The organism is Snodgrassella sp. ESL0323 (genome assembly GCF_013346865.1).
GTDB lineage: Bacteria > Pseudomonadota > Gammaproteobacteria > Burkholderiales > Neisseriaceae > Snodgrassella > Snodgrassella alvi.
Genome location: NZ_JAAEDT010000009.1, coordinates 1 through 57,671 on the forward strand (window position 1 = coordinate 1; position 57,671 = coordinate 57,671).

General features: G+C 40.4%; 52 protein-coding genes and 1 riboswitch (1 of these 53 running past the window's edge). Of the genes, 25 read left to right on the forward strand and 27 right to left on the reverse strand.

Annotated features, from left to right (window positions below; all coding sequences use genetic code 11):
- Nucleotides 1-160 precede the first annotated feature (160 nt).
- Nucleotides 161-406, forward strand: coding sequence for a hypothetical protein (locus tag GY065_RS01495; protein ID WP_174832839.1), 246 nt, complete (start codon nucleotides 161-163; stop codon nucleotides 404-406).
- Between the two features lie 50 nt (nucleotides 407-456).
- On the opposite strand, the gene GY065_RS01500 is transcribed toward GY065_RS01495, so the two are convergent.
- The 5 genes from GY065_RS01500 to GY065_RS01520 form a co-directional block, all read right to left on the reverse strand.
- Nucleotides 457-1,488, reverse strand: coding sequence for an AI-2E family transporter (locus GY065_RS01500; protein ID WP_100115639.1), 1,032 nt, complete (start codon nucleotides 1,486-1,488; stop codon nucleotides 457-459).
- A gap of 35 nt (nucleotides 1,489-1,523) precedes the next feature.
- On the reverse strand, nucleotides 1,524-2,114 hold the full coding sequence (locus tag GY065_RS01505) for a DJ-1/PfpI family protein (protein ID WP_174832841.1): 591 nt from the start codon (nucleotides 2,112-2,114) through the stop codon (nucleotides 1,524-1,526).
- A gap of 529 nt (nucleotides 2,115-2,643) precedes the next feature.
- Complete coding sequence (locus GY065_RS01510; protein WP_037393121.1) at nucleotides 2,644-3,384, reverse strand: carbonic anhydrase; 741 nt, start codon at nucleotides 3,382-3,384, stop codon at nucleotides 2,644-2,646.
- A gap of 296 nt (nucleotides 3,385-3,680) precedes the next feature.
- Nucleotides 3,681-4,223, reverse strand: coding sequence for a hypothetical protein (locus GY065_RS01515; protein ID WP_084547615.1), 543 nt, complete (start codon nucleotides 4,221-4,223; stop codon nucleotides 3,681-3,683).
- Nucleotides 4,224-4,413: 190 nt separating this feature from the next.
- On the reverse strand, nucleotides 4,414-5,097 hold the full coding sequence (locus tag GY065_RS01520) for a winged helix-turn-helix domain-containing protein (RefSeq protein WP_174832843.1): 684 nt from the start codon (nucleotides 5,095-5,097) through the stop codon (nucleotides 4,414-4,416).
- A 304-nt stretch (nucleotides 5,098-5,401) separates the two neighbouring features.
- On the opposite strand from GY065_RS01520, the gene GY065_RS01525 reads away from it, so the two are divergent.
- Together GY065_RS01525 and GY065_RS01530 are read left to right on the forward strand one after the other, a co-directional pair.
- Nucleotides 5,402-6,763, forward strand: a complete 1,362-nt coding sequence (locus GY065_RS01525; RefSeq protein WP_174832845.1) for an MFS transporter — start codon at nucleotides 5,402-5,404, stop codon at nucleotides 6,761-6,763.
- A gap of 443 nt (nucleotides 6,764-7,206) precedes the next feature.
- Nucleotides 7,207-7,392, forward strand: a complete 186-nt coding sequence (locus tag GY065_RS01530; protein WP_084562055.1) for a hypothetical protein — start codon at nucleotides 7,207-7,209, stop codon at nucleotides 7,390-7,392.
- A gap of 80 nt (nucleotides 7,393-7,472) precedes the next feature.
- Here GY065_RS01530 and GY065_RS01535 read toward each other — a convergent pair whose 3' ends face one another.
- Genes GY065_RS01535 through GY065_RS01545 form a run of 3 tightly spaced genes read right to left on the reverse strand, consistent with a single transcriptional unit; the run spans nucleotide 7,473 to nucleotide 9,469 of the window.
- Nucleotides 7,473-8,111, reverse strand: a complete 639-nt coding sequence (locus GY065_RS01535) for a LysE family transporter (protein WP_100126650.1) — start codon at nucleotides 8,109-8,111, stop codon at nucleotides 7,473-7,475.
- A gap of 23 nt (nucleotides 8,112-8,134) precedes the next feature.
- On the reverse strand, nucleotides 8,135-9,037 hold the full coding sequence (locus GY065_RS01540; RefSeq protein WP_174832848.1) for a tyrosine-type recombinase/integrase: 903 nt from the start codon (nucleotides 9,035-9,037) through the stop codon (nucleotides 8,135-8,137).
- The gene (locus tag GY065_RS01545; protein ID WP_037476084.1) at nucleotides 9,038-9,469 is read right to left on the reverse strand and encodes a thioesterase family protein; all 432 of its coding nucleotides are present in this window, start codon (nucleotides 9,467-9,469) and stop codon (nucleotides 9,038-9,040) included. It lies immediately after the preceding gene.
- Between the two features lie 177 nt (nucleotides 9,470-9,646).
- Between GY065_RS01545 and GY065_RS01550 the strand changes: the two genes are divergently transcribed.
- The gene (locus tag GY065_RS01550; protein ID WP_174832850.1) at nucleotides 9,647-10,099 is read left to right on the forward strand and encodes a universal stress protein; all 453 of its coding nucleotides are present in this window, start codon (nucleotides 9,647-9,649) and stop codon (nucleotides 10,097-10,099) included.
- Nucleotides 10,100-10,200: 101 nt separating this feature from the next.
- Here the strand turns inward: GY065_RS01550 and GY065_RS01555 are convergent, their stop codons facing one another.
- Complete coding sequence (locus GY065_RS01555; RefSeq protein ID WP_174832852.1) at nucleotides 10,201-10,830, reverse strand: TetR family transcriptional regulator; 630 nt, start codon at nucleotides 10,828-10,830, stop codon at nucleotides 10,201-10,203.
- Between the two features lie 313 nt (nucleotides 10,831-11,143).
- Here GY065_RS01555 and GY065_RS01560 point away from each other — a divergent pair, with 313 nt between their 5' ends.
- From GY065_RS01560 to GY065_RS01585, 6 genes are all read left to right on the forward strand, one after another.
- Nucleotides 11,144-12,379: an efflux RND transporter periplasmic adaptor subunit gene (locus GY065_RS01560; protein ID WP_174832854.1), complete on the forward strand. Its 1,236-nt coding sequence runs from the start codon at nucleotides 11,144-11,146 to the stop codon at nucleotides 12,377-12,379.
- A gap of 12 nt (nucleotides 12,380-12,391) precedes the next feature.
- The gene (locus GY065_RS01565; RefSeq protein ID WP_174832856.1) at nucleotides 12,392-15,604 is read left to right on the forward strand and encodes an efflux RND transporter permease subunit; all 3,213 of its coding nucleotides are present in this window, start codon (nucleotides 12,392-12,394) and stop codon (nucleotides 15,602-15,604) included.
- The gene (locus GY065_RS01570; protein ID WP_174832858.1) at nucleotides 15,601-17,100 is read left to right on the forward strand and encodes an efflux transporter outer membrane subunit; all 1,500 of its coding nucleotides are present in this window, start codon (nucleotides 15,601-15,603) and stop codon (nucleotides 17,098-17,100) included. The genes GY065_RS01565 and GY065_RS01570 overlap by 4 nt, the downstream gene beginning before the upstream one ends.
- A 255-nt stretch (nucleotides 17,101-17,355) precedes the next feature.
- On the forward strand, nucleotides 17,356-17,589 hold the full coding sequence (gene rpmB, locus GY065_RS01575) for a 50S ribosomal protein L28 (RefSeq protein ID WP_002216391.1): 234 nt from the start codon (nucleotides 17,356-17,358) through the stop codon (nucleotides 17,587-17,589).
- 26 nt (nucleotides 17,590-17,615) lie between these two features.
- Nucleotides 17,616-17,780 (forward strand): 50S ribosomal protein L33, encoded by a 165-nt coding sequence (gene rpmG / locus GY065_RS01580; RefSeq protein WP_174832859.1) that lies wholly within the window; start codon nucleotides 17,616-17,618, stop codon nucleotides 17,778-17,780.
- Between the two features lie 120 nt (nucleotides 17,781-17,900).
- Nucleotides 17,901-18,128, forward strand: a complete 228-nt coding sequence (locus GY065_RS01585) for a SlyX family protein (RefSeq protein WP_037393173.1) — start codon at nucleotides 17,901-17,903, stop codon at nucleotides 18,126-18,128.
- Between the two features lie 258 nt (nucleotides 18,129-18,386).
- Here GY065_RS01585 and tenA read toward each other — a convergent pair whose 3' ends face one another.
- Entirely contained in the window at nucleotides 18,387-19,049 is a 663-nt protein-coding gene (gene tenA / locus GY065_RS01590) for a thiaminase II (protein WP_174832860.1), read from the reverse strand.
- A gap of 54 nt (nucleotides 19,050-19,103) precedes the next feature.
- Nucleotides 19,104-19,193, reverse strand: a riboswitch (TPP riboswitch).
- 341 nt (nucleotides 19,194-19,534) lie between these two features.
- On the opposite strand from tenA, the gene GY065_RS01595 reads away from it, so the two are divergent.
- Entirely contained in the window at nucleotides 19,535-20,593 is a 1,059-nt protein-coding gene (locus GY065_RS01595) for an ATP-binding protein (protein ID WP_174832861.1), read from the forward strand.
- Nucleotides 20,593-22,818: a S8 family peptidase gene (locus tag GY065_RS01600; protein ID WP_174832862.1), complete on the forward strand. Its 2,226-nt coding sequence runs from the start codon at nucleotides 20,593-20,595 to the stop codon at nucleotides 22,816-22,818. The genes GY065_RS01595 and GY065_RS01600 overlap by 1 nt, the downstream gene beginning before the upstream one ends.
- A 1,155-nt stretch (nucleotides 22,819-23,973) precedes the next feature.
- On the opposite strand, the gene GY065_RS01605 is transcribed toward GY065_RS01600, so the two are convergent.
- On the reverse strand, nucleotides 23,974-25,935 hold the full coding sequence (locus GY065_RS01605) for a M48 family metalloprotease (protein ID WP_174832863.1): 1,962 nt from the start codon (nucleotides 25,933-25,935) through the stop codon (nucleotides 23,974-23,976).
- A 249-nt stretch (nucleotides 25,936-26,184) separates the two neighbouring features.
- Complete coding sequence (locus GY065_RS01610; RefSeq protein ID WP_037476099.1) at nucleotides 26,185-26,499, reverse strand: hypothetical protein; 315 nt, start codon at nucleotides 26,497-26,499, stop codon at nucleotides 26,185-26,187.
- A gap of 598 nt (nucleotides 26,500-27,097) precedes the next feature.
- On the opposite strand from GY065_RS01610, the gene GY065_RS01615 reads away from it, so the two are divergent.
- From GY065_RS01615 to GY065_RS01660, 10 genes are all read left to right on the forward strand, one after another.
- A complete protein-coding gene (locus tag GY065_RS01615; RefSeq protein ID WP_174832864.1) occupies nucleotides 27,098-29,311 on the forward strand; it encodes a TonB-dependent hemoglobin/transferrin/lactoferrin family receptor in 2,214 nt (737 codons plus the stop codon).
- 77 nt (nucleotides 29,312-29,388) lie between these two features.
- Nucleotides 29,389-30,429, forward strand: a complete 1,041-nt coding sequence (locus GY065_RS01620) for a ChuX/HutX family heme-like substrate-binding protein (protein ID WP_174832865.1) — start codon at nucleotides 29,389-29,391, stop codon at nucleotides 30,427-30,429.
- 100 nt (nucleotides 30,430-30,529) lie between these two features.
- On the forward strand, nucleotides 30,530-31,318 hold the full coding sequence (locus tag GY065_RS01625; protein WP_037476105.1) for a hemin ABC transporter substrate-binding protein: 789 nt from the start codon (nucleotides 30,530-30,532) through the stop codon (nucleotides 31,316-31,318).
- Between the two features lie 2 nt (nucleotides 31,319-31,320).
- Nucleotides 31,321-32,322, forward strand: a complete 1,002-nt coding sequence (locus GY065_RS01630; protein WP_025329844.1) for an iron ABC transporter permease — start codon at nucleotides 31,321-31,323, stop codon at nucleotides 32,320-32,322.
- 9 nt (nucleotides 32,323-32,331) lie between these two features.
- Nucleotides 32,332-33,102 carry an ABC transporter ATP-binding protein gene (locus GY065_RS01635; protein WP_174832866.1) on the forward strand — a complete coding sequence of 257 codons (771 nt, stop codon included), beginning with the start codon at nucleotides 32,332-32,334 and terminating at the stop codon, nucleotides 33,100-33,102.
- Nucleotides 33,103-33,307: 205 nt separating this feature from the next.
- Nucleotides 33,308-34,108 (forward strand): amino acid ABC transporter substrate-binding protein, encoded by an 801-nt coding sequence (locus tag GY065_RS01640; protein WP_174832867.1) that lies wholly within the window; start codon nucleotides 33,308-33,310, stop codon nucleotides 34,106-34,108.
- 78 nt (nucleotides 34,109-34,186) lie between these two features.
- Nucleotides 34,187-34,831 carry an amino acid ABC transporter permease gene (locus GY065_RS01645; RefSeq protein ID WP_037393149.1) on the forward strand — a complete coding sequence of 215 codons (645 nt, stop codon included), beginning with the start codon at nucleotides 34,187-34,189 and terminating at the stop codon, nucleotides 34,829-34,831.
- Nucleotides 34,832-34,835: 4 nt separating this feature from the next.
- On the forward strand, nucleotides 34,836-35,591 hold the full coding sequence (locus GY065_RS01650; protein WP_174832899.1) for an amino acid ABC transporter ATP-binding protein: 756 nt from the start codon (nucleotides 34,836-34,838) through the stop codon (nucleotides 35,589-35,591).
- A 257-nt stretch (nucleotides 35,592-35,848) separates the two neighbouring features.
- Nucleotides 35,849-36,670 (forward strand): DNA adenine methylase, encoded by an 822-nt coding sequence (locus GY065_RS01655; RefSeq protein WP_202984027.1) that lies wholly within the window; start codon nucleotides 35,849-35,851, stop codon nucleotides 36,668-36,670.
- Nucleotides 36,663-37,985: a transcriptional regulator gene (locus tag GY065_RS01660; RefSeq protein WP_174832869.1), complete on the forward strand. Its 1,323-nt coding sequence runs from the start codon at nucleotides 36,663-36,665 to the stop codon at nucleotides 37,983-37,985. The genes GY065_RS01655 and GY065_RS01660 overlap by 8 nt, the downstream gene beginning before the upstream one ends.
- A gap of 544 nt (nucleotides 37,986-38,529) precedes the next feature.
- Here GY065_RS01660 and grpE read toward each other — a convergent pair.
- Together grpE and ppc are read right to left on the reverse strand one after the other, a co-directional pair.
- Nucleotides 38,530-39,078, reverse strand: a complete 549-nt coding sequence (gene grpE, locus GY065_RS01665; RefSeq protein ID WP_084547595.1) for a nucleotide exchange factor GrpE — start codon at nucleotides 39,076-39,078, stop codon at nucleotides 38,530-38,532.
- A gap of 264 nt (nucleotides 39,079-39,342) precedes the next feature.
- Nucleotides 39,343-42,045 (reverse strand): phosphoenolpyruvate carboxylase, encoded by a 2,703-nt coding sequence (ppc, locus tag GY065_RS01670; RefSeq protein WP_174832870.1) that lies wholly within the window; start codon nucleotides 42,043-42,045, stop codon nucleotides 39,343-39,345.
- Between the two features lie 366 nt (nucleotides 42,046-42,411).
- Between ppc and cysT the strand changes: the two genes are divergently transcribed.
- From cysT to GY065_RS01685, 3 genes are read left to right on the forward strand one after another with little or no spacing between them, the layout of a single operon-like run.
- Entirely contained in the window at nucleotides 42,412-43,248 is an 837-nt protein-coding gene (gene cysT / locus GY065_RS01675) for a sulfate ABC transporter permease subunit CysT (protein ID WP_025329851.1), read from the forward strand.
- A complete protein-coding gene (gene cysW / locus GY065_RS01680) occupies nucleotides 43,248-44,120 on the forward strand; it encodes a sulfate ABC transporter permease subunit CysW (protein WP_025329852.1) in 873 nt (290 codons plus the stop codon). Before cysT ends, cysW begins: the two co-directional genes overlap by 1 nt.
- A 30-nt stretch (nucleotides 44,121-44,150) precedes the next feature.
- Entirely contained in the window at nucleotides 44,151-45,233 is a 1,083-nt protein-coding gene (locus GY065_RS01685; protein ID WP_174832871.1) for a sulfate/molybdate ABC transporter ATP-binding protein, read from the forward strand.
- Nucleotides 45,234-45,608: 375 nt separating this feature from the next.
- On the opposite strand, the gene murA is transcribed toward GY065_RS01685, so the two are convergent.
- From murA to GY065_RS01750, 13 genes are all read right to left on the reverse strand, one after another.
- A complete protein-coding gene (murA, locus tag GY065_RS01690; protein WP_037476120.1) occupies nucleotides 45,609-46,868 on the reverse strand; it encodes a UDP-N-acetylglucosamine 1-carboxyvinyltransferase in 1,260 nt (419 codons plus the stop codon).
- A gap of 39 nt (nucleotides 46,869-46,907) precedes the next feature.
- On the reverse strand, nucleotides 46,908-47,156 hold the full coding sequence (locus tag GY065_RS01695; RefSeq protein ID WP_025329856.1) for a BolA family protein: 249 nt from the start codon (nucleotides 47,154-47,156) through the stop codon (nucleotides 46,908-46,910).
- Nucleotides 47,157-47,210: 54 nt separating this feature from the next.
- A complete protein-coding gene (locus tag GY065_RS01700) occupies nucleotides 47,211-47,972 on the reverse strand; it encodes an ABC transporter permease (RefSeq protein ID WP_174832872.1) in 762 nt (253 codons plus the stop codon).
- Nucleotides 47,969-48,889 (reverse strand): ABC transporter ATP-binding protein, encoded by a 921-nt coding sequence (locus GY065_RS01705; RefSeq protein ID WP_174832873.1) that lies wholly within the window; start codon nucleotides 48,887-48,889, stop codon nucleotides 47,969-47,971. Before GY065_RS01705 ends, GY065_RS01700 begins: the two co-directional genes overlap by 4 nt.
- Nucleotides 48,890-48,935: 46 nt before the next feature.
- Nucleotides 48,936-49,133: a DNA gyrase inhibitor YacG gene (gene yacG, locus GY065_RS01710; protein ID WP_025329859.1), complete on the reverse strand. Its 198-nt coding sequence runs from the start codon at nucleotides 49,131-49,133 to the stop codon at nucleotides 48,936-48,938.
- Entirely contained in the window at nucleotides 49,133-49,885 is a 753-nt protein-coding gene (gene zapD / locus GY065_RS01715; RefSeq protein WP_174832900.1) for a cell division protein ZapD, read from the reverse strand. The genes yacG and zapD overlap by 1 nt, the downstream gene beginning before the upstream one ends.
- A gap of 5 nt (nucleotides 49,886-49,890) precedes the next feature.
- Nucleotides 49,891-50,505, reverse strand: coding sequence for a dephospho-CoA kinase (gene coaE, locus GY065_RS01720; protein WP_174832874.1), 615 nt, complete (start codon nucleotides 50,503-50,505; stop codon nucleotides 49,891-49,893).
- Nucleotides 50,502-51,353, reverse strand: coding sequence for an A24 family peptidase (locus GY065_RS01725; RefSeq protein WP_174832875.1), 852 nt, complete (start codon nucleotides 51,351-51,353; stop codon nucleotides 50,502-50,504). The genes coaE and GY065_RS01725 overlap by 4 nt, the downstream gene beginning before the upstream one ends.
- A 6-nt stretch (nucleotides 51,354-51,359) precedes the next feature.
- Nucleotides 51,360-52,592 (reverse strand): type II secretion system F family protein, encoded by a 1,233-nt coding sequence (locus tag GY065_RS01730; protein ID WP_037476130.1) that lies wholly within the window; start codon nucleotides 52,590-52,592, stop codon nucleotides 51,360-51,362.
- Nucleotides 52,593-52,640: 48 nt separating this feature from the next.
- Entirely contained in the window at nucleotides 52,641-54,320 is a 1,680-nt protein-coding gene (gene pilB, locus GY065_RS01735) for a type IV-A pilus assembly ATPase PilB (protein WP_174832876.1), read from the reverse strand.
- A gap of 199 nt (nucleotides 54,321-54,519) precedes the next feature.
- Nucleotides 54,520-56,217 carry a single-stranded-DNA-specific exonuclease RecJ gene (recJ, locus tag GY065_RS01740; RefSeq protein WP_174832877.1) on the reverse strand — a complete coding sequence of 566 codons (1,698 nt, stop codon included), beginning with the start codon at nucleotides 56,215-56,217 and terminating at the stop codon, nucleotides 54,520-54,522.
- Entirely contained in the window at nucleotides 56,214-57,188 is a 975-nt protein-coding gene (locus tag GY065_RS01745; RefSeq protein ID WP_174832878.1) for a hypothetical protein, read from the reverse strand. The genes recJ and GY065_RS01745 overlap by 4 nt, the downstream gene beginning before the upstream one ends.
- 106 nt (nucleotides 57,189-57,294) lie before the next feature.
- Nucleotides 57,295-57,671 carry the 3' portion of a tyrosine-protein phosphatase gene (locus GY065_RS01750; RefSeq protein WP_174832879.1) on the reverse strand. 160 nt of this gene lie beyond the right edge of the window, so 377 of the gene's 537 nt are visible here — the last part of the coding sequence; the start codon falls outside the window, past its right edge — the gene reads right to left on this strand; it ends in the stop codon at nucleotides 57,295-57,297.

The window sequence follows — 57,671 nt, forward strand, 5'->3', positions numbered from 1 at the left end:
ATCCCGAACAGGACCGTGAAACGACCTAGCGCCGATGATAGTATGGATTGCCCATGTGAAAGTAGGACACCGCCAGACTCCCCATAGAAGAACCCGGTTGATTAGTCAGCCGGGTTTCTTACTTTAACTACTGAGAAGAGAACAATACCGCAGCAGCCATATGGCTGCTGTTGCTGTATCTAGGTTAGAGAGGGGAAGGACTGCTGACGCAGTGCTTCGGCGAGTTGGCATAATTGCCAGTCTGTTTTTTGGTTTTATGTTTGGAATGAGCGGAATTACAGCGGCAGTTTTAGGATATGTGGCCGATAAAACCAGCTTACAATTCATTTTTAAATTTTGTTCTTTTCTGCCATTACTTGGAATACTGACAATTTTGCTACCCGATGTTGAGCAGTATAAAAATTAAATGATAAAAGGCCATTGTTCATGGCCTTTTTATTGATATACGAAATCAGATTAAATGATTTTGAGTTGTTTTAAAGACAATTTCAGGAAAGCATAAAAGATAGGGGCAAAAATCAATCCGATTACGCCAAATAAGCTTTCAGACAATACCATTGCAATCAGCAGTTCGCAAATGCCGGCGTGGATTTTATTACCAATTATTTTGGCATTGAGTATATATTCGATTTTATGAATGATAATTAGATACAACAGAACAATTACTGCCATCCAGAAGGAAATAGTAAATGCAACCAGACACATAACAGTATTGACTATCAGGTTGCCAATAATGGGGATCAGTCCAAGAACGAAAGTAGCCAGTATTAGGCTTTTGCTGAAAGGCAGATGAATACCGAATAAAGGTAATATGATAAGCAGGAAAATAGCGGTCAAGATAGTATTAAAAAAGGATATCATTACCTGTGAGAAGGCAACATATTGAAATACCAGTACCAGACGATTTAACCCCTCTTTGAGCGCCTGCATATAAATTGTCGATGAAGAATGGGTTTCAATGATATTGCGTTTGTTTTGCTGATAGCCGGCAATCAAACCGATAATCATACCAATGATGATGATTAACAATGAATGAAATAATTGCTTAATTACTGACTGAAGATATAGAACATGTTCTTTGATAAAGTTTAGTGCATTGGTTCGCAATTCAATCAGATTATCAGGAATATATTTATTTAGTTCTTTGGGCAGTGAGCTGGCAATGCTGTTAAATAAGCTTTGAATATGAGTAAGGGTTTGTTGCGGATCTTTGGCTACGCTGATTACCCAGCTAATCAGGTAACCAAAGCCGCTAATGAGTATTGCCATGATGAGCAATGAAAGTAATAATACGGAAAATAGTTTGGCTTTATTGCCCCAGCGATGCATTTTTTTTGCCAGAAAATCTTCAAGTTTCTGTGTGAGGGTATAGGTGAGTAATCCGGAAATAACACCGGACATTAAGTGTATTTCCATAAATATGATAAAAAAGACAGAATACAATACTACAAAAAACAGTCCTATTTTTTGTTGCTCATCTAACAGCATAATTTTTTCCGGGTTAATTTTTATAACAATAAAATTTATTTCAGACAGAATTCATCTTGCTGGCTGTCTTGCTGCCAGCGATATTCGATTCTAGTTGCGATTTGTCGGGCAACGGTTTCTCCTGCCCTGTCTTGCACAAAGGCTAAGGCCATATCCATACCTGCACTAATACCTGAAGATGTGTAATATTTCCCATCTGTAACCCATCTGGCTTTTTCTATCCATTGGGTTCGTAACGATGAAGTTTTTACCCATTCGAAAGAGAGTTTATTGGATGTTGCTCGTTTTCCATCAAGTAATCCCGATTTAGCCAGCAGGGCACTACCCGTACAAACTGTTAATACATACCGGCTTTTTTGTGCCAGTTGCTTTAGCTGGTTGATATAGTCAGCTTCAAGGATAAGTGTTCTGGCTCCTGTTCCACCAGGAATGAAAAGCGTATCGATTTCGGGCGGCATCGTGTTAAAACTTTCGGTAGCAATCTGTACACCATCTCGATTGCTTATTAGGCCACCATCACGGGAATAAAACTGCATTTTCCAGTCTGGAACTTTTCCAAATATTTCTACGGGTCCAAAAACATCAAGGGTTTCGAAATCAGGATATAGAACAATAGAGATGTGCATTATTTTTCCTTAGTATAGACTGGTTGAAAAGATAAATTTTTGGATATTGTTTTGAATATGAGTAGCATATCATTTTTTACTTCTCAGATGCTTATTTGTATTTGGATAGTGGAGCCTAAAATTAGGCTAATAGCAAAATATAGGATATGAGTTTATCTAGATATAATTATAATTCAGATTATTTTTCACTTAGATATGAATTTATGAAGTATTCGAACTTAATCCGTGGATAATTCAGTTGTAAAAATATAAAAATGTTGTAATTAGAATAACTGGTAATGCTGAAATAAATTGAAAATGAGCTGATTAGCAGAGGTGAACTGAGAAAAAACGGATGAAGAGATTGAAGCTTATAAAACTCAGAATAACATTAAGCATACATGGATAATAGTTTTTCCAGTATTGCTTAAATTTAGCTGATGTAATTTTGTTTTATAAATGCAGGATTAAAAAACACATAGGCTGTCAGGTTTAATAAAAGGCCAGACTTTGCTGATGCTCTTCTGACCTTTTATTGAGCAATTCTGGCTTAGTTGTTTTCAATAATGCGGTTATTGAGGGGCTGAACCGGCCGGTTGTTATTTTTCGGCAGATAATGAGAAATTTCTTCGATTTCATCCTTGGATAAGGTAATCGGCTGGCGGAATAATATCCACGTTACCGGTTCACTGCATGGCGGAGTGGTCAGTGAACCGGTATAGCGATAGTAGCTGTGATTTTTCGGATAAATGTGTTCAGGGTTGAATAATATATCGGTATTTTCACTGCTATTTTTGGCAAGTTGTTTAAATACGGATAATTTTTCAAAGTAGGAATTTTCTTTGCCTTCCTGTACAAATACGGCAATGACAAGATTACTGTGATCAGCAGCCTGATGAACAAAATGTAATTCCAGCGGATAGCGGACACCATTAATCGTGTGCTCAGCCGGTTCATGAGCATGAAACTGAACCAGTTTGTATGTTTTGTTTTCGTAGCTAAATGTGCTGTTTGCATCAAAGTTAAACTGGAGTGAATGACCATTATCAATAATTTGCTTAATATCGGCATGTTGATAATTAAATTTCAGTGCCGGTAATTGCTTATTGTTTTTGCTGTCAAAAATATCAATAGGAGATTGAGTTTTGCCTGATGCACAAGTTTGTGCATCAGGCAGGTTACCCCAGTTTTCCGGTGCGTTATCACCTTGATAACCCCAGTGGGTTTGTTCTGCCATGGCTGAGGTAGCCAGACCAAGGCTAAGACATAAAGCTAAAATATTTTTTCTCATGATGCGGTTCATATGGGTTTATTATTTTTTAGTTTAGCCTTATTTGGTAAAGTTGGGTAGTATTTTTGTTGTTAGAATCTGATATATTGTTAATATATTAAATATTTTTTATATGGTATTCTATTTCTGGTTTAAATCATGTTGAATCTAAATTTTAAATTACCATCAATAGGAACTGAAATTTGTGATGGTGTTATATAAAAAACATCTATTAATTTGCTATCAAATAAAATATATAAATCAAGTTTGAGACAGTACTTACTGTTAAATGGTAAACGTAGTATATGTAGAACTCTTTAGATTAGTAAAATTAGTCTGATGCAGAACCTCAAAAAGTATTTTTGTATATCGCTAACTTTACTATTAAAAATCCATTCATCTTTTGAATAAGTATCTCCATCTGATATGAATTTTTTATATTCATCTTCAAAATCGATTAAAGCTACAATTTTGTATTTTCCTTCGTTATGTTTATATAACAAAGCCCACCAATGGAGATGGGAATTATTATTTTGTATTTTGTGTAGTACGCCATTTTTTTGAAAATAAAAAATAGCTTCATCGTTCTTTATTAAATATGGTTTATTAATAGATTTAAGGTAATTAAAAACTAAGAAGGAGTAATAATTAGCGTCATCGGCCATAATATAGAAATCATCACCCATACTAGTTTTTAACTTATTAATTGTATTTTCACTGGGAGTGACTAATATAACTATATCTTTGTCAAAAATAATTTTTGTTTTTTTCTCGAATAGTATTAAATTATTTTGTCCTGCTAAAGCCGTGTGGAAAGAAAAAAATATTAAGCAGAAAAATATAAATAATGTTTTTTTCATAATAATTAAAGCCCCCCTTCTAATTGTTGATTTATCTGGATATGATAGCAATCATTTTCAATTAAAGCATGATCTGCTTGAGCTCTTATTGGAGCTAAAAATTGCTTAGAATCAGCTAATCCAGAATTGACATCATGCTAAACATATATAATTAGTTTATCATCAAAAAGTTAATTTTTATTGTAAATCTCTATTTATCAATTAATAATACATTTAAGTTTTTTCTACCTTTTGGCGTAATTGTCAATTCACGATTATTATCATTTTGTTTAAACCATTCTTGTTGTAGCATTGATTGAAGCAATGAAGTCCCTAATGGACCACCAATATGATCCCTATGCTCAGTAAAATCTATACAGCGCTTTCCAACACTGGCTGTATTAGAAGCGTTGAGTAATAGCTTATGTCCTTTAAAAAAATTTTTACCATGTTCAGTAACTATAAAAAAATTATCTTGTATAACAATAAATTCATTATTAATAAATGACTGCGTAAGTGCAACAGACCATGAACCGGCTAGATGTTTATAACATGTTCTTGCCTCTTTAAATTTTTCTTTAGTGTTAGTATTGGATAAAAATAAACACTCTTTCGGGGGAATAATATTAAAAGTTGATTCAATAAACATTGCGGTATCTTGATTTTTTATTTCATAGTAATGGTGTTTACCACACGCCCTATGATGGATAAGATCAATATCTTCTAGTTTTTTTAAATGAAAACGCGTAGCCTGTGGCGACAGATTCAGTCGATTTGCTAACCATGAGGCTGAAAGAGCTCTGCCATTCATTAATTCAGTGATAATTATAACTCTACTGAAATCAGACATTGCGTCTGAAAATCGTATTAAATCCTTACAATATAATTTATTCACTCTTTAGAATCTCCATGAAAAATCTATGATTTTTTATTATTATTCAATTTGAAATCAATTAAGCACAGCGAATTAATATACGCTTTTTAGCTAATTTGTTTAAATTTCTTTTTAAACATTATTCCTGAAAAGTAAATAAGCTAATCAGATATTTTCACCAATAAAAACAAGAGAGAAAAGATTTGAGTCAATATAAAAAATGGATATTTCATTATTGCAAATTTGATGATTGGTTAAGGGTGAAATCACTTTCTTCTGCAGGCAATTAGCTAATGGTTTAATCAAATTAAGACGGGGACTATAAATGACTAAAGTAGTAGATAGTTCTAAACCAATATATTCTATTTATATTACATGTTGTTTAGGATTGTTCTTATCAACACTGGATACCGGTATTATAAACTTAGCACTGAATACGTTTTCCATCGACTTTGGTGTTTCTTTGGAATATATCGGATTATCTGTTACTTTATATTTATTATTTTTAATTATTTTTCTTGTTCCTGGCGGTTGGCTTGGTGACTTTTGGGGGCAAAAAATAGCGTTAATAGCAGGTTTCGTGCTTTTTGGTCTAACCTCATTGATAGCTGGTTTTTCTGAGTCTGCCAATCAGCTTATTATAGCAAGATGCGGACAAGGAGTTGGTGCCGCACTATTGCAGGCAAATTGCTTGGGGCTGGCTGGTTTACAATCAAATAAACAGAAAATAAGATTAAATTCTTTCATAATGTTGGCGATAAGTTTAGGACCAATTTTAGGGCCTTCTTTCAGCGGTGTTATTTTAAAATTATGGGGATGGCAATTTTTGTTTCTAATTAATGTTCCATTGTGTATTGTGGGATGTTTTTTTAGTTTAAAAATAACTAAAGCAGTAAGCACACTAAAAAGAGAGACTTTTGATTTAAAAGGAATGATACTTTTTTTTATGATGTTAGTGGCTTGTGTTTCTCTTATTTATTCTGATAATTTAAATCTGTTATTGATTGAAAAAAATTTTATTGGTATTTCTACTTTAATCATTTTTTTATTTTTTTTGAGGATAGAGTCAAAATGCTCCAATCCTTTTTTTTCTGTCAAATTATTATTCATCTCGTCAATTAGATACATTTCAATTGGCAGTTTGGTCTTTGGGTTAACAGCGGGCATCATTTTTTCAGCGTCACCTCTCTTGTTTATTAGAGAAGCTGGTTATCCAATTGATTATATAGGATTAATCTGTACTGCCGCACCCATTGGCGTTATTTTAAGTGTGTTTGGCAGAAAAGTAATAAATTCAAGTTGTAATAAAATTATACTAATTTATGCTTTACCGCTTATGCTATTTGCTTTTGCCTTGCTTTTCTTTGTGAATTTTAATATTTCAATTTTTAATTATGTTATAGCTGCTTTGTGCTATGGTTTAGGTGGCGGACTGTTTCAAGGTTCATTAATTCAGATAGCGATGGATCAAAAAAAAGATAAACAATCAACGATTGGAGGTTTATTAAGGCTTTTTCAAAATGGAGGAATTATTATTGGGTCAGCATGTTCTTTAATGTTATTAGAAGCAAAGATTTCGCCTTTAGAGAATATTTCTACCTATCAAAAATTATGGGGTATTACTTTTAGTGTACTCTCTATTATGTTTGTTTATTCATATGTCTCTTTATTTAGAATAAAAAAATAAATACAGTCTCATTTTTACTTATGTGGCTAACAATTCAAATAAATTCTTATTGAAGATAAATCATCATATGGAAAATGCTTGAAGGAGCCGATCAATTACGTTCAATTGAGCAGGATAAATGAGTATATAAGAATGCGTTGGCAGAGATGGGCACTGGTAATAATGCCTTTGTGTATTACCCCGCCCGCAGATATTGTTAAATCACCCGTTATTACGTAAACGAACTTTGGTTATCGGTTGTTTGCTAAGTTGTTACATGCAACTGACTGGAAAATAGGCTATTGTGTAGCAGCTGCTGTATTGATGACAACGTTTCGCAAGGTTCATCAGTTTGATGTATTTGGTATTCATGCGCCTATATACTATATGCTATTGCTGTTTATCTGGCAGATGCTTCACATTATGAAAAGTTAGGCTGCTTTTTTCAGTAAAAATGCGATTTTATGCTGGCTGGTTTGGGTTGTTCATGTTTTGAGGTTTATGTGCCTCAGGGAATATATTTTAGAGTACTTAATTACGGAGATGTCAGCACTGCGCCAGAAAATGAATTTGTGCGGAAATTGGTGATTACACATCGGGTAACTATGGTACTGCTGGCGGCATTTTATCATGATGGATTTAGCCAGTAGAATGATCGTGCGCTGGGTAAAATAAATTATGGTAGTAAAAAATTAGGACAGATGATTTATCTGTCCTTTTTATTTATCAGTTAATGATAAAGCAGACTGGTGATAATCTGAATATATAACCAGCAGCCAAAGCAGATGAATGCACAGCCGCCAATGCGGTCGATAGCCAGACTCCAGTGTAAATAGTTGCGTTTAATTATGGGTAAGGAGAACAGCCATATCATTAAGCATAAAGTCAGTAAAACCTGTACCAGTAAAATAAGCATAATTTCATATTTTAATGTGGGTTTATGTACATTAGCCATAGCCATGGACATAACGCTGCCCAGATAAAAAATGATTTTCGGATTGGACAGATTGGTAATCAGACCTTTCCAGAAAAAATGCTTTTCCTGTATTGGTGCAGTAATGGAATTATTCTGGGGTATAACTGTACGTAGCATCTGGTAGCCGCAATAGATTAAGTATGAACCGCCAGCCAGCATCAGGGTATTCTGTAACCAGGGCAGCTGCTGCAATAAGACGCTATAACCTTCAATAGTCAGTAATAACCAGAAAGCTACGCCTGTAGTAATGCCAAGTGCTACGCAAAATGCAGCCCAGCGTGAGTAATTCAGTGCGGTTTTGCTGATAAGCAGCATATCCGGTCCCGGAGATAGCTGTCCCAGAAGATTAAGCAAAACGATACTGGCAATCATGGATTGTGTTTGATTAAGCATAAACAGATTCAGAGTTAAAACGGCTATTTGTTACGACGTTTGGCACGCGGATGAGTACTATCATAAATTTGTGCCAAATGATTGAAATCCAGCTTAGTGTATTGCTGGGTAGTGCTGATAGATTTATGCCCAAGCAGTTCCTGAACGGCGCGGATGTCATGAGCATTTTGTAAAACATGGCTGGCAAAACTATGCCGCAGCATATGCGGTGATAAATGGCGGTCGCTGCCATGAGTAATTGACCAGACATTTAAACGGTTTTGAATTTGACGCGCACACAGACGTGTACCGCGCTGACTGGTAAAAACGGCATTTTCTCCCGTAATGGCATAACGGCGGGGCAGGTAGCGCCGTAAAGCATCAATACTTTTCTGACCCAAAGGAACCTGACGCTGTTTATTCCCTTTACCACTAACATGAACCCAGTTTTCATTCAGCATTAGGTGATGCAAGTCCAGCTGCACAAGTTCACTCAGACGTAACCCACTGCCATACAGCAATTCGAAAATAGCCTGATCGCGCAGTGATAGAGTATCTTCGGCTGTCGGCTGGTCAAATGTGTGATTTAGTTTTTCCGCCGGGACGGCTTTAGGCAGACGTGCCCCCGCTTTAGGAGCTTTAATGTTGTTAGTTGGGTTGGTTTCAATTTTTCCATGGCGTTGCAGGAAATTAAAATAGGCTCGCCACGTACTGAGCTTACGAGCCAGAGAGGCAGGCTTATCACCCATCCCGCTAAGTTTTTTCAATGCACCGACCAGATGCAGCCGTGTAATGCTTTCAGCAGTAAGATTATCGGGCAGAATCCGGCTGAGTTGAATCAGGTCACGAGCGTAGGCAGTACAGGTTAAAGCAGACAGACCACGCTGCTGTAAGTGCTGAAAAAATTCATTCCAGAGTATCCAGTTGGGGGATGAAGTAGTCTGCATTTAATTACTCTGTGCAAGGAGATGACGAAAAGCCTCTGGTGTGCGACTGATACGCTGGCGTTCATAATTAAAAAAAGCCATACCGGTTTTTACCATGGCAATAGCAGCACCGTCACTGACACGGGTTATACGGTACAAAATACTGAAACCGGTGTTGCTCAGATCAGATATACCCAAATCAAAGTTTAATTCATCACCATAAAAGCTTTGTCCCTGAAATTGCAGAGCAGCATCAAGCATAATCAAACCGGTACCCCCAATATCCATTTCACTAAAGCCGAACGAGGCCAGCAGGCGCAGCCGTGCTTCATGGCACAGACGTAATACAGCATCATTGGCCAGATGATTACCATAATTAATGTCACCGATATATACCTTGATTGTGGTATGAAACAGCCAGTGTTCGGGTGGTTCGATATGGATACGGCTCATGGGTTTTCCTTACTGGATTCAGGCTAGATGGTAGCAGTTTTTGAGGTATTCTGTAGCCGACTGATGTTTGTATCAGGCAAATTTGTGCTAAGCTTTGCCAGTATTTCTTAGGTTGTATTGTTGTTTTTCAGTTTATTAACAAACGCAGTTATGGTTTGTCGGGCAGGGAGAATAACGATGTATCACAAAATTATGGTACCGGTAGATGAAAGTGCAGCTGCTATGCGAGCCTTGCAGGAAGCAATAATGCTGGCCAAGTTATGTAATGCGGTTCTACGGGTAGTCAATGTAGTGGATCTGGCGCAGTTTAGCTGGGGTGGTGTAGGTGCACTGCCCTCTGAAGAAGTACGCAAAGCAGTTAATGCCGCAGGTAAAAAAGGTTTAGAGCAGGCAGAAAAAATGCTTGAAGAATCCGGTATGCAGTATGAAATTGAAGTGCTGGAAAGTGCCGGTGATAAAGTAGCTGATATGCTGATTCAGGAAGCGACGGAACATAATGTTGATTTGCTGGTGATGGGGACTCACGGCTTCAGTGGTTTTATGCATATATTAATGGGATCTGTGGCTGAAGGTGTTTTACGCCAGTCTGATATTTCGGTGATGTTGTTACGTGTACGTGATGATGACTGATTAATAATTTGTTATTTCTATTGAAATCTGGCAGGCAATGAGCTCGGTTATTGCCTGCTATTTATTTATGTAAAATATCAATTTTAATCAGGATGGATGATTTACTGGCGAAGATTTGGATTGTGGTGCAGTGATTCGAGGGCAATGTTAATAAAATTAGGGGCAATACTGGTAATATCTATATTATCCGGATCAGTCAGCCATAAATTGGTTAACCCCATAAACAGAGCCTGAAAATACAGAGCAGCCTGCCGGATATTGATATTTGCCGGTAAAATATGCTGCTGACAGCACATATGAAATACGGCACACAGGTTCTGCCACCATAAATTTTGGTATTTTTGCAACAAAGCCACAATCGCATGGTTGTCAGTAGTATGCTCACAATTCAAATGCAGGATATGACAGAATTTACGATAATTATTATCCGTAGCCATACGCTGAAACATGTGTTTCAGTGCCTGCATCAGATTATTCAATGCGTCAGGAGAACTGGTGTCAATGTCATGTTGTAATTGACTGCTCAGTTTACTGAAAACCTGTTGGAATAATGCATCGAATAAGTCTTCCTTATTTTTAAAATGCCAGTATAAAGCGCCGCGAGTCACGCCGGCTGCGCTGGCAATTTCCTGAAGTGAAGCACGGCTGACACCGCGCCGGTAAAATATATCCAGTGCAGCAGCCATGAGAGCCTCTTTGGTTTGCAGGGCTTCTTCTTTGGTCTTGCGCATAATAAATTTCCATTTATTTGTAAATTAAATTTAGGCAAATCTGTATTTAATTCAGATTTGCACGAGATTTTTTGATTAAAATATCTTAAGTATTAAATTTATTGCATCTGGTATACATACATTGTTGCATGTATAATGCGCAGCGTAAAGTTATTCTTATTTAATCGACTGTTGTCGCATTGCTGGCTGCCTGATATTTAAATTCCGGCAGCCCAAAGTGTTGGCACCAGCGCTATTTGTGTCATATTTTTAGCACAACAGAGTAAAAAGTTATTTAATTTTTTAAAGTATATATGCACATATTGAGGTGAATATGGGAACGAATCGAAAAGCAGATAAATGGCGCATCAGTGCGATAGTACTGGCAAGTGCGCTGGCATTAGCTGCATGTGGTAAGAAAGACAATGCACCAGCACCACAGGCACCAATGGTCAGTGTACTGACTGTACATCCGGAAACGGTGACTGTAGATACCGAGCTGACTGGTCGTCTGAAGCCGATTCGCGAGTCACAAGTACGTGCCCGTGTAGCTGGTATTTTGCTGAAACGTCTGTTTACGGAAGGTACTTATGTTAAAGAAGGTCAACCACTGTTTCAGATCGACAATGCGCCTTATGTAGCTTCTTTGCAATCAGCTCGTGCCAGTCTGGCAACCGCACAGGCTAATGCGGCGAAGGCTGATGCCGATATTGTCCGTTATCGTCCGCTGGTTGCAGCTAACGCAATCAGTAAACAGGAATTTGATCAGGCAATCGCACAACAGCGTCTGGCGCATGCACAGATTGACAGTGCACAGGCCGCAATCAAAAGCGCACAGATTAATGTTGGCTATGCCTATGTGCGTGCTCCGATTTCAGGCCGTATTGGTAAGGCCCTGGTAACTGAAGGCGCTTTAGTCGGCCAGAATGATGTTACTCAGTTAGCGCTGATTCAGCAAACACACACTTTATATGTTGACCTGACCCAGACTGCCGCACAGGCAATGAAGATCCGTCAGGATATTGCTGCCGGCAAGATGAAAACCATCAATGGTGCCGTCGAAGTGGCCATCAAACTTGATGACGGTAGTGAATATCCGCAAAAAGGCCGTTTACTGTTTACCGATATGACAGTAGATGAAGGTACCGGTGAAGTTAAAGTACGTGCCGAAATTCCGAATGATGATGATATGCTGCTGCCCGGACAGTTTGTACGTGTAGAGATTCCGCAGGCTGAAATTCAGAATGCCATCGTCTTGCCTCAGCAGGCAGTAACCCGTGGTGCCAATGGTGATACGGTTACGGTGGTTAATGCTGATGGCAGTCTGGCTGTGCGCAATGTAACCGTAGTACAGCAAAAGGGCACAAACTGGGTAATCAGCGGAGGTTTGCGTACTGGTGATAAAGTAGCAATAGATGGTCTGGCACTGGTGCAATTAACCGGTGCGAAGAAAGTACAGACTCAGCCATGGAAACCTGCACCTGCCGGTAGTACACCTGCACCTCAGGCTAAGGCCGCATCTGCATCTGCACCTAAAGCTTCTGCGGCATCTGCCTCTCAGGCTCAGTAAGGAATCTGTAATATGTCACGATTTTTTATTAACCGACCGATTTTTGCATGGGTGGTGGCGCTGTTCATCATCATTGCCGGTATAGTGTGTATTACCAAACTGCCTGTTGCTCAGTATCCGACAGTAGCTCCCCCTTCCATCAGCCTGACTATTTCCTATCCGGGTGCTGATGCCCAGACCATTGAAGATACCGTATTGTCACGTATTGAACGTGAAATGAACGGTCTGGACAATCTGGATTACATGGAAGCAAAATCGTTATCCAACGGTACAGGTACATTAACCCTGACCTTCTACCCGGGTACCGATGATGATATTGCACAGATGAATGTGCAGAATGCCCTTTCTCGGGCAGAACCGCGTTTGCCGGCAATGGTAAAACAGACTGGTGTGCAGATTGCCAAATCACGGAGTAACTTCCTGATGGTAACCATGTATACCAGTGATAATCCTAATCTGACCCCCGCAGATATGGCAGACTATGTGGCACGTAACATTCAGCCGGAATTACAGCGTATTGACGGTGTAGGTAATGTAATGGTGTTCGGTTCTGAACGCGCCATTCGTATCTGGCTGGATTCAGACAAACTGCGCAGTGTTAATCTGACACCGGCAGCAGTTAATGCCGCAGTAGCTGCACAGAACCAGCAGATTTCTGCAGGTAGTCTTGGTGCTTTGCCTTCACCTAACAATATTCAGACTACAGCGACTATCATTGTGCCCGGTCAGCTGAAAACAGTTGAACAGTTTGAAAACATTATTGTTAAAGCCAATACCGATGGTTCACTGGTACGTCTGAAAGATGTTGCCCGTGTAGAGCTGGGTAAACAGGATTACTCTACTGGTGCCCGTCTGAATGGTAAAGACGTTGTGGGTGCAGGTATTCAGCTGACGACTAAAGGTAATGCACTGGCTACAGCCAATGCAGTTAAGGCCAAGCTGGCTGATTTGCAAAAATATTTCCCTGCCGGTATGAGCTGGTCTGCACCATATGACAGCTCTACCTTCGTTAGTATTTCCATTGAAAAAGTGGTACATACTCTGGTAGAAGCGATTGTGCTGGTATTCATTGTTATGCTGATATTCCTGCAAAACATTCGCTATACCCTGATTCCGACGATTGTGGTACCGATTGCTTTGCTGGGTGCTTTTACCATCATGTACTTTACTGGCTTGTCGATTAATGTACTGACCATGTTTGCCATGGTGCTGGTAATCGGTATTGTGGTCGATGATGCCATTGTAGTGGTGGAAAACGTAGAACGTATTATGGCCGATGAACATTTGCTGCCAAAGCCTGCTACAGAAAAGGCCATGGGGCAGATTTCTGGTGCTGTAGTCGGTATTACTGTGGTACTGATTACCGTATTTATCCCGATGGCGTTCTTCTCCGGTTCTACTGGTAATATTTACCGTCAGTTCTCTATCGTGATGTCGGTAGCTATTTTCTTCTCCGCTTTTCTGGCATTGTCGCTGACACCGGCCTTGTGTGCTACTTTGCTTAAACCGGTTAACGAACACGAAGCGGAGAAAAAGGGTTTTTATGGCTGGTTTAACCGCAAATTTACCAGCGGTGCCAAAAAATACGAATCCAAAGTGGCTTATGTACTGCATCGCAGTGTGCGCATGTTCATCATCTATGCAGCTATTACTGCCGGTGCACTATTAATAATGGTACGTCTGCCAACCTCATTCCTGCCGGAAGAAGATCAAGGTTACTCCATTGCTCTGATTCAGTTGCCGCCGGGTGCGACTCAGCATCGTACACTGGATACTTTCAAGAAGATGGAAGAATTCACTCTTCATCAGCCTGAAGTGAAAAACATGGTATCCGTACTGGGCTTCAGTATGACCGGTCAGGGGCAGAACGTTGGTCTGAGCTTCCTTGTACTGAAAGACTGGTCAGAGCGTAGCGGTGCGGAACACAGTGCCAATTCACTGGCTAACCGCATTACCGGTGCTATGATGGGTTCAGTACGTGATGGTTATATCTTTGCTCTGGTACCGCCATCCATTCCTGAACTGGGTACCAGTACCGGCTTCAGTTTCCGGCTGCAAGACCGCGGCGGTAAAGGTCATGAGGCATTACTGGCAGCGCGTAATCAGCTGCTGGGTATGGCTCGTGAAAGTAAAGTGCTGACACAGGTACGTCCGGACGGCATGGAAGATGAACCGCAATTGCAGATTGATATCGACCGCGATGCTGCTAATGCACAAGGCGTGTCATTCGGAGATATTTCTACCGTATTAAGTACTGCTCTGGGTTCCAACTACGTTAACGACTTCCCGAATAAAGGGCGTATGCAGCGCGTAATTGTACAGGCAGATGTGGCTTCCCGTATGACACCTGAAGACCTGAGCAAACTTACCGTTAATAACGCACAGGGACAGCCCGTACCATTATCCGGCATCATGAAGACACGCTGGATTACCGGTCCGGCACAAACTGTCCGCTACAATGGTTATACCGCTATGTCGATTACCGGTAATGCCGCTCCGGGATACAGTACTGGTGATGCCATGAATGAAATGGAAAAAATCGCCAGCAAGCTGCCGGACGGTTTTGGCTATGAATGGACAGGTCTGTCTAAAGAGGAAAAAGACGCGGGTAACCAGTCAACCGTCCTCTATATGTTCTCACTGCTGGCTGTATTCCTGTGTCTGGCCGCACTGTATGAAAGCTGGACAATTCCATTATCCGTAATGCTGGTAGTACCGCTGGGTCTGCTTGGTGTCGTACTGGGTACATGGATGCGCGGTATGGAAAACGACGTTTATTTTCAGGTGGGGTTAATTACCGTAATTGGTCTGAGTGCTAAAAACGCCATTCTGATTGTGGAGTTTGCCAAGGAGCTGCAAGAGCAGGGCAAGACCCCGCTTGAAGCTGCACTGGCTGCCGCTCACCTGCGTTTCCGTCCGATTCTGATGACATCCATTGCGTTCATTATGGGCGTAGTGCCTCTGTACTTCGCCAGTGGAGCCTCTTCTGCGAGTCAGCGTGCCATTGGTACCAGCGTATTGTGGGGAATGTTAGTGGGTACCTGTCTGGCTCTGTTCTTTGTACCTGTATTCTATTCAACTGTACGCAGTCTGTTCAGCAGGAAAAAGAACGACAAAAATGGCGGTACTCCTGACAATGACAAAAATCTGCCGATGACAGTAAACAGTGATGGCAGTGTCAGTGTGCAGTCTGCCAACCAGACAGACAAAGAGGATAAAGCATGAAACACATAGTGAAACCTACTCTGCTGGGTGTATTAGTTGCCGGAGTAATGTCTGCCTGTTCGATGGCACCCCGCTATCATCAGCCGAAAGTAGAGCTGACAGAAACCTTTCCCGGCGCAGAAGCCAATGACCGGTATGCCGGTTCAGTGGCTGCCGTCAATCTCGGCTGGCAGGACTACTTTGCTGATGAGCGTCTGAAACAGATTATCAATCTGGCCTTAATCAATAACCGTGATTTACGTGTGGCCGCATTAAATGTGGAAGCGGTTCGTGCTCAGTACGCTATTCAGCGCGCAGACCGCCTGCCTGCATTAGGTGCGACAGGTAATGGCGGACGCTCGCGTGTTGCGCAGGACTTGAGTGCTATACGCGATGCAGCGGGTCAGCAAACCAGCTATATTGCAGAATCATATAATGTCGGTTTAGGTGTAACCGCATTTGAGCTGGATTTATTCGGACGGGTTAAAAGCCTGTCTGATGCGGCTCTGAATCAGTATTTCCAGCAAAAGCAGGTGCGCGATTCTACCCAGATTAGCCTGATTGCCAGCGTGGCTAAAGCCTACTTTGCTGAGCGTATTGCTCAGGCACAAATGGACTTATCCAGCCGTGTATTAAAATCACGTGAAGAAAGCAAGCGTCTGACTGATCTGCAATTCAGATCCGGTGTGATTTCACAGGTGCAGGTAGATGTAGCAGAAGCGCAAATCGAAACAGCCCGTGCCGATTATGCTGCGGCTAAACAGGCGCGTGAACAGGCGCACAATGCCTTAACTTTGCTGGTGGGTAAACCATTGCCGGACGATTTGCCGGCAGCAGCACCTCTGAGCCGCCAGTTTGTGAATGCGGAGCTGCCTGCCGGCCTGCCGTCGACTATTCTGTATCAGCGGCCGGATGTACGTGCAGCTGAGTTTGCGCTTAAATCTGCTAATGCCAACATCGGCGCGGCGCGGGCAGCATTTTTTCCGCGCATCAGCCTGACCGGCAGTATTGGCTCCGGCAGCAACGATATTGGTCATCTGTTCAATGGTCCGAACCGTACATGGAGTTTTACGCCACAGATTACCCTGCCGATTTTCACATGGGGGCAAAACAAAGGTAATCTGGATCTGGCAACAGCGCGTAAAAACATTGCTGTAGCCCAGTATGAGCAAACTGTACAGGCTGCTTTCCGTGATGTGGCCGATGCACTGGTGGCACGTGATTCCCTTAAAAAGCAGTATGAGGCTAAATCACGTGGTGAACAGGCACAAACTAATCGCTACAAGCTCACACAGTTACGGTATAAACATGGTATAGCCAGCTCACTGGAACAGCTGGATGCAGAACGTGACAGTTATGCTGCACAGCAGGCACTACTCAATACACAGCAGACTCTGCTGGAAAACCGTGCCGATCTTTATAAAGCACTGGGTGGCGGACTGAATCAGCAAACGGTCACACCTGCAGAAAACACTAGCGTTACCACGACAACTACTACCACAACCACAGTGCGGTAATTGTCTGAAATCCGGATGGCAGTATTACTCTGCCATCCGTCTGACGGTATAAGCAGTTTACTGAAAATACAGTACAGGCAGTAACCTGAACCGGTAATCAGCCGGTATCAAATCTGTACTTACTACAGTTTGCCTGATTCAACAGCAACATTTTCAGCTGTTCATGTCATACAAAATGATTTAACCCTTGAATAGATTCCGCTTTTCATGGTATAAATCGCGTTTTACAAAATTATTAGAAGTTTGGAGTTAACCATGGCACGTGTATGTAAAGTGACCGGTAAGCGCCCGATGAGTGGCAACAACGTGTCACACGCCAACAATAAAACCAAACGCCGTTTCTTGCCTAATCTGCAATCACGTCGTTTCTGGGTTGAAAGTGAAAACCGTTGGGTACGCCTGCGCGTTTCTAATGCCGCCTTGCGTACAATCGACAAGGTAGGTATCGATGTAGTATTGGCCGACCTGCGCGCTCGCGGTGAAGCTTAATCATATTGTGATTTAAGGATAGAGCAATGAGCGACAAAATCGAAAAAATCAAACTGGTATCTTCTGCTGGTACTGGTCATTTTTACACCACTACCAAAAATAGACGTACCATGACCGGTAAATTTGAAATCAAAAAATTTGATCCGGTAGTGCGTAAACATGTATTGTACAAAGAAACCAAACTGAAATAATTATTTTTTACTGGTTTGAAAAACCTGAGCAGTTTATTGCTCAGGTTTTTTTATTACAAATAATCAAAACCAGATTATTTTTGCCGGTAAAGATTAAATAATCAAACAATGGACAACAACATGCCTGAAATCCTGGAAGCATTACAACACCGAATCGAAGAGCTGGAAATTGAAAGTGCACTACAGGCGGAAACTATCCAGAGCCTGAGTGATACCATAGCACGAATTCAGCAAACTCTGGATTTACAGCAGGCACAACTGCGTCTGCTTTACCAGCGCCTGCCAGACAAGATAGAAAATGGTAACGAACCATTTAATCCGGCTAATGAAATTCCGCCCCATTATTGATTAATTTTGTTCAGAATATTACAAAGCAGAAAATTTTAATTTCAGATGTACGGCATTTTAATTAATTGGAAATCTGATTAATATGAATATTGAAGCAGAGTTTTAAATAAACAATTTTTTATAGAGAATAATCAATCATACAATTTCTAGTGTTGTTTTAAAATTTAAATTTATTTTTAATAGAAATAATATTCTATATGAATATTATTAAACTTTCCCATCAGTTATCCTGACGGGAAAGTCATGTATATAAAATATTTAGTAGCTTTTATCCAGCCCCATTTGCCAGAAATCAGCTTCTAATTGCGTCGCTTTAGTAAAAATTTTGCTCAGCTGCTGAAAGCGCTGTGAATCAATATCGGCTAAACGCTGATTAATCCAGTCAATTTCTTCCTGCATAGCAATCTGAAATTCATCATTTGCGTACATTTCTACCCAGCTTTGATAAGGGTTATTAATTGTTTGATACCATGGCTGATCTTTAAGCCAGCAGGCAATAATTCCATATCCGATTAAGCATGGTGCCAGTGCAACATGTAAATCCAGTAATTCCCCCTGTTGTCCGGCATCAAATATATAGCGTGAATATGTAATATTTGCTTTGGCTTCGGGCAGAGTACTAAGCTCCTGTTCACTGATGCCCCACTCCTTACAATACTGTATATGTAATTCCAGCTCAGTATCCATAATAGCCTTGAGACCTGCTAATGCCTTGCGTATTTCAAATACATCATGGCTTTTATAAACCGCGAGTCCCCATGCACGCGCAAACTGAATTAAAAAAAGATAATCCTGTTTTAAATAATGCTGAAAACACGATTTATCTAATATTCCTTTACCCAGCTGGCGGATAAAATCATGCTGAATATAGCGGTTCCATTCATCCTGACAAGCTTCTGTGAGTGATTGAAATGAAGGCATAAAAGCTCCTTTATTAAATAATATAAGGAGTAACAAAACAGACTCATTATTCGAAAAAAGCGTGTTTTATACTCCCTTCGGCGGTACTAACCGCATCAGGTTCTACGGGTGTAATCTCAGCCAGCGGCACCCCGGATAAATTAACCGGAAAAGGTTAAAAAATAATTATATACAATTATTTAAATAAATATTCAATTAAAAATTTTTTATAAACTGTATTTATATAATTTGTACTCTCATTCTCATTAAAGCTCGGATACTTAATCATGATGTGGATAAACCACAGATATAAAATTTGATTAAAAATATAATAGATAAGAATTTTAAAAAATATATAAATTTCAAATATTTGATATTTATTTTGGTAAGTCGATAATCAATGAAAATTCTATTTTATGTGTAAATTTGTCCCAATTTATTAAATTGTGTCCCATTAAATGATATAATATATTGGATACTAGAAATGAAATTAAAGTTAATATCTGATGAAAAAAGGCAATATTTTAAACTTGATTAGATATCATGTTGAGCGAAATGAAAATGCTTTCAGAAATGAAGCAATAGAGGTTGCCCATCATTTTGACAGATTGGGCGATACTCAGTTGGCTGAATATATTATGGGACTAATTGCGGCGTCTAATCTTTATGTGCCGCAGGCAAGTAATTTTGAAAGCGTCTATCTAAAAAACATCGATATAAAAAATCTGGAATCCTTAAATCTGCCTGCTGAATTAAGCAGCGATATTATAGGGATAATTAATGCAGTAAAGCATAATATTGGTATTAACCGATTTCTGTTTGAGGGTAGTCCTGGAACAGGGAAAACTGAAGCTGCCAAGCAGGTGGCCAGATTGCTTGATCGTAGTTTGTTTTATGTGAGCTTTGATAATCTGGTCGACAGTAAGCTGGGGCAGACAGATAAAAATATTAATACAGTTTTCAGTGAAATAAACAATATACCTTATCCGGAAAAAACAGTTATTCTGTTTGATGAAATAGACGTTATTGCTCTGGATCGGATAAATAATAACGATGTGCGCGAAATGGGGCGGGCAACTTCAACCATTTTAAGAGAGTTTGACCGCCTGGCAGATTTAAATAACGAGATTGTTATTATTGCCACCACCAATTTATATAAAAACATGGATAGGGCTCTGACAAGACGATTTGATGCTGTAATTAACTTTAATCGTTATAACCAAGAAGATTTGGTTGAAATCGGAGTGTTGTGTTTTTCATCGTATGCCAAAAGTTTTAAAAATATCACTAAAGATATTCGTCTGGTAAGAAAAATATTAAAGACTGCAAATCAGTTACCTAATCCGGGAGAGCTTAAAAATATGATAAAAACATCTTTAGCCTTTAGTGATACAGGCAATAACTTTGATTACTTACGCAGATTATATAAAAATTTAATGAACGCTCAGGAATTAGAAGATATGGTATTACACAGTCAGGGTTTCACAGTCAGGGAAATAGAAAAACTTACTGGTAAAGCCAAAAGTACGGTAGCAAGAAAATTAAATAATAGTGGGAATAGATAATGGCGAATAATATATTAGAGTTAAAAGGAAAAGCATTCGTTCAGGCATCAAGGAATGGTTTTAGACCTAAAATTAATATGAATGGAAATAAAACTGTTACTATACAGCATTTAAATTCATTAAAATTAAAACTAGAGCAAATTTTTGAATATTGGCAGAATGAAAGTAGGCCATTTACAGGTGTATTAATAAGTGTGTATTACAATAAAATTGCTGCAAAAACTAATCGTATAGCTGGCTTATTTAAAGCAGCAGGTTCCAATTCTGCTGTTGTAGGAGCTAAGTTTAATGAGAAAAAAAATAAACATATAATTACTTATTATCTGGATACTGAAGATTTAACTAAAAGCATTTTATTATTACAAAATTCTATTCAAGTTTTAGAGAGTTGTTTAAATGGACAAGTCGACAAAAATAAATTTGACAATAGAACACTAATGGATAATATTCCTTATGAAGGATTTAATATATCAAAATCTAAATTTAAACAAGTAATAGCTGATGCCTCATATATTACTGACTTTAGTATAGAAAAAATATCAGAGCAGGAAGTAGAAAGTATTGTAACTTTATATGATACTAAAACTGATACAGTAAAGTTACTGGAGAAATATGGAATTAAGGTTTTATCCAGCCGAATTTTAGACAGATTGACTGTTTATTTGAATGATTTTCAAATAAAAACATTGTCTAAAAATGCCCCGTATCTGATTTCTATGGCTACATCAGATTTATCTTGCTTATCTCCTGAAGAGTTTAGTTGGCAAAGTGAAAAAAAACAGATATTTTTGCCCTCACCTATTGCAGAACCAACAATCGGAGTAATTGATACACTGTTTGACCAAAGTGTCTACTTTAACGATTGGGTTGAATATCATGAGATGGTAGATGTTAATATTTCCAAAGCATCAGATGATTATAAACATGGCACTGCGATTTCATCTATTATTGTTGATGGGCCAAGACTGAATCCATGGCTGGAGGATGGTTGTGGCCGTTTTAAAGTACGCCATTTTGGAGTAGCATTAGGTTCGAAATTTTCATCTTTTACAATTATTAAACAAATAAAAGAAATTATTGCAAATAATAAGGATATTAAGGTCTGGAATTTTTCATTAGGCAGTGATCAGGAAGTAAATGATAATTTTATTTCCGCTGAGGCTGCAGTATTAGATAAGATTCAATATGATAATGACGTAATTTTTGTTATCGCCGGAACAAATAAACCTAATGAAAAAGTTGAAAAAATAGGTTCTCCTGCTGATTCCATCAATAGTATGGTTGTAAATTCTGTAACTAAAAATAAGTTACCGCCAAAATATAGCAGAAAAGGAATTGTTTTATCATTTTTTGCTAAACCTGACGTTAGTTATTATGGTGGAAGTGAAGATGAATATATACATGTGTATGAACCATCAGGAGAGGCTAAAGTAGCCGGAACATCTTTTGCAGCACCGTGGATAGCACGTAAATTATCTTATTTAATTGATATTTTAGGTTTGAATAGAGAAATCGCTAAGGCAATGATTATTGATGCCGCTAAGGGATGGAACCAGCCAAAAGCCGAAGAAATTGCTAAATTGGGACATGGTATTGTACCGATTCATATTAATGATATCGTTACTACTCATGATGATGAAATAAAATTTGTAGTAACAGATATCAGTGAGAAATGGAATACTTACAATTTCGAATTTCCTATTCCTCTAATTCATGATAAATATCCTTATCTAGCCAGAGCAACCATGTGCTATTTTCCGAAATGTAATAGAAATCAGGGTGTCGACTATACAAATACTGAATTAAATTTGCATTTTGGTCGAATTAATAATGAAGGTACTATTAAAAATATTAATGGTGATAAGCAAAATCAAGAAACAAATGAAAAAAATTATTTACATGAGGAGGATGCAAGAACACAATTCCGAAAATGGGATAATGTAAAATATATAGCTGAATCAATTACAAAAAAAAGGATTCCAAAAGATTCATATAAAAATAAAAACTGGGGTATGGAAATTAAAACATCTAATAGACTAGATCCTAAAGATGGAGAGGGAATTCGTTTTGGTGTGGTAGTTACCTTAAAAGAAATGAAAGGTCAAAATAGAATTGATGAATTTGTCAGGAATTGTCATTTAAATGGCTGGATTGTTAATCAACTTGATGTTAACGCTCGGGTAGATCTTCACCAGATTATGAATGAGGATATTCACTGGAATTAGCAGTTGCTATGTAGTCTCTATAATATTATAAGACCATAACCCTGTAATTTTATTTTGCTTCTGATTACATATACAGTTATCCGGATATGATTATGTTGATTGTTAAATTTTATTTTTGCACTATATGAATTGAATTTTCTCATTCTGAATGCAGGATTGAAATAAAGATATATTTTTTCATAAGCCGGACGCTGCTATAAGTTATACCTGAGTCATTTCAGCTGATGCAATAGGCGAATATGAGGTATCACAATACACATTGTACGATGTAATACTGAAATATAATTTAGGAATGGCTATTTTTGTTTTGTATCGTGCCTGCCTGCAATTAAACCTGAAAAGTCTCGCTGATAAAAATCCTGTAGCGGAAAGTTTTTCTGTTGTTATGGTAGCGGGTGGATGGTAGAGACTGTATTTAATTATCAATGGTAAATGCTCTGGTTAGATTATGTCTTAAATCTCTGTTTTTATATATATTTATTACATAATTTAAAACCTTAAAATCAGAAAATGTAGTTAACTAACTGCATGTTTTAGTTGTATAGCATGCAATTTATGGATTATTAGGTGAAATTTAATTGCAACAATGAGCGAAATTTTTATATTTAAATACTTATAAGAAAATTTACTTAGTAAGCAGTAAAATGTTTCAGATTACTATTGATTGTAATTTATATAGCTGATTATCTTTCTTAAATAACTGAAACTCTATTCGCATACGGACAACTGTTATATATTCTGATATTATAGCTCTACTAAAATTGAATAATTAATAAAAGATTTTATATCGGTTATATTACCTCCTTCTCTTTCTATTATTGCAAAAAATAAATTTTTCTCTTTTCCCTGTCCCGTTTTGTGCTAATAAATTTAGAATTCACCCATAGCCATTCTTATATATTGAATAATCAGTATGATAATAGTAATTACAGCTATTGTTACGGGAATCCACCAAAAAGAAATTTTATTTTCAGAATTAAAAAAAAGAAAATAAGACAGTACCAATACAATCAGGTTAAAAATTCCCAAAATGTTAAATATGATCCATTCAATAGGAAAATCAGCATGTCCATGTTTATTTTCATAAAACAGAAATATATAGCCGGCCATCTGAAGAAGCAGAATAATAGGAATAATAATGAATTTACTCATAATTTATTGATTATTTTTGTTTTGTACAAATAACTGCAGCTCTATTCGGGCATGAGCAACTCTTATGTAGTCTGATATTAAAGACTCACAATCCGGTAACTTTAATTTGCCTCTGATTTCATATGCAGTTATCTGGATATGATTATTTCGTTTGTTATATTTTATTTTTGCGTAACATGGTTTGAATTCTCCCGGTTTGAATGTTGGATTGAGATAAAGATTTAGCTTTTTGTACATTTTGCCAGTTATCTCAAAAGAGTTTATTTGTTCCCATGGAATGGCTTTATCAAAGCAGGGAAGAATCAATCCCTGTGGTTTCATGCTAAGTAGTGCTGAACCAATGCTTTTATACATTTTGTAACATCTGAATAAGCAAAAAGCACTGATCATTGAGAGGATAATGACACCTATCAGCCACTCTGAATCATGTGATTTATCAGTTGTAATACAAGCATATGTTATTAAGATAAACAGACCTGCCAGCAGGGATCGCAAAAACGATCTGATTATTCCGCCCTGTTTTAAGGTAATGGTTTCCTGATGTTGACTACTGATATGTTTCAGATAGTTTAATTTAGTTTCTGCTGTTTCCTGTATATCATTTTGATAATCTGATTGCAGGATGTTTAGTTCTTTACTAAATAAATCTTTCAGAAGCGTGGTTGGACTAATGTTGATGAGCAACCCACTCAAACGGTTTAATTCGCCATATTTAATGTAAGACAGTCGTTGAGCTAAAGTCGGGTGCCGGGCATAAACAGAAGGTGATTTTTTTAGAAGTTTGCTAAGCGATGGTGTTTCTGAGTGTTCTACATAGTGTGTAACATAATATAAAGGCAGAAAGTTTATATGTGTTTTATAGTAATAATTTTCCAATGCCTGATTAATTCGTGTTTGCAAAAGATGCATTTTACTTAAGGCTAAAGCAAATTGCTCTTTATGGGTAACTTTTAAAACATTTAAATCCGCCATAGCTTCTGTGGAACGATACCACCAATGAATTGCTTTGTTGAACGAACAATAAAAATATTTGGCTAGCAAATATGGAGGGTAGAATAAATAATTTTCGAATAAAGAATAGGATAAATAATTCTGGTATAAAAAATTAGCTGTTTCAGTTAACTTATCAATCTGACGATTAAAATTTGCAGATACATTTAAATCATTACTGGCAATATGACTTAATCTCTGCGCAATTATGCTGGATAATTCTGCTAAGGTTAAATAATTAATATAAGTACTGTCCAGATATAAAGTATTTCCTGTTAATACTATTCTGTCCGGATACAGACGAACTGCTTTATTACTTACCCTGAAGCCATTTCCTATGCAAAGTACAATATGGTTTGGCATAGCGTTTAACCCAAGCTTTTGTACAATTTCCCTAATTAATTTCCATAATGCCGGATTGGTTTCCGTCGTGATCAGCACACCGCTTACTCTGGCTGTTCCTGTATTATCCTGTTTGTTATATCTGTGTAAATAGAAAAAGCATAATCCTGCTACAACAAACAGAGGGATGATTGCCTTCTCTGGTCTTGTACCATCAGTAAGTATTATGAAAACGAATAAAAAAGACAGAATAAGACTGATGGGCAATATCAGCAAAATTGTCTGTATCATATGCGACGCACGAGTAAAATTAATGCGCAATTGTTTTAAAGATTTATCTGCTTTTCTGCCTAGGCGCTGAATCAGGAATAAAGCAATCACGCCGGTAAAAAGACACACGATACCGCTAACTATGCCGCCTGCAGCGAGTGGTCTGGCATATTTGAGTGCGAAATTATGCTTTTTAATTTCTTGCTTTATTTGCTGACGCTTGCAGTTATTATCATAACTTTCAGGCTGCTGTAGTAACTCTTGCTGTTGTAATGAAAGCTGAATGATTTCCTGATTGATGCTCTGGATCTGTGACGAGGAGGGATAATAGTAAATGCTTAGGCGAATGCTGATAAGCGGCAATAAAATAATGAAAAAAAAAGATAGATTTTCTCTCTGAGCGAAAAGATATGAAGGTTTATACTTTTATGCAAGATAATCACCTGCTACATTATTTTTCTGTAATTTTGTAGAAATGAGTAATATTAATCAGAAAACGATTATTCAAAATCTTTAGTATGTCAAATTTAATTTATTTTAATCATTATACGACATAAAAACAATTAAATTTGTTTGTTCTATAACTCATTTTTACTAAATTTAATTGCCGGATCAAGTGCCGGCATCATTATCCGTTTTTACTCTTTCTGTATTTAGAATGGCAGATAAACCGCCATCATTTGCCAGAAAATCGAATGCCAGTACGGTTGGTTCCGTCAGTGTCCAGAGCACTTCTTTGTAATTAAATCCCTGATCGATTTTTAGCCGGATTAATCCATGCCCATCCAGATAGATAAGATTGCCTAGCACATGATCAAGACTATGTTGTGCTACTAACTGGTCAAAAAATTCTTGCGATGAAAAGTTAGGGAAACAGTCAGTAAGTTCAGTAAGAATTTTATACTGGAGAATGCGGTCAAGTTGCATAGCTGTCGGCAATAATCGGATATCAATAAACTGATTTTAATATAGCCAGATTAATTTCAGGTAGCAGTTTGTTCTTTAATTGTAATTCGGATATGTAATTTTATTATGATGATTGTTTCAGTAAATATTTTTCCAACTGTTTAATCCTTAATTTATATTTAAAAACCATAATAAATTGAAACAGATGTTGATGAACCGATGTAAGTATGAATGAGAGATACTTATGTAGAAATCAGCAGTTTTTATGTCGAGAATACAATGAATAAAATAAATTTTTATTATATTAAAAAATCAATTTAAGATATTCAAATAATATTTATTGTATTTATACAAGAGTCTTATCTGCCAATGATAAAGAATTAAAATTATTAAATTAATTAAAATTTATTTCTGCAATACCGGTATATCCCGAGTTTAAAATGAATTTATGCTTTATGATTTTTTATATAAATGAAGATAAAAACAACTAAACAAAATTATTAAAAATATGACTTAAAATTAATAAGAATAATTCCTATTTGCACTTGTATAAAAGAATCATTATTGATTACAATGCGGCATCTTTATATTAAATTGTGTCAAAAGGGGTTAACTTAATATGCGCCGCTCACCCAAAATCATTGCGCTGGCTGTAGCTTATATCGGCTTTCCTGCAGTAGTGTATGCCGAAGGCGAAGCTCAATTGCCAACAATTCATGTTGAGGGTAAACGTGTTACGCCGAGTGTGTTTAAAGATACTAAAATTGAAGCTGATACTATTAAGAAAAAGGGTGCTGTGGATTTAAAAACGGCATTAAAAGATATCCCCGGTGTAGAAGTTCTGGATACTCAGGGGACTCGGCAAGGTAATGATAGTGTCAATATCCGTGGTTTAAGTGGTAACCGGGTTGGTATGACCATTGATGGAATTGAGCTGCCTGAAGCAAATGAAATGAAGCATACCGGTCAGTATGCAATCTTTGGTCGTGGTAATTTTATGGATGTTTCCGCACTCAGCAGTGTGGATATCAGTAAAAATGCCCGTGGTTTTGGTTTGGGCGGTGTTGTTGCCATGCACACACTTACTCCTGATGAGATATTGCAGGGTGAAAATCAGGGTGGTTATATCGATACCCAGTATAATAGTGTGGATAAATCGACAGCAGTAACCGGAGCCGGTGCCTTGAGAAGTGATCGCTGGCGCGGGATGGTACTGGGTACTTACCGCAGAGGTGATGAAGTGAATAACCGCGGTAATGTAGATGGCAGGGGCGCTTCGCGTACTAAAGCTGATCCAGTCGACCACAACAGTCGGTATTTTCTTACTAAGCACGAATTTGATATTAATGATAAAAATACCCTGAATTTTACTGCTGAATATTTAAGCCGTAACCAATGGACCGATTCATTTTCTCAGGAAAATAGTTCTTATACTAATATACGCGGTACGGATGATAATAAGAAAACCCGGTTTTCTCTGGGGCATGATTATCATAGTAATGAGGGATTGATTAATTCAGGTAAAACACAGATTTACTGGCAACAGACCAAAACAGATTCAACTACCCATCGTGACCATGCTAAGTGTATCAATAATCCGATTCCTGACAAAAATAACCGTTGCATCTTTAATTTCAACAATAAAGATAAAGTATGGGGTCTGACAACGGATTGGTCATCAAATTTTAATACTGACAGGCTGAGTCAGAACTGGCGTTATGGTCTGAGTTTTGCGCATCATGAATTAACCAGTGACTGGCAGGGTTTTTATGCCATATCAAAACCAAATGCAGATAATACAACTATTCGGGCCAGTGCATATATTGATGCAGATCTGCAATGGGGAAATCTGCTTGTCAGCCCTGGTTTATCTGCGTCTTATTATAATATCAAGCCTAATTCCAGTGGTTTTGCAACCGGAATAACCGATGAAATTGGCGAATTGCGTAAAAAGCATCAAAGTGCGCTGACCCCCCGCCTGGGTATTTCCTACCAGATTACTCCGTTGCTCGTACCGTATTTTCAGTATGCCCGTGGTTTTAATGCGCCATCACCACAGCAACTGGCTTCTTCATGGAATCCGGGAAACTACAGTTCCTGGGGTAATCCGAATCTGAAGGCGGAAACTGCAAATAATTTTGAGCTTGGCTTACGTGGCAAAAATGATGTTTTTGAATACGGTATTGCCGGATTTGATAATCACTATAAAAATTTTATTGATTATGTAAATATTGCTGATAAAGTGAAGCTGCCGGCACAGTGGATGCCTGAACAGACGCTGGTATTGCAGGCACAGAATTTCAGTAAGGCACATATTTATGGTGGTGAAGCATATGCACGCTGGAAATTTGCACCAGACTGGAAAGTAAATGGTTCAATAGCCTATTCGCGTGGCTCGATTCGCCAGGAAGGCGTAGACAGACCGCTTAATTCAGTGATGCCGGTTAAAGTAAAACTGGGTCTTGCCTATGATAAGGAAGTGTGGGGAGCCAATGTTGATTTAACCTATGTGGCGAAAAAAGATGATAGCGACATTCAAAATGTTCCAAAAGGAACAAGTTACTATAATCCGTCCAGAAATTACGCGCTGGTTGATTTGGGTGGCTATTGGAAACCAACTAAGCATCTGAGTTTCCGTGCCGGTGTGAATAATGTTTTTAATAAGAAATACTGGAACTGGGCAGATATTGCTTACATGATGCCGAATGTAAACAGTCAGTCGGGCACTTCCGGGCAAAGCGACGGCAATGCGACTAAGTTAACCAGAGACAATGCTGATTTCTATTCAGCTCCGGGACGGACATTTAATGTAGGGTTGCGCTACACCTTTTAAATAAATCTGAAAATAAAATAATTAGCAGAATTATTTGCTAAATCACTATCAATAATAACTTTGTAAAGGAACGAGACATGAGCTTATGGCAACAATATCTGGATAAAAAGGCAACTGTCGAAGGAGGAATGTACTTTCCGCGTCAGGCAGCAGCTGATTTGGGTGTGAGTGAAGGCGCATTAATGGCAGATGCTCCGGACTCTGTTTATTTGGGCAGCCGGATTCGCGATCTGGTACTTAAGCTGGAAACCCTGGGAGAAGTTTTGAGTGTGGTGCGTAATGATGCCGCAGTACATGAAAAAGTTGGTATTTATGAACATGTAACACTGACTGCGCGTACAGGGCTGGCGCTGAATGTGGGCGGGCTGGATTTACGTTTTTTCCTGCATAACTGGCATCATGCTATTGCTACAACTGTGGTGATTGGTGAAAGAACCATGCGTTCGATTCAGTTTTATGACGAATACGGCATGAGTATTGAAAAAGTTTTCATGCGTGATGAAACTAAACTGGACGCATGGCAGGCTCTGATTGATGAATTCGCAACCAGTGGCAAACCGGAATTTCTGCCGGCTCCGGAAATTAATGTAACGATACCGGAACCATTGTCACCAGAGCGCGAGCAGGCTTTTCAGGAGCGCTGGAATGAGCTGAAAGATGTACATCATTTTGGCGGTTTACTGGAGACCTTTAAAATTGACCGCCAGCAGTCTTACCGTCATGCACCGGCAGGCTGTACTAAGCAGGTCGATCGCAGTGTATGGGAAGAAGTTCTGCAGTATGTTCAGGCAAATAATCTGGAAATTATGGTATTTGTCGGTAACCGTGGCTTAGTGCAGATTCAGACCGGTAAATTACACAATGTAGTACGCTCACATGGTTATCTGAATGTACTGGATGCCAAAGTACCGGAAGAAGGCTTTGATTTACATCTGCGTGATAATGATATTGTAGAAACCTGGGTGGTACGTCGTCCGATTAGTGAAGGTTATGTGACCTGCATAGAAGGTTTTGACAAAAATCGTCAAACTGTGGTGCAGATTTTTGGTCGCCGTGAAGAAGGTAATGATGAAATGCAATCATGGCATCAGCTGATGGATGGCTTGTTAGCAGGCTAAGTGACCGGGGCAGATATGCATTCTGTAGTTATGGTAAAATCATAAATTACTGATAATATGGATATCTGCCACTGTAATATGAGTAATTAAAAGGTGGATTATGAAAAAATTACTGTTGGCAGCGGCTATGTGCGCTGCTTTTCCATTTGCGTTTGCTGCTCGTATTGTTACGCTGACGCCTGATGTGGCAGATATTGTGGTGGAATTAGGCAGTGCTAAAGAAGTAGTAGGGCGCGAGATGGCTTCTACTAATCCGGCATTAAAGAATGTGCCCAGTATCGGCTTGTTTCACGGGCTGAGTGTGGAACCGATTGCGGCCAGAAAACCAACTCTTGTTCTGGGTTCTTGGATGGCTCAGCCAACCAGTATTTACGCCAATCTGAACCGGGTAGGTGTTAAAGCTGTGAATGTTGCGCCAAAGGATGATATTAATGGCTATGCGGCTGGTATTCGCCAGATCGGACAGCTTATTGGTAAGAGTAAAGAAGCCAATGCATTGGCAGATCGCTGGCTTAGTCAGGTGAAACAGATGCCGAAAACCGGTAAGCGCTATCTGATTAGCTATGATGGTCGTTATGTTTCCGGCCGGGGTACTGCTGCGGATGAACTCATCAGGAGGGCTGGTGGTATTAATGCAGCCGCTGCTATTGAAGGTATGAAACCGATGTCACGCGAGGCATGGCTGGCCGCGAAACCGGATATCATTCTGATTGCCGAACGCAACCAAAAACTGACAGGCGGCGTGCAGGGCTTGATTAAACGGCCGGAAATTGCTGCTTCTCCAGCCGCAAAACAAAAGAAAATCTATTTTATGCCGTCAAATGATATTTTTCGTTATGGCCTGAATACTCCGCAGGTTATTCCTAAACTTTATAAACTGGCACAATAATTATGACGCAAGTGCAGCAAACGGCCGGTACGCCTGATCACAATAGGGTAAAAAGTGCGTTCTGGCCTAAACTGGTTTGGTTTATCGCCGCTATATTATTCAGTTTACTATTGAGCTGGTTTTGTCTGGGACTGGGTATGGGTGGCTGGCAATGGCCGCAATCCATGGATGAGATAACACTAGGTATCCGGCTGCCGCGAGTGCTGGTCGCGCTGATAGTGGGTGCTGCACTGGCCGCTTCCGGTGCTGCATTGCAGGCATTATTTGATAATCCGCTGGCGGATCCGAGCCTGATAGGTACTTCTGGTGGTGCCGCATTGGGGGTTATTGCCGTTCTGGCAGGTGGCTGGGGTGCAGTAACAGTACCAATGGCTGCGTTTCTGGGGGCTTTGCTGGTATGTGTTCTGATTCTGACGGTACATCGTCTACTAGGCGGAGGAACATTGGGGCTACTGGTGATGGGTTTTGTTATCAGTGCCTTTTGTGGTGCATTGGTAAGCATGATTCTGTTTATGTCGGATGATATGGTTTTACGCAGTGCAACTAGCTGGCTGGCTGGCAGTCTGGCTGAGTCCGGTTTTACTTCACCATGGTATGCGTTGGTAGTAATGCTGCTGGGGTTGTGTGTTCTGGTGGCAGTGGGCAGGCGACTGGATATTCTGATGCTGGGAGAAGAAACAGCCATTAGTATGGGTGTTGCTGTTGGGAGTACCCGGATATGGGCAGTGATAGGCTCTGCTCTGTTAACCGGAGCAGCGGTATCAATGGCCGGTATTATTGGTTTTCTGGGTATGATGGTACCGAATGTGGTTGCCCGTAATCGTGGCGGCAGCCGGCGTAAAATTATTCTGTTATCTGCCTGGCTGGGAGCAATATTTTTGCTGTTGGTAGACAGTGTATCGCGCTGGCTGAGTTATCCGGTTGATTTACCTGTAGGTATCGTAATTTCTTTACTTGGCGGACCATTTTTCCTGTGGTTGTTTTTACAGCCATTGCGTCGCTAGGATCTGGATATGGAAAATTTATTTACCATTCGCAATGTACATGTACAACCACGTGGCCGTTGTATTTTATCGGTACCGCAACTTGATTTACCGGCCAATCAGCATATCAGTATTATCGGACCGAATGGTGCAGGTAAGTCAACTTTACTGCGTGCATTGTTAGGCCTGCATGGTGCCGGTGTCAAATTATTTGGAGAACCAGTTGACAATAGTTTAAAGCGCCGGCAGATTGCATGGGTGGGTCAGCACGGACAATATAATTTGCCGCTTACGGTAGTTGAGTATGTGCAGCTTGGCTGCTCTCCTCAGGGTGGTTGGTTTAAGAAAGCCCGGGCACCCGTCGAAAAGCTCCAGCAGTTACTTGATGTTTTCGACTTGTGCACACTGGCACAGCAACGCATAGGCAGTTTATCCGGAGGTGAACAGCAGCGTGCTAATGTGGTACGTGCGCTGCTTCAGAATGCACCATTACTACTGCTTGATGAACCATGTAATCATCTGGATATTCGTCATCAGCACCAACTGATGCATTATCTGCGTGAGCATCACGCTGATTTTTCTGTTGTTATGGTACTGCATGATTTAACTATGGCAGCAAATCATTCTGATTTTATTGTATTAATGAATGAAGGGCAGATAGTTGCTTCAGGAACACCCCAGGATGTTATGCAATCTGCTTTGCTGAGTGAAGTATATCAATGGCCCATCCGGCGTATTGAAGAGGATGGTAAACTGTTTTTTCGTATGAACCATCATGCGTTGCATTCGGCTGCCGCATAATATCGCAGTGAATCTCCATGGTTAGTATCAGCACGGTTCATGCTGAATCAGAGATAAAATGACCAATAATAACTTGGTATTTATCTGCTGTGTGTTCTGGTATTTACAGTAAGTACCTGATTGCCGGCAGATGAAAGTGTTAAAAAATTCCGGTATAGTGTGTATGACACAATTATCTAATACCTTTAAATCAGGAACTTTATATATGCAAAACGCCATACGTAATTTTTTATTTGGTTCTGTGGTTGCGGTGGTGTTAGCTGCCTGTGGTGGTGAATCTGCCTCAGGTACTGCTTCCAGCTCCGATGAGAGTACAGGTCAAAAGGTAGTAATGGGGCTAGATGACAGCTTTCCGCCTATGGGCTTTCGTAATGAAAAAAATGAGTTGGTTGGTTTCGATATTGATATGGCTCGTGAAGCAGCCAAGCGTGCCGGTCTGAATGTTGAACTTAAGCCAATTGACTGGAGTGCTAAAGAATCGGAACTTAACAGTAAACGTGTTGATATGCTGTGGAACGGATTAACCATTACTCCACAGCGGCAGCAGCAATTATTATTATCCAAACCGTATATGGACAATCATCAGATTATTGTTGTCCGTCCCGATAGCGGAATTAATACTAAAGCTGATCTGAATGGTAAAATTGTGGCGGTTCAAGATGGCAGTAGTGCTGTTGATGCAGTAGAAGCTGATCAGAATACAGCCAAATCATTCAAAGAATTGAAGAAATATGCAGATAATGTGACAGCATTAATGGATGTGTCCGCCAAACGTGTAGATGCACTGGTTGTAGATGAAGTAGTCGGTCGCTATTATGTTTCAAAAAAACCTAATGAATATAAAGTATTAGGTGATAATTTTGGTACGGAACAATATGCTGTTGCCTTCCGTAAAGATGATCAGGCCCTGGAGCAAAAAATTCAAGGAGCTCTGGATAGTATGAAAGCAGACGGTACATCTGCTAAAATTGCTACAAAATGGTTCGGTAAAGACATCATTAAATAAATGTTGTTTTACTTTGGAATCAACGCTGCCTGAATAGAATTTATTCAGGCAGCGTTATTGTTGTTTTAAGGAATACACATGAATTATGTGTTAAATATGCTGCCTGAACTTTGGACAGGAGCAAAAATTACTCTGAGCCTGTTTGCCATTACTCTATTACTGTCTATTCCGTTAGGGTTGGTATTGGCATTATTGCGCCTTTCCGGAATCAGGGCGCTGGATTATATTGTTAATTTTTATATCTGGGTGATGCGCGGCACACCTTTGATGCTACAGATTTTCTTTATTTACTTTGCTTTACCGGCAGTTAATATTTTACTGCCGGCATATACTACAGCGGTAGTAGCGTTTGTGCTTAACTATGCTGCTTATTTTGCAGAGATTTTCCGTGCCGGTATTCAGGGGGTAGGTAAGGGACAGTATGAAGCAGCAAAGACATTAGGGATGAGCTACGGCCAAACCATGCGTCGTATTGTTTTACCACAAATGTGGAAAAAAATTCTGCCGCCGTTAAGCAATGAAACGATTACGCTGGTTAAAGATACATCGTTGGTATATGTGCTGGCATTACAGGATGTGATGCGGGTAACTTATCAGCTGGTACAGCGTGAATTTAATCTGATGCCGTTTTTTGTGGCGGCTGCATTCTACCTGATTATGACCCTGATTCTGACCTGGGGCTTCCAGAAAATGGAGAAACGCTATGCACGCTACGACGACTGATTTAATGATAGATGCCCGCGGTATTTATAAGGCTTTTGGTAATACTGAAGTACTCAAAGGCGTCGATATTCAGGTAGCACGCTCAGAAGTAGTTGCCATTATCGGTTCTTCCGGTTCAGGCAAATCTACATTATTGCGTTGTCTGAATTATCTGGAAAAGATAGATGCGGGGAGTATCGCCATTGAAAATGATTTTCTGGTACAGAACAATATCCACAATCGTGCCTATTATGTATCTGAAGGCCTGATAAAAAAAATCTGTACTCGGATGGGTATGGTTTTTCAGCAGTTCAACCTGTTTCCGCACATGACCGTATTACAAAATATCATTGAAGCACCAATAACTGTGAAAAAAATGAAGCGTGATGAGATTGTTCCGCTGGCACAGGAGTTGTTGCGCAAGGTTGGTCTGGCTAATAAACAGGATTATTTTCCGTCTCAATTATCCGGCGGACAAAAACAGCGGGTTGCTATTGCCCGTGCACTGGCTATGCAGCCGCAAATTATGCTGTTTGATGAACCTACTTCAGCGCTTGATCCTGAATTAACCGGCGAAGTATTGAAAACTATGCAGCAACTGGCTGAAGACAGAATGACTATGGTTGTGGTCACTCATGAAATGGGTTTTGCGCGTGAGGTGGCTGATAAGGTGCTGTTTATGGATAAAGGTGTGATTGTTGAGGCTGGTGAAGCCAGCAGCTTTTTTGCTAATCCTCAGCATACACGAACACAGGCGTTTTTGAGCTCGATGCTGAAGTGAAAAGTATTTTATAGATGTTAATTTATATATCATAAATAATTTTTGAATTGGTAGCTTATTTCTATAATGTTGAGTAATGCTCTTTGTTTATGCTGATTATGTCAATCGCAACTAATATGGATGAATGTTAAGTGATAGTAAATTGAAGTGTGAGCAAATATTGAATCCGGTAAATTATCATTTTCACACTAAGCATTATCAGATTAATTAGATTTAAATATAGAGTTATAAAATATATGAGACACAGTAAAAAACAATTGATAGCTCCGGTTTTAAAATGGGCAGGTGGTAAACGTCAATTGCTTGATACTTTAATTCCTTTAGTGCCTAAAGACTATTCTGTCTATTGTGAACCTTTTGTGGGCGGTGGTGCATTATTTTTTGCATTACAACCTCAATCAGCCTGTATTAATGATGTTAATCATGAACTAATTCGGGTTTACACTGTTATTAAAAATGATGTTGACGCTCTGATTGAACAATTAAAACAATTTCAGAATAATAAAGATCAGTTTTATGAAATACGCAGTTGGGATAGAAATAAGGATAAATATACTCATCTTTCCGATATTGAAAAAGCAGCACGAATTATTTACCTGAACAAAACGTGTTTTAATGGATTGTTCAGGGTTAATGCTTCAGGTGAATTTAATGTTCCGTTTGGAAATTATGCAAATCCTAATATTGTGAATGAACCTGTTTTAAGAGCAATTAGTTTTTATTTTAACAACTCAGAAATAGTATTCAATGCTGTTGATTATGCAGAAATTTTAAAAAATCTGCCTGATAATGCATTTGTCTATCTTGATCCACCTTATGATCCTGTATCTGTTACGGCCAATTTTACCAGCTATACAAAAGATGGATTTTCCCGTGATGAGCAAATAAAGTTACGTAAGTGCTGTGATGAGCTGAATGAACGTGGTATTAAATTTATGCTTTCAAATTCGGCTACTGATTTTATTTGTGATCAATATAGCAAATATAATATTGAAATTATTTCTGCTAAACGTCTGGTTGGAGCTGATGCATCCAAACGCGGAAGAATACAAGAGGTGATTGTAAGGAACTATGGGTAATTCTAAAGATTTGTGTATTAACGGTGCATGGGAACTATTATTTGAAAAATATAATATACTTAAAAAAGTAGATGACAATGGTTCTTTTGAAATTGATGCAAAACAAATAAAAGAAGTAAAAGAACCAAGATTAATGGCTAAATTTGATCATTCAGTAAATTTACCCGAAATTTTTTCTAAAAATCATCTCACTATCTTGCCTATTACTCGTGGCCGATATGTTATTGGCAATTTTCGGGCATATCAGAATTTAAATCAGATAAATGCTGATTCACCTATTAAAAGAATGCCTTTACCGGACTATATTGAAAGTTTGGATTTATCCAAGATAACCAGTGAGGCAATAGCTTTAAATTGTGCTTATGCTTCGGGTATTATTGCTGATTTTTTGCATGAGAATGAACTGAATCCAACTGTAGCAGGGAGATTAGGCTCAGGTGCTTTTGACTTTTTTATTAATTTAAATAAGCATGGAAAAAATATATTCTATCCAACTCAAACCCAGAAAATTTGTGTTAATAAATCTCAGATTGAAATTGACGCCGGGTATGAGGGGTTACATTCATTGGCATTAATAGAAGCAAAGCTGGATATATCTGAAGATTTTCTGATTAGACAGATTTATTATCCATATCGGGTTTGGAAAAGGCGTATTCAAAAGCCAGTGCGTTCGATATTTTTTATTTACTCTAATGGTATATATAATTTATATGAATATGAATTTACCGACTTGAAAAATTATAATTCTTTAATACAGATTAGACATAGCCGGTATGCTATTGAAGATACTAAAATAAGAATGGCTGATATTGAGAGAGTACTACAAGAAACAGTTGTATTAGACGATAATTCTGGGATTCCTTTTCCACAGGCGGATAAATTTGAGCGAGTAATAAATTTATGTGAACTTCTAGTGACAAAAGAGTTAAGCTGCAGAGAAATAACAGAGCATTATGCATTCGATAAACGACAAGCAGATTATTATGCTAATTCAGCACGCTATCTTGGTTTGGTTGATAAAAAAGGAGAAGAAAATAACATATATTATTTGCTTACAAAAGATGGGAGAAGAATATTAGGACTAGGTTATCAAGATCGCCAATTGGAATTTTGCAAATTAATTCTTCAGCATGGGATATTTAATTCTGTATTAAAAGAATATATCAAAAATAAAAATGTACCTGTGCAAAAAAGTAAAATTATAGAAATTATGCGTGAATCAAATTTATATCCTTCATACTCAGATGTAACTATTAGTCGACGTTCTTCTACTGTAAGGAAATGGATAGAGTGGATATTAGATTTAGTAAATTAAAGATCTATAATCAATTATAAATTCTAATAAATTTATAAAATTAGCTTACGATAAATTTTTTATGAATCAGTGTAATTGGTTATTTTTAAAGTTTTATGATTCTATTATTTTACTAGTACTGATAATCAATAATTGATGACCCTGAAAAATTTATATGCATGCTTACTCTGATATTTGCTGTAAACAGGAGCCGATAGAGGTTTATCTCCAGATGACAATCAACTGGATATAATGTTGAGACAGCAGCAGGTAAGTAATGGTATTTTGTAAGGTTAGTGTGTTTAGAACCAAGATATGTCTCTGAAAGATCATGCAATTAAAGAATGGGTTGGATGACGTTATTAATATCTATAAATATTATTGCTGAATAATGATTTAAAGTAAGAATGTATTTTAGGAAAATACAATAAATAGCAAATTTTAGTTTAATTCTGTTTCTATCAGATGAATTCTCAGGTAATAATTTATTGAATATATATAAAATCGTTATATATACAAAGCCGTCAGAACAACAGTATGTCTAACGGCTTTTAGAAAATACAGTTTATTCTGTATCAGCAGCTTTAGCTACGGTTACCATAGCAGGGCGTAATACACGGTCGGACAGGGTATAACCTTTTTTCATTACCGAAACTACTGTATTGGGTTCTTGCTCACTTTCTACACTTTGCAAGGCCTGATGACGGTGCGGATCAAGTTTGTCGCCGGCTTTAGGATCGATCTCTTTAATATGAGACTGATCGAAAGCTTTTTGTAATTCGGTCAGCGTCATTTGTACGCCCATTTTCAGTGCGTCAAAGTTACCGCTTTGATCTTGCAGAGCCATTTCCAGATAATCTTTAACTGGTAGCATAGCACTGGCAAATTTCTGTCCGGCAAATTTGTGTGCGCTTTCCAGTTCATCCTGATGACGTCTGCGCAGATTTTGTTCATTGGCGAGTGAACGTAACTGTTCGTCTTTGAGTTGTCCTTCAAGTTCGCTAATACGTTCCTGTAACTCTTCTACGGTAGCTTCAGGAGCGACAATTGGTTCTGTGGTTTCGGTATTATCGTTAACCTGTGTTTCGTTTTCGGTATTGTTTTCCGGTTGCATATTTTTTCCTCTGCAAAAGGGTAAGTTATTTGATTACATTGGGTCGTTGTATATCGATTTCAAGCGACTGAAACAGATTTATAATTACTTTTATTTATTAATTTTAATGAGTTGATTTTTATAAAAATTAAATATATTTATATATCAATATCCAAGTATTTTATTTTGGACATAAAAGTAAATATTTCATTGGAAAAATTCAAGTTATATGTACTGGTGATGAGCGGACAGAATAGAAATACTGTCCGCAAAACAGGATAATATCTAGCCGGTATTACGCAACCCTTGTGCAATACCATTAATTGTCAGATGGATGAGCTGGAGTATCTCACTATTATCCGGCTGCTGGCGTAATTGTTGCAGCAGATGTATCTGCAACCAGTTCAGTGCATTCAGATAGGGAATACGCAAGGCCAGAGAACGTGCCAGAGTGCGGTTATCACTCAGATAATGCTGACGTTGCAAAATATTAAGCAAAGCCTGTCGGCTGCGTTCAAACTCTTCAGAAAGCATGGTGTAAATGGTTCTGGCAGCTTGCTGATCACTGGCAAGATCTACATAAGCCTCAGCAATAGTGAGATCGGCTTTGGCCATGACTTGATCCATGTTGGAAAGCATGGTTTGAAAAAACGGACTGTTTTTAACCTGCTGCTGTAAGCGTTGCAGATTGGTGCTGTCCTGTTCAATCAGTTCCGCTACTGCACTACCGAAACCGTACCAGGCCGGCAGCATCAGGCGGTTCTGGGTCCATGAAAATACCCATGGTATGGCGCGTAAGTCCTGAATTTTAGCCAGTGTTTTCCGGCTGGCGGGGCGGCTGCCAATATTCAGGCTCGCAATTTCCTGAATCGGGCTGGTTTGCAGAAAATAATCAATAAAGCCCGGAAAGGTAATTAATTGCCGGTAATGTGTGAATGCGCTGGCAGACAATGCATTCATCAGTTCGCTGTCAGGCTCACTGTTGTGCATGGGTAAAACAGTGGCTTCAAGAGTAGCAGCAATGAGTGCTTCAAGATTACGTTCTGCATTGGTCGGATCAGCATATTTGGCAGTAATAACTTCTCCTTGTTCAGTAATGCGTATTTGTCCGGCTACGCTGCCAGCCGGCTGTGCCATGATTGCGTCGAATGAAGGTCCGCCACCGCGACCGACACTGCCACCGCGGCCATGAAACAGGCGCAGACGGATATGGTGCTGACCAAATAGTTGTACCAGTCTCGACTCAGCCTGATAAAGTGACCACTGGCTGGTTACATAACCACCATCTTTATTACTGTCGGAGTAGCCCAGCATAATTTCCTGCAGGTTATCACGACTACGCAAAAAAGCACGATACCAGGGCAGATTAAACAATTTATCCATAATACTGATGCAATTATGCAAGGCATCAATGGTCTCAAACAGAGGAACAATATTAATCCGGCTGGTCGGTTTCTCATTACTGATGCTGAGTAAACCGGTTTCTTTCAGCAATAACGCTACCACCAATATATCGCTAACGGTTTCGGCGTTAGAAATAATGCACTGATTGATAGCGCTTTCACCATAGTTATTTTTAATATTCGCCGCAGTCTGGAATATAGCCAGCTCACGCATGGTGTGCGGACTATACTGAATATAAGGGCTGTATAGCGGGCGCTGGGTGCTTAATTCACGTAACAGAACGCGCTGTTTGGCTGCTTCACTTAATGTCTCAAACGTTTCAAGACCGGCGTGTGTAAACAGCTCGGCTACAACTTCGGCATGTTTGGCTGCATGCTGACGCAAGTCGATGGACATCAGATGAAAACCGAACAGGGAAACAGAACGAATCAGGTCCGCCAGTTTGCCTTGTGTGAGCAGGGCACTGCCATTTTGTTGTAAAGAGCTGGCTATATTATTAAGCTCCTGCAAAAGTTCCGCCGGTTGTTTATATGGAGGCAGACCATGATGCTGGTTGTGTGGAGCAATATTCAGTTGCCGTGAGGTGGCATTCAGGCGTGCCTGTATATAGGTAAGAGCACGGCGGTATGGTTCTTCGCTATGAGCCGTTGCGGTGTCCGGTGACTGCTCGGCCATATGATACACGCTGCTGTCAATCTGAACGCGACGAGAAGAAAGTGGCAGCAGCTGGTGCAGCTCATCCAGACATTGATGATAATGCTTTAACAAAGTATCACCCTGAAAGATGAAAGCTTCCTGTAAAGTATCTGCATTAACATACGGATTACCGTCACGATCTCCGCCAACCCAGCCACCGATACTGAGTACATCAGGAAGAGTTATTTGCGGATACGCGCTGGTGAGCTGCTGTTGCAGTTTGCGGTAAAGAGCTGGTACCGCTTTAAAAAAACTTAATGGAAAATAGGTAACGCTATTATAAATTTCATCACTTACGCTGATTTTGAAATGGCGTGTTTCATCAGTCTGCCATAAAGCCAGCAGAATAGCTTCAGCCTGTTGCTTTAGCAGTTCGTTATAGTGATTATCAGAATGGTCATATTCACTGAGAATAGTGCGGATATGACGCTGAAAGCACAGAATGCACTGGCGCTGTACTTCAGTCGGATGAGCGGTTAGCACTGCACTGATACTGGTTTGCTGCAAAATCTGTTCCAGTTGCGCAGCACTAATCTGCTGTTGCTGAATTTGGTTGATAACATGAGTAAAACTGGTGCGTCCGGGATGCTGTCTGTCATTTTCATATGCCTGTCGCCGCCGTTCATGGTGGGCATCTTCGGCAATATTCAGTACTTGTGCAAACAGGCTGCATGCACGAATCAAATCTTGCTGTTGTTGTAAATCCAGGGTAGGCACCACCTGTTGAATGATGGTTTGTGGCTGATTACCACTGAGGAGCTGGCGCAATACAGTTTGTACAGTAGCTGTGGTTTCATTTTGCAGGACGTTAAATAGTGCTTCAGTCAGGAATTTGATATCTGCCGACAGGGGCGCATCTTTACGCTCGTCCAGAAGTGATGTTGGCATTGTGTTCTCGCTTTTGCAGACTTGTGTTTATGTTGAATAACCTGCGTCCATGATATTACGTGGTGATGGTACGGGCAATACTACTGATTTGATAAGAGTTATAACCTCAGCTTCTTAGGTTACAAAAATATATTCTTTCTCAATCACCCAAACAGCCTTTTATATTGTTGGCTGATTCTGATTTAACGGAATGATTGAATTTATTTTTACATTCTGTTTTTTTTGACTTGTTAATTCATTTTCTTGTTGTGGTTGGTATTTTGCGCTTGGAACATAGCCCGAACAGGATGCTTCCAATGTGTGCCGGTGTGTCTGATACAGCTACCGGTATTGTTTGTGCCTGCCAGGTCTGTGGGAGAGAAGGTTATGCTGTTTTTAAAACAGCCATCTGTACTGCCCGGTTTTTCGCTTAGTCTCGGCATAAGTGTGTTATCGCTGTCAGTACTGGTGCTGTTGCCATTTACGATGCTGGTATGGACTGTTACTGATCTGGGCTGGCATGGTTTTATACAAGTCATTTCTGAACCAAGGACACTTGCTGCGGTATGGCTGACTTTGAAAATGTCTTTACTGGCAATGCTGGCCAGTGTGCTGCTGGGAACTTTGGTGGCATGGGTATTGGTACGTTACCACTTCTGGGGTAAGGATCTGGTTAATGCATTGGTGGATTTGCCGTTTGCTTTACCTACTGCAGTAACAGGGGTGGCTTTGGCTACCTTATATGCACCTACAGGGTGGATAGGTGCGTTATTAACCCGGTTTGGATTGCAGATAGCATTTACACCGGCAGGTATCTGGCTGGCATTGTTGCTGGTAAGCCTGCCATTCGTCGTACGCGCAGTACAGCCGGTGCTGGCAGAATTATCAGGAGAATATGAAGAAGCTGCGGCTATTCTGGGTGCTTCCAGATTAACCATTGTATTCAGGGTGCTGCTGCCGGAAGTTTTACCGGCACTGGTAATGGGGGCAGGTATGGCTTTTGCACGCGCTACCGGAGAATACGGTTCCGTAATTTTTATTGCCGGTAATGTGCCATTTAAATCAGAAATTCTGCCGCTGATTATTGTCAGTAAATTTGAATTGTTTGATTTGCCTGCAGCGGCAGCAGTCGCATTATTTATGCTAATAATTTCCTTTACCATTTTGTTTATGCTGAATTTATGGCAATGGCGTCTGAGCCGGCGTATGCAGGGACGATACTGATGAGCACAGTTAAAACCAATGAGTTGCTTACCGAACCGCGCTGGCTGCGCTACTTGCTGATAAGCATAACGCTGCTGTGTCTGGGTTTGCTGTTACTTTTGCCGCTGTTATCGGTATTCAGTTTTGCGCTGGCAAAGGGTTGGCAATTGTATCTGGCTGCTTTGACTGATGAAGAGGCACTCTCAGCTATTCGTTTGTCCTTGCTGATTACTGTTATTGTTGTGCCGGTGAATGTGATACTGGGTGTGGCAATGGCCTGGTTGTTAACCCATTTTTCATTTCGTGGTAAACAGTTATGGACAACCTTGCTGGATCTGCCATTTGCAGTCTCACCGGTCGTGGCGGGTCTGATGTTTGTTTTACTCTTCGGTAGTAACAGCTGGTTCGGTGGCTGGATGGAAACACATGGAATACAGATTATTTTTGCAGTACCGGGTATGGTGCTGGCGACTCTGTTTGTTACCTTCCCTTTTGTGGCGCGTGAGCTCATCCCTTTAATGCAGGCTCAGGGAAGTAGTGAAGAACAGGCTGCACTGATACTGGGTGCCAGTGGCTGGCAAATGTTCTGGCGTGTCACATTACCCAATCTGAAATGGGCTCTGGTTTACGGCATTATTCTGACTAATGCCCGTGCAATGGGTGAATTCGGGGCTGTCAGCATGGTTTCAGGCCATATCCGCGGTGAAACCAATACAATGCCTTTACTGGTAGAGATGATGTATAACGAATACAACATGGTAGGGGCATTTGCTGTTTCCAGTTTACTGGCCTTGCTGGCTTTATGCACGCTGGTATTACAGAAGTATCTCGACTGGCGGCAGACACGTTTGTTCAAAGATGCACGGCGCGAGCAGATTGCAGTAAGCGACTGAATAAGTAAAGTACCGTGCTGGGTAGCGATTATGAGTATTCGTATTAAACAATTAAATAAATATTATGGTGATTATCATGCCTTGCAGAATATTAATCTGCAGGTACCAACCGGTTCACTGACGGCATTGCTTGGTCCGTCCGGCTGTGGGAAAACCACCTTGTTACGCATCATTGCCGGACTGGAACGCGCAGATTCAGGTGAGCTGTTTTTTGCTGATGATGAGGTCAGTAATCTTCATGTGCGTGAGCGCCGGGTCGGGTTTATGTTTCAGCACTATGCCTTATTCAGGCATATGACCGTATTTGATAATGTGGCTTTTGGTTTACAGGTACTGCCTAACCGCATTCGTCCGAATAAAGCAGAAATAGCTGCCCGGGTGCATGAATTATTACAACTGGTGCAGCTTGACTGGCTGGCTAAAGTATATCCGCAGCAACTATCCGGAGGTCAGCGCCAGCGTATTGCTCTGGCACGTGCTTTGGCAACCAGACCAAAGCTGCTGCTGCTGGATGAGCCGTTTGGTGCACTGGATGCCAAGGTGCGCAAGGAATTACGCCAGTGGCTGCTAGAAATTCATCATCAGCTTGGGATTACCAGTGTACTGGTTACACATGATCAGGAAGAGGCGCTAGAAATGGCCGACCAGATAGTAGTGATGAATCAGGGAAAAGTTGAGCAAAGCGGAGCTGCCTCATCTTTGTATGATAATCCTGAAAATGTATTTGTTACTGAGTTTCTGGGTGAGGTTAATGTATTTGAAGATGCCTGTATTGAACACGGGCAATTGTGTCTGGGGCATTATCATGAACCTATTACCACAGGAGAAAAAGCCCGTCAGAATGTAGCTGTTTATATCCGGCCTCAGGAAATACAGGTATTAACTCATATTCAGGATAATGTAATTGCCAGTGCATGCGTAGAGGAAATACATGCTATCGGTGCACAAATAAGGTTATGGTTGCGCCGGGTGGATAATAATCAGCGTATACAGGTATGGCTGTCGCCGGCCGAGTTTCGTACGCTGTCATTACAGCCGGCTCAGACAGTATGGTTCAGACCTCAGCGGTTAACTATGTTCAGATTGCCGGAGATGGTGGATTACGTGATTTGATCGTACGAGTAAATATGCAATTCATTTAAATGAATAATTAATTTTGAAAAATAATATTTTACGAGTTAGTTTTATGATTTTATCGGCATATTTTCAATTCTCTTAAAAAATATTAATTTAGATATTTTCAATCACAGTAAATAAAATTTAAGATTTTGATTTATTTAATAAATTATTTTAGAGTAAGAGTAATTTACCCAAAAAAGATATTCAAAAAAGTGCATAAACAAATCCGTTGATAATTATTTCTTATCAATTTTGATATATTTGGATATTTTATAAAAAATCAGATGCTGATTATTTATTTTATCATGTTGATGATATATAAAGGGCTATCTAAATAAATATACAGACAGCCCTTGTGATTTATTGATGTTAGTGGTCACTGATGCGTTCAATGATAGCGCCCACTCCGCCTAGCTTCTGTTCTATATTTTCATAGCCGCGATCAAGATGATAAATACGTTCAACAGTAGTTTCACCACTGGCCACCAGACCGGCAAGTACCAGACTGGCAGAAGCACGTAAATCGGTAGCCATAACAGTTGTACCGGATAATTGTTCCACACCTTCCACAATTGCAGTATTACCTTCAGCTGATATCCGGGCACCCATACGATTGAGTTCGGGGACATGCATAAAACGGTTTTCAAAAATAGTTTCCACTACTTTACTGTTACCGCTGGCAATACTATTCATTACCATAAACTGTGCCTGCATATCGGTAGGAAATGCCGGATAGGGCAGGGTGCGGATATCGATAGCTTTAGGACGCTGTTGCATGTCGATGCTGATCCAGTCGTCACCGGCTTCAATAATTGCGCCGGCTTCACTCAGTTTTTCCAGAACAGCTTGCATGGTTTTAGGTGCAGCATGTTTAAGAATGACTTTGCCGCCGGTCATAGCCACTGCACACAAAAAAGTTCCGGCTTCTATGCGGTCGGGAACGACACGGTGACTGCATCCGTGTAACTTTTCTACACCGGTAATGGTAAGAGTAGGTGTACCTATTCCCTGAATATTGGCACCCATTTTAATCAGGCAATCGGCAAGATCGGTAACTTCCGGTTCCATGGCAGCATTTTCCAGAATAGTCGTTCCGTTTGCCAGTGTTGCTGCCATTAACAGATTTTCTGTGCCGGTTACGGTAACCATATCCATAACAATATGTGCACCTTGCAGACGTTTTGCTCGGGCTTTGACATAACCATGCTCAATACTGATTTCTGCCCCCATGGCTTCAAGCCCTTTGAGATGCTGGTCTACTGGTCTCGATCCGATGGCACAGCCTCCGGGCAGACTGACCTGAGCCTCACCAAAGTGTGCCAGTGTGGGACCCAGTACCAGAATAGATGCACGCATGGTTTTAACCAAATCATATGGTGCACAGGTATTATTGATACTGTTACAGTTTATTTCAAATTCCTGAATATTATCTGTAAGTACACGTGCTCCCATGCCCTGTAATAGCTTTTGGGTGGTTTTAACATCACGCAGCATGGGCACATTGGTCAGATGCAGGGTATCACGAGTCAGTAAGGAGGCACATAACAAAGGTAAAGCGGCATTTTTAGCGCCGGAAATAACAATTTCACCGTGTAATGCGCCGTTAGCACGGATTTTTAATTTTTCCATATGGATTCTCAATTATGGCAATAGTGTCTGTTTGCCGGATTAATGCTGTTTGACAGCCCATTCGTCAGGAGTGGCGGCAGTGGTAATAGATAGTGCATGTAATTCATTACTGGCAATCTGCTGTGCCAGTCCGTCTTTAATCATACGATGGCGTGCCAGACGGTTTTTTCCGTTAAAGGCGCTGGATACAATCCGGGCAAAGAAATGATGACCATCGCCTTCAACCTCAAGATATTCACAGGGCAGAAGGTTTGCAATCATGGTTTTAACTTCTTCTGGTGTTAACATAACGGGCTCCGGAATAGTTATTAGTAAGGCCGCTATTATAGCGTTTTGCTATGTCTAATTGCGTAATTTCCAGCCTGATTTCAGGATGCCGCAGACAAGAATACACAAAACGATGGCAAAGCTGCCGACTACCGTTAGTGCAACCCAGGGAGAGGAATCACTCTGGCCGAAAAAACCAAAACGGAAGCCGTCAATCATATAAAAAACCGGATTGAAATGGCTGAGTGAGCGCCAGAATTCAGGCAGACTGTTGATGGAATAGAATACACCAGACAGAAATGTTAAAGGCATGATAAGAAAGTTCTGAAAAGCGGCCAGTTGATCAAATTTTTCTGCAACAATGCCGGCAAGTAAGCCAAACATACCCATAATGGCACATCCGAGCAATGCAAATGTTATGATCCAGCCGATATGATGTGGCATGGATAATCCGAAAAAAGCCGTTATTGCTATGACTCCAATACCTACCATTAGCCCGCGCAGGATGGAAGCGCCGACATAAGCACAGAAAAAAGCAATGGTACCCAATGGCGGCAACAGAATAAATATCAGATTACCGGTAATCCGTGACTGAATCAGGCTGGAAGATGAGTTGGCAAAAGCATTTTGCAGCATGGACATCATAGCCAGACCCGGTATCAGAAATACATTGTAACTGACTCCTGGTAATATATCAGGACGCCCCTGCATTACATGAGCAAATATCAGCTGATACAGCAGGGCGGTGAGGATAGGAGCAGATAAAGTTTGAAAACCTACTTTCCAGAATCGCAATACTTCTTTTTTAAAAAGGGTGTAGCAACCAATTGTATTCATTTTGTGCCTTTCACATGGTCACTGGTCAGGCGCAGAAAGACGTTTTCCAGATCGTTTTCCAGAATATTCAGATTGATAACGTTAATTCTCTGAGTCTGCAGAATTTGTAATAAGGCTGTTAGCTGGTTGTAGTCAGCGAGTTTGAGCAGATAATGGCTATTATCATCTTCTTTAATCAGATAATGACGTAAATTATCCGGTAATGTTTGATCTGTAGTTAATGCCAGCCGTAATTCTGTTTCGGTATCCAGTAAGTTGCGTGTGCTGTCCAGTGCGACAATTTCACCATGTTTCAGCATAGCTATGCGATTACATAATGATTGTGCTTCTTCCAGATAATGTGTGGTTAGAATAATGGTATGACCGTCTGTATTCAGTCGGGTAATAAACTGCCACAGATTCTGACGTAATTCTACATCCACTCCGGCTGTGGGTTCGTCCAGTACGATAACAGGCGGCCGGTGTACTAAAGCCAGAGCAACCATAACGCGGCGTTTCATCCCGCCAGACAGATTACGTGTGTTTGTGCCGGCTTTATCTGTCAATCCGAGACCGGCGATAATCTCATCTATCCAGTCATCGTTATTACGCAGACCAAAATAGCCCGACTGAAACTTCAGTGCTTCACGTACGTTAAAAAAAGGATCGAAAACCAGCTCCTGCGGAACGACACCCAGAAGTTTACGGGTAGTGTTTGCTTCCAGTTGTACATCATGACCACAAATGCTGATTTGTCCGGAAGTCAGGCGACTTAGTCCGGCCATTGCAGAAATGAGAGTAGTTTTGCCGGCACCGTTAGGACCGAGTAAACCAAAAAACTCACCGGGCTGGACACTAAAGCTGACACCTTTTAAAGCAGTAAAACCATTAGCATAGGTTTTTACTGCTTGTTTAATACAAAGAGCAGGGGAAGTCATAAAATTGAATATTTGTGAGGTTATAAGTGATATTTTCCGCTGTTTATCAATGCTTTGATGGTGTTATTTCTTCACTTAGCGGCTGATCTTCATCGGCTGGCAGATTATAATTTTCACTAGCCCATGCTCCCAGATCAATCATTTTGCAACGCTCTGAACAGAACGGACGAAAGCGGCTGGACGGAGTCCAGTCAACATTTTTCCCGCATATCGGACAAATAACAGTGGTGATTTTTTCAGTCATTATTTGATTACCGGATCAAAGCTGCACATAACCAGAGTAAATGGTATATCGGTAGTTAAGACCGGACCACGTGCCTGTTGTTGTGATGCCTGTAAAAAGCGAATATGGGTAAAATATTTATTGGCAGATACTTCTGGCAGTGCAACGGCATTCTGGGAAACATTAATACCCAGCAGGTGAATGTTCTGTCCGAGGCTGTTGTGCTGATAACTGCCGCTTGTTGCCAGACAGTCGACAGACAGACTGTTTTGACGCAGAATTTCCAGTAGCAATTTGATGGCTTCATAAGTAGGTAACAGGCTCTGGATCCACTGGCGTAACTGTAATTCACGTTCTGCTGGTTTTTTTTGCTGCCAGTAATAATAGGAAGGTAAATCATACGGGCTGGTACCGCCGGGTACAAACATGCGCTGCTTGATTGCCATCAGCCATTCATTTTCGCGCAGATGCTGTCCGAATTTTTGCTGAACACTTTGCAGATTTGTAATTGCAGTTTGTATCTTTACCAGGGTATCTTTACCTTCTTCGCCACGTTGTCTGGCCAGACCTTTTTGTCGTTCCAGTTCTTGCAGAATATCCAGTTTCAATTCAGCACGTGCTGCTGCTTCCATGATTTCAAATAGTGAGAATAATGCACAGTGATGCGCCCAGATTTCACTGCGTGACACTACCTCATGGAAGTGTTTGAACAGGTGTGCTATGCGCAGGAAATTGCGGACGCGCTCGGACAAGGGGTGTTCGAAATGGATAATATCTGTCATAACTTGGCTGGTGTTAGAGCTTGATAGAAATGATGCTGCTGAATAACTTTCCGGTTAAGTTCCTGCCAGTTGCCATCGTTGATAATAATGTCATCGGCAATGGCTTTTCTGCTATTACTGTCAACCTGTTGTGTCATGATAGCACGGATTGCTGTTTCGTCCAGATGACTGCGTTGCTGAATCCTTTGAATGCATATATTAACCGGTGCTTCAATAATGAGTATGCGTTGAACCAGTTGTTGAAATTCCGGTTTTTCTGCCAGTAAAGGAATTTCAATAATTCCGTAATGCTGATCCGAAGCAATGTGTTGTCTGGCTTGCTGAAGGTTTTGCAGAATTAACGGATGGAGAATGTTTTCCAGCAGAATGCGATTCTGTGAATCGGCAAACACCCAATTGCGCAGCTTTGGCCGGTCCAGACTGCCGTCAGTAAGAAACAGATTATTCCCGCACTGTCTGCGGATTTCAGATAAAGCCAGACCATCAGGCGCAGTCAGCTGATGCGAGATTTCATCTGCACTCAGTACAGGCACCCCCAGAGCAGCAAAGCAGCTTGCTACTGCAGATTTTCCACTGCCTATGCCACCGGACAAACCCACCCAGAATGTCATGCACCAAATCCGGAAAGACGCAGCCACCAGTGAATCAGCTGATTAATCTGACTATTTGCCATCCATACAATCCAGCCGGCAATGGCCAGTGCCGGACCAAAAGCCATAGGCTGGCTACGGGCAACTCTGAGAATAAGTGAAGCAATAATGCCGACAATTGCCGCAATAAATACAATTAAGGGCAATGCGGCGGTACCCATCCATGCACCAAGAGCAGCCAATAGCTTAAAATCACCATAACCCATGCCATCTTTCCCGGTTAACAGTTTGAACAGCCAGAAAAGTGACCACAGGCTAAGATAGCCCAATGCAGCTCCCCAGACAGCATCAGCTAACGGGACAAACTCACAATACCAGTTAAACAGTAAACCCAGCCAGAGTAAGGGTAAGGTAATCTGGTCAGGCAGCAGCTGGGTTTCAGCATCTATAAAGGTCAGTGTGATCAGTGCGGCAGTCAGTATCAGACCGCCCGCAGCAACAGGTGTGACATCATAACGCCAGACTACTGCAGCAAAAGCAATACCGGTTAAAAGTTCCACACAAAAATAGCGCGGGCTGATGGATGCTGAACATGAAGCGCAGCGTCCGCGTAGCAGTATATAACTGACTAGAGGTATATTCTGCCACCAGCGGATTTTATGCTGACAGTGCGGGCAGGCTGAATGCGGAACACACAAATTAAAACGGTTAGATTGCTCTGCAGGCAGTTGTAAAGCCATTCGCGCTTCAGCCTGCCAGCTTCGTTCCATCATAATAGGTAAACGATAAATCACTACATTCAGAAAACTGCCAACAGCACAACCTGATATTAGTGCAACTATGCTGAAAAACAAGGTATCAGTTAACATCAGACATTAACCTATTGCATTGCCCATATTGAACATTGGCAGGTACATTGCTACCAGAATAACACCGATAATCAGACCGAGTACAACCATGATGATTGGTTCCATCAGGGAAGATAGCTGAGAAACTGCTATATCTACGTCGTCTTCATATAATTCTGCGGCCTTGTTGAGCATGTCATCCAAAGAACCTGATTCTTCACCGATAGATGCCATTTGCATTACCATGTTAGGAAATAATTCGGTTGCCTGCATGGCAGAAGTAAGAGATATACCCTGATTAACTTTGGCACGGATTTCCTGAGTAGCTTCTTCATATTCGATATTACCTGCAGCTCCGGCAACGGAATCCAGTACTTCTACCAGTGGTACACCTGCAGCAAACAAGGTTGCTGTTGTGCGAGCCCAGCGGGCAATGGTTGCTTTACGAACAATTGGTCCAAAAATAGGTAGTTTTAACAACATATGATCAAAACGTTTTCTCAGATCAGCAGAGCTTTGAAACCATTTATAAAAACCAATTGCTCCGAGGACGATTGCCATCACAATAAATATACCGTAACGCACAAAGAAATCAGATATATTCATCATAACCTGAGTCAGCCAGGGAAGCGCTACACCCATACCCTGATATACTTTGGCAAAAGACGGCAATACAAACATCATCATGACAATAACCAGAACAACTGCTACGATGACCACAACCACCGGATAGGTTAGGGCACTTTTAACTTTTTTCTTAATACTTTGGGTTTTTTCTTTATATACAGCCAGTTTATCTAATAATGCTTCCAGTACACCACCTGCTTCACCGGCACTGATGAGGTTACAGTAAAAATCATCAAAATATTTCGGATGCTTAGCAAAAGAATCAGCTAGAGAAGTACCCTGTTCAACATCTGAACGAATTTCCATCAATAGTTGGGTCATTGAACGATTTGAGTGACCTTTTGCTGCAATATCAAATGCTTGCATTAAAGGTAACCCGGATTTCATCATGGTGGATAGTTGTCGGGTAAAAACAGTAATATCCGCCTGACTGATTTTTTTCTGACGTTGTTTTTTGACCTTGGTAATTTGAATGACACGTATCTGCCGACGTTTTAGTTTAGATCGGGCTTCTGCTTCATTTTTGGCAGTCACCTCTCCGCGAACGATCTGCTCGGTTTTAAGGTTTTTACCTTCAAAACTAAAACTGGTACCAGAGGGTTTGGTTTTGGATACTGCTACTGGTTTATTCATAATGTTTTCTCACAGTATTGACTTAATTGTATAGGCGAACAATCAGTTTTAATCATTAGTGCTTGCAAGAATCTCGTCCAGAGACGTAATGCCTTCCATGACTTTCAGTAAACCGGCATGACGTAAATCGACCAGACCTTCCTTGAGCGCCTGAGTGCTGATATCAACTTCATTACCATTATTCATGATAATACGTTGCATTTCATCGCTGACCGGCATAACTTCGTACACGCCGGCACGTCCTTTATAACCTTTACCTTTACATCTCTCACAGCCGACTGGCCGGTAAAATGTCCATTCCTTAGCCAGATCTTCATCTGAAAAACCAGCTTTTTTTAATGCTTGTTCAGGCGGGCGTTCTGCCGGAGCTTTGCAGGTGCATAAACGCCGTACCAGACGCTGTGCCATAATCAGATTAACAGAGCTGGCAATATTGAATGGTGCGACACCCATATTCAGCATACGGGATAAAGTAGCCGGGGCATTATTGGTATGCAGGGTTGAAAATACCATATGACCGGTTTGTGCAGCCTTAATGGCAATATCAGCTGTTTCCAGATCCCGGATTTCCCCCACCATAATGATATCCGGATCCTGACGCAGAAACGATTTTAACGCTGCAGCGAATGTCAGTCCCTGTTTATCATTAACATTTACCTGATTAATACCGGGCAGGTTAATTTCTGCCGGATCTTCAGCAGTGGAAATATTAACACTGTCAGTATTAAGAATATTAAGGCAGGTATACAGTGATACGGTTTTACCGGAACCAGTAGGGCCGGTAACCAGCACCATACCATACGGCCGGTGGATAGCTTCGAGCAGTAACTCTTTCTGAAATGGTTCAAAACCAAGCTGTTCGATATTCAGAGTAGCTGCATCCGAATTCAGGATACGCATTACAATTTTTTCACCAAACAGAGTAGGTAGTGTGCTGACACGGAAATCAATCGGCTTGGCACCTTTACGGAACTGAATCTGAATACGCCCGTCCTGAGGGATGCGTTTTTCTGAAATATCCAGTTTGGACATTACCTTAATACGTGAAGCAATCTGATTACGGATATTCAGTGGCATACGTACAACTTCACGCAACTGTCCGTCAACACGGAAGCGAACACGTGCCATTTCTTCGTAAAATTCAAAATGAATATCTGATGCGCCACTATTTAAAGCATCTCCCAGTACTTTAAAGACAAATCTGGCGACCGGTCCGTTTTCGCCTTCTTCATCGTCGGCAGACATAGCATTATTTTCTGCTGCAGTCGAGTCGCCAACTGAATCCATACCCTCAAGAAGGCTGGTAGATTCCTGACTAATATTCTCCAGTAGCAGGCGTAGCTGGTCGTCGCGGACAATAACCAGATTCAGTACACAGCCGGCATCAGTGGCAATTTTTTGATAATGCTGAATTGATGTAGGATCGGATACGGCCAGAAACATGCGATTACTGCGTTTGAATAGCGGCACGCAAATATATTGCTGCATAATATTCAAATCAATTAAATCCATAGGAACCAGACTTTGATTATATAGCTCCAGATTCAGGTAAGGAATACTGAATACACCGGACAGAAAACTGGCCAGTTTATCGGCATCAATAGCTCCGGATTGTAACAGAGCCGGTATTACCGGGTGTTTCTGCTCTAATTCCTGACGCAGTTTTTCTGCTTTCTCAGCATCAATAATCTGGTGCTTATATAAAACCCGAATCAATCCTACACTCATACAAACTAATTCCTATCTCAATAACTTTTGAGTTTACATTCAAATGGATATTGCACCTGTTTCAATTTATCCGGAATACGGTTATTCCAGTATATTATCGGCTAATTTTCAATAACCGAAAGCTATAGTAAAGCCATGTTAATGTTTAATTGTGCTAATTATAAGTGAATTTGTGTATTTAAACAGCCTGTATATTGATTCAGGTACAAATTTCCCAGTAATCCGCATATAACTGCAACTCCATTTGCTGACGCCACTGATTGGCAACTAGCCGGTAAACCACGCGGATATGTTCCGGTAAGGTGGCTGTACAGCGGAAAAACATAACTTCATATTCATAGTTGTTCTTGTGTAACACTGCTTTAATATGGCCGGTACCCACTATTTGTTGTCTGATTACTTTAAATTCATCGCAAAAACAGGGTTCAGGAAAATTCTGACCCCATACCAGAGCCGCCAGTTGCTGTGCTGTGGCTAAGTTCAGATATTGATTGTCTAATGAACCATCAGTCTGGTACGTATAGTTTAAATCTGCCGGCCGGATGAGTTGCCTGCAGACTGCCTCAAATTCATTTTGGAAAGCTGCCAGATGTATTTCGGAAATACTTAAGCCTGCAGCCATAGCATGTCCGCCAAACTTCTGGATAATATCCGGCCGGCGTTTACTGACTATATCCAGTGCATCACGCAGATGTAAACCGGTAATAGACCGGCCGGAGCCGCGTAATATACCATCTTCTGCCTGAGCAAAAACAATACTGGGTCGATGAAAGGTTTCGCGTAACCGGCCTGCTAAAATACCGGTTACTCCCTGATGCCAGTTATCATGATAAGCAACGATGCTATAGCTGTTTTCTGTATTGAAGCCGGCCAGTTGCAGATTAGCTTCATCCTGCATGCTGCGCTGAATCTGACGACGTTCATGATTCAGATCATTCAATTGTTCAGCCAGATCGGTTGCACTTTCCATATCATCGCTCAACAGACAGGCTATACCCAGACTCATATCATCCAGTCTGCCGGCAGCATTCAGACGGGGTCCGATAGCAAAACCCAGATCAAATGCATGTGCCTGTTGCGGGTTGCGTTTGGCCACTGCAAACAAGGCGCGTATTCCTGCTTGCATTTTATCAGCTTTAATTCTTCTGAGTCCCTGAGTTACCAGCAGGCGATTATTCTGATCGAGAGGTACCACATCGGCGATGGTGCCCAGTGCCACCAGATCAAGCCATTGAGCAAGATTGGGTTCCGGATGTTTACTAAACCAGTTTTGCTGGCGCAGATGGTAACGTAAAGCCATTAGTACGTAGAACATCACACCCACCCCAGCTAGTGCTTTACTGGGAAATTGATCACCTGGCTGATTAGGATTAACAATAATACATTCAGGCAGTTGTTCACCCGGCAGATGGTGGTCAGTAATCAAAACGTCCATGCCTAGCTGTTGTGCGCGTTGTACACCGGCTACACTGGCAATACCATTATCTACGGTAAGCAGTAGGTTTGTACCTGCCTGAGCAGCAAGCTCAGCAATTTGTTCAGTTAATCCATAACCATGTTCAAACCGGTTGGGGACGAAAAAATCGGTTTGCGCTCCCATTGCCTGTAATCCGCGTATCCCTAAGGCACATGCTGTGGCTCCGTCTGCATCATAATCGGCAACAATCAGAATTTTTTCCTGCCATTCGATTGCCTGGGCCAGTCGCTCACTGGCAGCCTGAATATTTTTCAAATTCTGAAACGGTAACAGCGCAGACAAATTGTATTCAGTTTCACTTTTGTTTTTAACTGCTCGTGTTGCATACAGTTTGGCTAGCAGAGGATCAACACCCTGAGCAAGCAGAGTTTGCATAGCATCAGTATCTACCGAACGGGTAATAATATGTGCCGGCTTCATAAATTTAATCCGGTAAAAGGTTGGGTTTTAGTCCGGAACAAACGAAATCTGGGCTTGCGAATCGGAAGCAATCCGGCTTCACACCTGATATTCAGCTGGCTGATATGTCTGTTTTTTAATCCTGACAGCAAAGGTTGCCACCAGTCTTGTTCCCATTGATGCATTATTTGTGCATAGGTATAAACATCACCCTGATTTACTGGTAAGCATAAACTATCATTAAACAATACAATTTTCTGCCGGTCTGAATCTGACAGAGTATCCATTAATGCTGCGTAATTTACTGGTAGTTCATGCGCATGCAACGCCCACGAGCTATTAGTATAAACTCTTGTGTCGTGGTTTGCTGTGCCAATAAGGTCTTTTTCAAACCATAAACTATTAATTGAGGGCAGACCGCGTGTGCTGCGCTGCTGATTTAGTGGATGCTGATGCAGCAACATTTGCAGCTCAGTTTGCTGTTGCAGAATCAGGGTTGCATCTTTACCCGAAGGTTTGACGGTGCCATCAATGCAGCCGGACAAATCAAGTAAAGAAGACAGGGTAAAATCAATTACCCGTGGCGTGGTAACCAGCCATAAATCCGGTCTGACCGGAGAAAACCGCCAGCCGTCTGACTGTAACCATGTGCTCAATACTTCACAGAAAGCTTTTGCCTCTTCTGGATTCAAACCAAGCGCATTTCCGTCAAGATACTGAAGTTGATGCATACCGGCGGTCTGGTTTATAGGTGTGACAATAAAGCCGCAATATTCCCGGTTTAAGTTTAATTGCTGCTGAGCCTGTTGTACCCAAGAACCTTCCCACAGATATTGCTGGTATAACTGACTCCTGCTTATGATTTGTGATGTATGTTTACTCCATTGCCGCAGAGTATTCAGTGCCGGTAGCTGTAAGTCAGGTACCGCAGCTTCCTGATGCGGCCATAATAAACCCGGCAGAACGAGAGTTATAGTTAAATCTGCTGACATGAATACACAATATTCCCAGTATGAAAGTCAATATTACTTTGAATTTTTATTAAATCAGATTGTTGATTTGATACTATACTTTTAATTTATTTATTCCATCATGGAATTATTCAAATACAGCCTGACGAATTTTTTCAACATCAGCATCTTCAATATATCTTTGTATGTTAGGGTAAACATTGTAATGATGTTCCAGTTCAGGTTTCATCAATTCATTGATAACCTGTTTTTTTGTCCAATTCTGAAAAATTAACCGATACATCGCGATAACTACGCCTGTGCGGTCACTGCCATGCCAGCAATGAATTAATATCGGTTTAGGAGAATTTTTGATGGCCTTGAGGATTTGAATTATTTTTTCATCAGTAACCTTACCTGCCCGCATATTAATCCGAATCTCAGCAATTCCTGTATTGGTCAGTTTATTCCGATCACTATGCCATAAACGCAAGTTAATTATCGTTTTAATCCCTATTTTATTAA

Excerpts from the sequence above, each read along its gene's own strand:
- GY065_RS01745 (WP_174832878.1), bottom strand. The coding sequence starts at position 57,188 with ATGTCAGCAGATTTAACTATAACTCTCGTTCTGCCGGGTTTATTATGG.
- grpE (WP_084547595.1), bottom strand. The coding sequence starts at position 39,078 with ATGCAACCGGAAAACAATACCGAAAACGAAACACAGGTTAACGATAAT.
- recJ (WP_174832877.1), bottom strand. The coding sequence starts at position 56,217 with ATGAAGCCGGCACATATTATTACCCGTTCGGTAGATACTGATGCTATG.
- GY065_RS01640 (WP_174832867.1), top strand. The coding sequence starts at position 33,308 with ATGCAAAACGCCATACGTAATTTTTTATTTGGTTCTGTGGTTGCGGTG.
- GY065_RS01600 (WP_174832862.1), top strand. The coding sequence starts at position 20,593 with ATGGCGAATAATATATTAGAGTTAAAAGGAAAAGCATTCGTTCAGGCA.
- GY065_RS01510 (WP_037393121.1), bottom strand. The coding sequence starts at position 3,384 with ATGAGAAAAAATATTTTAGCTTTATGTCTTAGCCTTGGTCTGGCTACC.
- yacG (WP_025329859.1), bottom strand. The coding sequence starts at position 49,133 with ATGACTGAAAAAATCACCACTGTTATTTGTCCGATATGCGGGAAAAAT.
- GY065_RS01560 (WP_174832854.1), top strand. The coding sequence starts at position 11,144 with ATGGGAACGAATCGAAAAGCAGATAAATGGCGCATCAGTGCGATAGTA.
- GY065_RS01705 (WP_174832873.1), bottom strand. The coding sequence starts at position 48,889 with ATGACTTCCCCTGCTCTTTGTATTAAACAAGCAGTAAAAACCTATGCT.
- GY065_RS01555 (WP_174832852.1), bottom strand. The coding sequence starts at position 10,830 with ATGCGCAAGACCAAAGAAGAAGCCCTGCAAACCAAAGAGGCTCTCATG.
- GY065_RS01695 (WP_025329856.1), bottom strand. The coding sequence starts at position 47,156 with ATGTTAACACCAGAAGAAGTTAAAACCATGATTGCAAACCTTCTGCCC.
- GY065_RS01630 (WP_025329844.1), top strand. The coding sequence starts at position 31,321 with ATGACGCAAGTGCAGCAAACGGCCGGTACGCCTGATCACAATAGGGTA.
- GY065_RS01585 (WP_037393173.1), top strand. The coding sequence starts at position 17,901 with ATGCCTGAAATCCTGGAAGCATTACAACACCGAATCGAAGAGCTGGAA.
- GY065_RS01530 (WP_084562055.1), top strand. The coding sequence starts at position 7,207 with ATGCTGGCTGGTTTGGGTTGTTCATGTTTTGAGGTTTATGTGCCTCAG.
- GY065_RS01595 (WP_174832861.1), top strand. The coding sequence starts at position 19,535 with ATGAAAAAAGGCAATATTTTAAACTTGATTAGATATCATGTTGAGCGA.
- GY065_RS01635 (WP_174832866.1), top strand. The coding sequence starts at position 32,332 with ATGGAAAATTTATTTACCATTCGCAATGTACATGTACAACCACGTGGC.
- GY065_RS01540 (WP_174832848.1), bottom strand. The coding sequence starts at position 9,037 with ATGCAGACTACTTCATCCCCCAACTGGATACTCTGGAATGAATTTTTT.
- GY065_RS01620 (WP_174832865.1), top strand. The coding sequence starts at position 29,389 with ATGAGCTTATGGCAACAATATCTGGATAAAAAGGCAACTGTCGAAGGA.
- GY065_RS01570 (WP_174832858.1), top strand. The coding sequence starts at position 15,601 with ATGAAACACATAGTGAAACCTACTCTGCTGGGTGTATTAGTTGCCGGA.
- GY065_RS01545 (WP_037476084.1), bottom strand. The coding sequence starts at position 9,469 with ATGAGCCGTATCCATATCGAACCACCCGAACACTGGCTGTTTCATACC.
- rpmG (WP_174832859.1), top strand. The coding sequence starts at position 17,616 with ATGAGCGACAAAATCGAAAAAATCAAACTGGTATCTTCTGCTGGTACT.
- pilB (WP_174832876.1), bottom strand. The coding sequence starts at position 54,320 with ATGAGTGTAGGATTGATTCGGGTTTTATATAAGCACCAGATTATTGAT.
- GY065_RS01535 (WP_100126650.1), bottom strand. The coding sequence starts at position 8,111 with ATGCTTAATCAAACACAATCCATGATTGCCAGTATCGTTTTGCTTAAT.
- GY065_RS01610 (WP_037476099.1), bottom strand. The coding sequence starts at position 26,499 with ATGCAACTTGACCGCATTCTCCAGTATAAAATTCTTACTGAACTTACT.
- coaE (WP_174832874.1), bottom strand. The coding sequence starts at position 50,505 with ATGACATTCTGGGTGGGTTTGTCCGGTGGCATAGGCAGTGGAAAATCT.
- GY065_RS01525 (WP_174832845.1), top strand. The coding sequence starts at position 5,402 with ATGACTAAAGTAGTAGATAGTTCTAAACCAATATATTCTATTTATATT.
- GY065_RS01730 (WP_037476130.1), bottom strand. The coding sequence starts at position 52,592 with ATGAATAAACCAGTAGCAGTATCCAAAACCAAACCCTCTGGTACCAGT.
- GY065_RS01660 (WP_174832869.1), top strand. The coding sequence starts at position 36,663 with ATGGGTAATTCTAAAGATTTGTGTATTAACGGTGCATGGGAACTATTA.
- cysT (WP_025329851.1), top strand. The coding sequence starts at position 42,412 with ATGCTGTTTTTAAAACAGCCATCTGTACTGCCCGGTTTTTCGCTTAGT.
- GY065_RS01725 (WP_174832875.1), bottom strand. The coding sequence starts at position 51,353 with ATGTTAACTGATACCTTGTTTTTCAGCATAGTTGCACTAATATCAGGT.
- GY065_RS01700 (WP_174832872.1), bottom strand. The coding sequence starts at position 47,972 with ATGAATACAATTGGTTGCTACACCCTTTTTAAAAAAGAAGTATTGCGA.
- GY065_RS01625 (WP_037476105.1), top strand. The coding sequence starts at position 30,530 with ATGAAAAAATTACTGTTGGCAGCGGCTATGTGCGCTGCTTTTCCATTT.
- GY065_RS01645 (WP_037393149.1), top strand. The coding sequence starts at position 34,187 with ATGAATTATGTGTTAAATATGCTGCCTGAACTTTGGACAGGAGCAAAA.
- GY065_RS01500 (WP_100115639.1), bottom strand. The coding sequence starts at position 1,488 with ATGCTGTTAGATGAGCAACAAAAAATAGGACTGTTTTTTGTAGTATTG.
- GY065_RS01615 (WP_174832864.1), top strand. The coding sequence starts at position 27,098 with ATGCGCCGCTCACCCAAAATCATTGCGCTGGCTGTAGCTTATATCGGC.
- GY065_RS01515 (WP_084547615.1), bottom strand. The coding sequence starts at position 4,223 with ATGAAAAAAACATTATTTATATTTTTCTGCTTAATATTTTTTTCTTTC.
- murA (WP_037476120.1), bottom strand. The coding sequence starts at position 46,868 with ATGGAAAAATTAAAAATCCGTGCTAACGGCGCATTACACGGTGAAATT.
- cysW (WP_025329852.1), top strand. The coding sequence starts at position 43,248 with ATGAGCACAGTTAAAACCAATGAGTTGCTTACCGAACCGCGCTGGCTG.
- tenA (WP_174832860.1), bottom strand. The coding sequence starts at position 19,049 with ATGCCTTCATTTCAATCACTCACAGAAGCTTGTCAGGATGAATGGAAC.
- rpmB (WP_002216391.1), top strand. The coding sequence starts at position 17,356 with ATGGCACGTGTATGTAAAGTGACCGGTAAGCGCCCGATGAGTGGCAAC.
- GY065_RS01685 (WP_174832871.1), top strand. The coding sequence starts at position 44,151 with ATGAGTATTCGTATTAAACAATTAAATAAATATTATGGTGATTATCAT.
- GY065_RS01565 (WP_174832856.1), top strand. The coding sequence starts at position 12,392 with ATGTCACGATTTTTTATTAACCGACCGATTTTTGCATGGGTGGTGGCG.
- GY065_RS01505 (WP_174832841.1), bottom strand. The coding sequence starts at position 2,114 with ATGCACATCTCTATTGTTCTATATCCTGATTTCGAAACCCTTGATGTT.
- GY065_RS01550 (WP_174832850.1), top strand. The coding sequence starts at position 9,647 with ATGTATCACAAAATTATGGTACCGGTAGATGAAAGTGCAGCTGCTATG.
- ppc (WP_174832870.1), bottom strand. The coding sequence starts at position 42,045 with ATGCCAACATCACTTCTGGACGAGCGTAAAGATGCGCCCCTGTCGGCA.
- GY065_RS01495 (WP_174832839.1), top strand. The coding sequence starts at position 161 with ATGGCTGCTGTTGCTGTATCTAGGTTAGAGAGGGGAAGGACTGCTGAC.
- GY065_RS01650 (WP_174832899.1), top strand. The coding sequence starts at position 34,836 with ATGATAGATGCCCGCGGTATTTATAAGGCTTTTGGTAATACTGAAGTA.